The 53,747-nt window shown below is 71.4% G+C and carries 62 protein-coding genes, 1 tRNA gene and 1 pseudogene (1 of these 64 running past the window's edge); 17 read left to right on the top strand and 47 right to left on the bottom strand.

Annotated elements, in window-relative coordinates:
• A protein-coding gene (locus ACTMMA_RS12860; RefSeq protein WP_441190534.1) for a tyrosine-type recombinase/integrase crosses the window boundary here: on the top strand, positions 1-846 show its 3' portion. 306 nt of this gene lie to the left of the window's left edge; the window shows 846 of its 1,152 coding nt (coding positions 307-1,152); its start codon lies beyond the left edge, outside the window; it ends in the stop codon at positions 844-846.
• A 235-nt stretch (positions 847-1,081) separates the two neighbouring features.
• Here ACTMMA_RS12860 and ACTMMA_RS12855 read toward each other — a convergent pair.
• The 14 genes and pseudogenes from ACTMMA_RS12855 to ACTMMA_RS12790 all read right to left on the bottom strand — a co-directional run bounded on the left by ACTMMA_RS12855 (position 1,082) and on the right by ACTMMA_RS12790 (position 11,678).
• Positions 1,082-1,155: transfer RNA gene (locus tag ACTMMA_RS12855), tRNA-Pro, on the bottom strand.
• A gap of 154 nt (positions 1,156-1,309) precedes the next feature.
• Positions 1,310-2,887, bottom strand: coding sequence for a ribosome biogenesis GTPase Der (der, locus tag ACTMMA_RS12850; protein WP_441190533.1), 1,578 nt, complete (start codon positions 2,885-2,887; stop codon positions 1,310-1,312).
• On the bottom strand, positions 2,884-3,363 hold the full coding sequence (locus ACTMMA_RS12845; RefSeq protein WP_441190532.1) for a SufE family protein: 480 nt from the start codon (positions 3,361-3,363) through the stop codon (positions 2,884-2,886). The genes der and ACTMMA_RS12845 overlap by 4 nt, the downstream gene beginning before the upstream one ends.
• Positions 3,360-4,235: a sulfurtransferase gene (locus tag ACTMMA_RS12840; protein WP_441190531.1), complete on the bottom strand. Its 876-nt coding sequence runs from the start codon at positions 4,233-4,235 to the stop codon at positions 3,360-3,362. Before ACTMMA_RS12840 ends, ACTMMA_RS12845 begins: the two co-directional genes overlap by 4 nt.
• A 6-nt stretch (positions 4,236-4,241) precedes the next feature.
• Entirely contained in the window at positions 4,242-5,003 is a 762-nt protein-coding gene (cmk, locus tag ACTMMA_RS12835; RefSeq protein ID WP_441190530.1) for a (d)CMP kinase, read from the bottom strand.
• An 81-nt stretch (positions 5,004-5,084) separates the two neighbouring features.
• On the bottom strand, positions 5,085-6,002 hold the full coding sequence (locus ACTMMA_RS12830; RefSeq protein WP_441190529.1) for a pseudouridine synthase: 918 nt from the start codon (positions 6,000-6,002) through the stop codon (positions 5,085-5,087).
• A complete protein-coding gene (gene scpB, locus ACTMMA_RS12825) occupies positions 5,999-6,667 on the bottom strand; it encodes an SMC-Scp complex subunit ScpB (protein WP_441190528.1) in 669 nt (222 codons plus the stop codon). Before scpB ends, ACTMMA_RS12830 begins: the two co-directional genes overlap by 4 nt.
• Positions 6,660-7,574, bottom strand: coding sequence for a segregation and condensation protein A (locus tag ACTMMA_RS12820; RefSeq protein WP_441190558.1), 915 nt, complete (start codon positions 7,572-7,574; stop codon positions 6,660-6,662). Before ACTMMA_RS12820 ends, scpB begins: the two co-directional genes overlap by 8 nt.
• Positions 7,575-7,591: 17 nt before the next feature.
• Positions 7,592-8,494 carry a ParA family protein gene (locus ACTMMA_RS12815; protein ID WP_441190527.1) on the bottom strand — a complete coding sequence of 301 codons (903 nt, stop codon included), beginning with the start codon at positions 8,492-8,494 and terminating at the stop codon, positions 7,592-7,594.
• Positions 8,495-8,637: 143 nt separating this feature from the next.
• Positions 8,638-8,994: a nuclear transport factor 2 family protein gene (locus ACTMMA_RS12810; RefSeq protein ID WP_441190526.1), complete on the bottom strand. Its 357-nt coding sequence runs from the start codon at positions 8,992-8,994 to the stop codon at positions 8,638-8,640.
• A gap of 2 nt (positions 8,995-8,996) precedes the next feature.
• On the bottom strand, positions 8,997-9,491 hold the full coding sequence (locus tag ACTMMA_RS12805; protein WP_441190525.1) for a Rossmann-fold NAD(P)-binding domain-containing protein: 495 nt from the start codon (positions 9,489-9,491) through the stop codon (positions 8,997-8,999).
• Between the two features lie 206 nt (positions 9,492-9,697).
• A pseudogene (locus ACTMMA_RS12800) lies at positions 9,698-10,045 on the bottom strand (Glu/Leu/Phe/Val dehydrogenase dimerization domain-containing protein); the annotation flags it as partial.
• 23 nt (positions 10,046-10,068) lie between these two features.
• Entirely contained in the window at positions 10,069-11,052 is a 984-nt protein-coding gene (gene xerD / locus ACTMMA_RS12795) for a site-specific tyrosine recombinase XerD (RefSeq protein ID WP_441190524.1), read from the bottom strand.
• Positions 11,049-11,678 (bottom strand): hypothetical protein, encoded by a 630-nt coding sequence (locus tag ACTMMA_RS12790; RefSeq protein ID WP_441190523.1) that lies wholly within the window; start codon positions 11,676-11,678, stop codon positions 11,049-11,051. The genes xerD and ACTMMA_RS12790 overlap by 4 nt, the downstream gene beginning before the upstream one ends.
• A gap of 199 nt (positions 11,679-11,877) precedes the next feature.
• Between ACTMMA_RS12790 and ACTMMA_RS12785 the strand changes: the two genes are divergently transcribed.
• Positions 11,878-12,510 carry a hypothetical protein gene (locus tag ACTMMA_RS12785; RefSeq protein WP_441190522.1) on the top strand — a complete coding sequence of 211 codons (633 nt, stop codon included), beginning with the start codon at positions 11,878-11,880 and terminating at the stop codon, positions 12,508-12,510.
• A gap of 38 nt (positions 12,511-12,548) precedes the next feature.
• Here ACTMMA_RS12785 and hisIE read toward each other — a convergent pair whose 3' ends face one another.
• The 9 genes from hisIE to ACTMMA_RS12740 form a co-directional block, all read right to left on the bottom strand.
• The gene (hisIE, locus tag ACTMMA_RS12780) at positions 12,549-13,211 is read right to left on the bottom strand and encodes a bifunctional phosphoribosyl-AMP cyclohydrolase/phosphoribosyl-ATP diphosphatase HisIE (RefSeq protein WP_441190521.1); all 663 of its coding nucleotides are present in this window, start codon (positions 13,209-13,211) and stop codon (positions 12,549-12,551) included.
• Positions 13,212-13,224: 13 nt separating this feature from the next.
• Positions 13,225-14,007, bottom strand: a complete 783-nt coding sequence (gene hisF, locus ACTMMA_RS12775) for an imidazole glycerol phosphate synthase subunit HisF (RefSeq protein WP_441190520.1) — start codon at positions 14,005-14,007, stop codon at positions 13,225-13,227.
• Complete coding sequence (gene hisA, locus ACTMMA_RS12770; RefSeq protein ID WP_441190519.1) at positions 14,004-14,759, bottom strand: 1-(5-phosphoribosyl)-5-[(5-phosphoribosylamino)methylideneamino]imidazole-4-carboxamide isomerase; 756 nt, start codon at positions 14,757-14,759, stop codon at positions 14,004-14,006. The genes hisF and hisA overlap by 4 nt, the downstream gene beginning before the upstream one ends.
• Before the next feature lie 38 nt (positions 14,760-14,797).
• On the bottom strand, positions 14,798-15,433 hold the full coding sequence (gene hisH / locus ACTMMA_RS12765; RefSeq protein ID WP_441190518.1) for an imidazole glycerol phosphate synthase subunit HisH: 636 nt from the start codon (positions 15,431-15,433) through the stop codon (positions 14,798-14,800).
• Positions 15,430-16,527 (bottom strand): bifunctional histidinol-phosphatase/imidazoleglycerol-phosphate dehydratase HisB, encoded by a 1,098-nt coding sequence (hisB, locus tag ACTMMA_RS12760; RefSeq protein WP_441190517.1) that lies wholly within the window; start codon positions 16,525-16,527, stop codon positions 15,430-15,432. Before hisB ends, hisH begins: the two co-directional genes overlap by 4 nt.
• The gene (hisC, locus tag ACTMMA_RS12755; protein WP_441190516.1) at positions 16,524-17,627 is read right to left on the bottom strand and encodes a histidinol-phosphate transaminase; all 1,104 of its coding nucleotides are present in this window, start codon (positions 17,625-17,627) and stop codon (positions 16,524-16,526) included. The genes hisB and hisC overlap by 4 nt, the downstream gene beginning before the upstream one ends.
• Positions 17,624-18,970, bottom strand: a complete 1,347-nt coding sequence (gene hisD / locus ACTMMA_RS12750; RefSeq protein WP_441190515.1) for a histidinol dehydrogenase — start codon at positions 18,968-18,970, stop codon at positions 17,624-17,626. Before hisD ends, hisC begins: the two co-directional genes overlap by 4 nt.
• A complete protein-coding gene (gene hisG, locus ACTMMA_RS12745) occupies positions 18,967-19,878 on the bottom strand; it encodes an ATP phosphoribosyltransferase (RefSeq protein WP_441190514.1) in 912 nt (303 codons plus the stop codon). The genes hisD and hisG overlap by 4 nt, the downstream gene beginning before the upstream one ends.
• 94 nt (positions 19,879-19,972) lie before the next feature.
• Positions 19,973-20,284 carry a YerC/YecD family TrpR-related protein gene (locus tag ACTMMA_RS12740; protein WP_441190513.1) on the bottom strand — a complete coding sequence of 104 codons (312 nt, stop codon included), beginning with the start codon at positions 20,282-20,284 and terminating at the stop codon, positions 19,973-19,975.
• 164 nt (positions 20,285-20,448) lie between these two features.
• Between ACTMMA_RS12740 and ACTMMA_RS12735 the strand changes: the two genes are divergently transcribed.
• From ACTMMA_RS12735 to ACTMMA_RS12725, 3 genes are read left to right on the top strand one after another with little or no spacing between them, the layout of a single operon-like run.
• A complete protein-coding gene (locus ACTMMA_RS12735) occupies positions 20,449-20,685 on the top strand; it encodes a hypothetical protein (RefSeq protein ID WP_441190512.1) in 237 nt (78 codons plus the stop codon).
• Between the two features lie 4 nt (positions 20,686-20,689).
• Entirely contained in the window at positions 20,690-21,259 is a 570-nt protein-coding gene (locus ACTMMA_RS12730) for a hypothetical protein (RefSeq protein ID WP_441190511.1), read from the top strand.
• Positions 21,260-21,289: 30 nt separating this feature from the next.
• Positions 21,290-22,000, top strand: coding sequence for a peptidylprolyl isomerase (locus tag ACTMMA_RS12725; protein ID WP_441190510.1), 711 nt, complete (start codon positions 21,290-21,292; stop codon positions 21,998-22,000).
• 1 nt (position 22,001) lies between these two features.
• On the opposite strand, the gene ACTMMA_RS12720 is transcribed toward ACTMMA_RS12725, so the two are convergent.
• Genes ACTMMA_RS12720 through ACTMMA_RS12710 form a run of 3 tightly spaced genes read right to left on the bottom strand, consistent with a single transcriptional unit; the run spans position 22,002 to position 24,003 of the window.
• Entirely contained in the window at positions 22,002-22,745 is a 744-nt protein-coding gene (locus ACTMMA_RS12720) for a hypothetical protein (protein ID WP_441190509.1), read from the bottom strand.
• Entirely contained in the window at positions 22,742-23,485 is a 744-nt protein-coding gene (locus ACTMMA_RS12715; RefSeq protein ID WP_441190508.1) for a hypothetical protein, read from the bottom strand. The genes ACTMMA_RS12720 and ACTMMA_RS12715 overlap by 4 nt, the downstream gene beginning before the upstream one ends.
• The gene (locus ACTMMA_RS12710; protein WP_441190507.1) at positions 23,482-24,003 is read right to left on the bottom strand and encodes a SigE family RNA polymerase sigma factor; all 522 of its coding nucleotides are present in this window, start codon (positions 24,001-24,003) and stop codon (positions 23,482-23,484) included. Before ACTMMA_RS12710 ends, ACTMMA_RS12715 begins: the two co-directional genes overlap by 4 nt.
• A 103-nt stretch (positions 24,004-24,106) precedes the next feature.
• Between ACTMMA_RS12710 and ACTMMA_RS12705 the strand changes: the two genes are divergently transcribed.
• Together ACTMMA_RS12705 and ACTMMA_RS12700 are read left to right on the top strand one after the other, a co-directional pair.
• Complete coding sequence (locus tag ACTMMA_RS12705; RefSeq protein ID WP_441190506.1) at positions 24,107-24,442, top strand: hypothetical protein; 336 nt, start codon at positions 24,107-24,109, stop codon at positions 24,440-24,442.
• Positions 24,439-24,855, top strand: a complete 417-nt coding sequence (locus ACTMMA_RS12700) for a hypothetical protein (protein WP_441190505.1) — start codon at positions 24,439-24,441, stop codon at positions 24,853-24,855. The genes ACTMMA_RS12705 and ACTMMA_RS12700 overlap by 4 nt, the downstream gene beginning before the upstream one ends.
• 84 nt (positions 24,856-24,939) lie before the next feature.
• Here ACTMMA_RS12700 and hisS read toward each other — a convergent pair whose 3' ends face one another.
• The 4 genes from hisS to ACTMMA_RS12680 all read right to left on the bottom strand — a co-directional run bounded on the left by hisS (position 24,940) and on the right by ACTMMA_RS12680 (position 27,769).
• Positions 24,940-26,391 (bottom strand): histidine--tRNA ligase, encoded by a 1,452-nt coding sequence (gene hisS, locus ACTMMA_RS12695; RefSeq protein ID WP_441190504.1) that lies wholly within the window; start codon positions 26,389-26,391, stop codon positions 24,940-24,942.
• Between the two features lie 10 nt (positions 26,392-26,401).
• Complete coding sequence (locus tag ACTMMA_RS12690) at positions 26,402-26,788, bottom strand: type II toxin-antitoxin system VapC family toxin (protein ID WP_441190503.1); 387 nt, start codon at positions 26,786-26,788, stop codon at positions 26,402-26,404.
• A complete protein-coding gene (locus tag ACTMMA_RS12685; protein ID WP_441190502.1) occupies positions 26,785-27,009 on the bottom strand; it encodes a FitA-like ribbon-helix-helix domain-containing protein in 225 nt (74 codons plus the stop codon). The genes ACTMMA_RS12690 and ACTMMA_RS12685 overlap by 4 nt, the downstream gene beginning before the upstream one ends.
• A gap of 64 nt (positions 27,010-27,073) precedes the next feature.
• Positions 27,074-27,769, bottom strand: coding sequence for an MBL fold metallo-hydrolase (locus ACTMMA_RS12680; protein ID WP_441190501.1), 696 nt, complete (start codon positions 27,767-27,769; stop codon positions 27,074-27,076).
• Between the two features lie 321 nt (positions 27,770-28,090).
• Between ACTMMA_RS12680 and ACTMMA_RS12675 the strand changes: the two genes are divergently transcribed.
• Positions 28,091-29,884, top strand: a complete 1,794-nt coding sequence (locus ACTMMA_RS12675; protein ID WP_441190500.1) for a DUF349 domain-containing protein — start codon at positions 28,091-28,093, stop codon at positions 29,882-29,884.
• Positions 29,884-31,230, top strand: a complete 1,347-nt coding sequence (locus tag ACTMMA_RS12670; RefSeq protein WP_441190499.1) for a M18 family aminopeptidase — start codon at positions 29,884-29,886, stop codon at positions 31,228-31,230. Before ACTMMA_RS12675 ends, ACTMMA_RS12670 begins: the two co-directional genes overlap by 1 nt.
• Before the next feature lie 24 nt (positions 31,231-31,254).
• Here the strand turns inward: ACTMMA_RS12670 and ACTMMA_RS12665 are convergent, their stop codons facing one another.
• The 12 genes from ACTMMA_RS12665 to ACTMMA_RS12610 all read right to left on the bottom strand — a co-directional run bounded on the left by ACTMMA_RS12665 (position 31,255) and on the right by ACTMMA_RS12610 (position 43,474).
• Positions 31,255-33,579 (bottom strand): RelA/SpoT family protein, encoded by a 2,325-nt coding sequence (locus ACTMMA_RS12665; RefSeq protein WP_441190498.1) that lies wholly within the window; start codon positions 33,577-33,579, stop codon positions 31,255-31,257.
• Between the two features lie 100 nt (positions 33,580-33,679).
• Entirely contained in the window at positions 33,680-34,216 is a 537-nt protein-coding gene (locus tag ACTMMA_RS12660) for an adenine phosphoribosyltransferase (protein ID WP_441190497.1), read from the bottom strand.
• 22 nt (positions 34,217-34,238) lie between these two features.
• Complete coding sequence (gene secF, locus ACTMMA_RS12655) at positions 34,239-35,435, bottom strand: protein translocase subunit SecF (protein WP_441190496.1); 1,197 nt, start codon at positions 35,433-35,435, stop codon at positions 34,239-34,241.
• On the bottom strand, positions 35,435-37,393 hold the full coding sequence (secD, locus tag ACTMMA_RS12650) for a protein translocase subunit SecD (RefSeq protein WP_441190495.1): 1,959 nt from the start codon (positions 37,391-37,393) through the stop codon (positions 35,435-35,437). The genes secF and secD overlap by 1 nt, the downstream gene beginning before the upstream one ends.
• Positions 37,393-37,689, bottom strand: coding sequence for a preprotein translocase subunit YajC (gene yajC, locus ACTMMA_RS12645; RefSeq protein WP_441190494.1), 297 nt, complete (start codon positions 37,687-37,689; stop codon positions 37,393-37,395). Before yajC ends, secD begins: the two co-directional genes overlap by 1 nt.
• A gap of 142 nt (positions 37,690-37,831) precedes the next feature.
• Positions 37,832-39,007 carry a Holliday junction branch migration DNA helicase RuvB gene (gene ruvB / locus ACTMMA_RS12640; protein ID WP_441190493.1) on the bottom strand — a complete coding sequence of 392 codons (1,176 nt, stop codon included), beginning with the start codon at positions 39,005-39,007 and terminating at the stop codon, positions 37,832-37,834.
• Positions 39,004-39,609 (bottom strand): Holliday junction branch migration protein RuvA, encoded by a 606-nt coding sequence (gene ruvA / locus ACTMMA_RS12635; protein WP_441190492.1) that lies wholly within the window; start codon positions 39,607-39,609, stop codon positions 39,004-39,006. The genes ruvB and ruvA overlap by 4 nt, the downstream gene beginning before the upstream one ends.
• On the bottom strand, positions 39,606-40,271 hold the full coding sequence (gene ruvC / locus ACTMMA_RS12630) for a crossover junction endodeoxyribonuclease RuvC (protein ID WP_441190491.1): 666 nt from the start codon (positions 40,269-40,271) through the stop codon (positions 39,606-39,608). The genes ruvA and ruvC overlap by 4 nt, the downstream gene beginning before the upstream one ends.
• Before the next feature lie 144 nt (positions 40,272-40,415).
• A complete protein-coding gene (locus tag ACTMMA_RS12625; RefSeq protein ID WP_441190490.1) occupies positions 40,416-41,186 on the bottom strand; it encodes a YebC/PmpR family DNA-binding transcriptional regulator in 771 nt (256 codons plus the stop codon).
• 70 nt (positions 41,187-41,256) lie between these two features.
• Positions 41,257-41,883 (bottom strand): pyridoxal 5'-phosphate synthase glutaminase subunit PdxT, encoded by a 627-nt coding sequence (pdxT, locus tag ACTMMA_RS12620; protein WP_441190489.1) that lies wholly within the window; start codon positions 41,881-41,883, stop codon positions 41,257-41,259.
• A complete protein-coding gene (gene pdxS / locus ACTMMA_RS12615; RefSeq protein WP_441190488.1) occupies positions 41,880-42,779 on the bottom strand; it encodes a pyridoxal 5'-phosphate synthase lyase subunit PdxS in 900 nt (299 codons plus the stop codon). The genes pdxT and pdxS overlap by 4 nt, the downstream gene beginning before the upstream one ends.
• A gap of 143 nt (positions 42,780-42,922) precedes the next feature.
• Complete coding sequence (locus ACTMMA_RS12610) at positions 42,923-43,474, bottom strand: HIT family protein (RefSeq protein WP_441190487.1); 552 nt, start codon at positions 43,472-43,474, stop codon at positions 42,923-42,925.
• A gap of 39 nt (positions 43,475-43,513) precedes the next feature.
• Here ACTMMA_RS12610 and ACTMMA_RS12605 point away from each other — a divergent pair, with 39 nt between their 5' ends.
• Genes ACTMMA_RS12605 through ACTMMA_RS12575 form a run of 7 tightly spaced genes read left to right on the top strand, consistent with a single transcriptional unit; the run spans position 43,514 to position 48,071 of the window.
• Positions 43,514-43,981: a nitroreductase family deazaflavin-dependent oxidoreductase gene (locus ACTMMA_RS12605; RefSeq protein WP_441190486.1), complete on the top strand. Its 468-nt coding sequence runs from the start codon at positions 43,514-43,516 to the stop codon at positions 43,979-43,981.
• Between the two features lie 29 nt (positions 43,982-44,010).
• The gene (locus ACTMMA_RS12600; protein WP_441190485.1) at positions 44,011-44,820 is read left to right on the top strand and encodes a prolipoprotein diacylglyceryl transferase; all 810 of its coding nucleotides are present in this window, start codon (positions 44,011-44,013) and stop codon (positions 44,818-44,820) included.
• A complete protein-coding gene (locus ACTMMA_RS12595; RefSeq protein ID WP_441190484.1) occupies positions 44,817-46,490 on the top strand; it encodes a radical SAM protein in 1,674 nt (557 codons plus the stop codon). The genes ACTMMA_RS12600 and ACTMMA_RS12595 overlap by 4 nt, the downstream gene beginning before the upstream one ends.
• The gene (locus ACTMMA_RS12590; RefSeq protein ID WP_441190483.1) at positions 46,487-46,795 is read left to right on the top strand and encodes a hypothetical protein; all 309 of its coding nucleotides are present in this window, start codon (positions 46,487-46,489) and stop codon (positions 46,793-46,795) included. Before ACTMMA_RS12595 ends, ACTMMA_RS12590 begins: the two co-directional genes overlap by 4 nt.
• Positions 46,792-47,136 (top strand): hypothetical protein, encoded by a 345-nt coding sequence (locus ACTMMA_RS12585; protein ID WP_441190482.1) that lies wholly within the window; start codon positions 46,792-46,794, stop codon positions 47,134-47,136. Before ACTMMA_RS12590 ends, ACTMMA_RS12585 begins: the two co-directional genes overlap by 4 nt.
• 7 nt (positions 47,137-47,143) lie before the next feature.
• On the top strand, positions 47,144-47,599 hold the full coding sequence (locus ACTMMA_RS12580) for a hypothetical protein (protein WP_441190481.1): 456 nt from the start codon (positions 47,144-47,146) through the stop codon (positions 47,597-47,599).
• A gap of 4 nt (positions 47,600-47,603) precedes the next feature.
• On the top strand, positions 47,604-48,071 hold the full coding sequence (locus tag ACTMMA_RS12575) for a hypothetical protein (protein ID WP_441190480.1): 468 nt from the start codon (positions 47,604-47,606) through the stop codon (positions 48,069-48,071).
• A 154-nt stretch (positions 48,072-48,225) separates the two neighbouring features.
• On the opposite strand, the gene ACTMMA_RS12570 is transcribed toward ACTMMA_RS12575, so the two are convergent.
• Both ACTMMA_RS12570 and thrS read right to left on the bottom strand, forming a co-directional pair.
• A complete protein-coding gene (locus ACTMMA_RS12570) occupies positions 48,226-48,702 on the bottom strand; it encodes a hypothetical protein (RefSeq protein ID WP_441190479.1) in 477 nt (158 codons plus the stop codon).
• A gap of 17 nt (positions 48,703-48,719) precedes the next feature.
• Positions 48,720-50,705: a threonine--tRNA ligase gene (thrS, locus tag ACTMMA_RS12565; RefSeq protein WP_441190478.1), complete on the bottom strand. Its 1,986-nt coding sequence runs from the start codon at positions 50,703-50,705 to the stop codon at positions 48,720-48,722.
• 100 nt (positions 50,706-50,805) lie between these two features.
• Between thrS and ACTMMA_RS12560 the strand changes: the two genes are divergently transcribed.
• Positions 50,806-51,306 (top strand): NUDIX hydrolase, encoded by a 501-nt coding sequence (locus tag ACTMMA_RS12560; RefSeq protein WP_441190477.1) that lies wholly within the window; start codon positions 50,806-50,808, stop codon positions 51,304-51,306.
• Here ACTMMA_RS12560 and ACTMMA_RS12555 read toward each other — a convergent pair.
• The 3 genes from ACTMMA_RS12555 to ACTMMA_RS12545 form a co-directional block, all read right to left on the bottom strand.
• Positions 51,295-51,927: a class F sortase gene (locus tag ACTMMA_RS12555; RefSeq protein ID WP_441190476.1), complete on the bottom strand. Its 633-nt coding sequence runs from the start codon at positions 51,925-51,927 to the stop codon at positions 51,295-51,297. The two genes, ACTMMA_RS12560 and ACTMMA_RS12555, sit on opposite strands and share 12 nt — an antisense overlap.
• The gene (locus ACTMMA_RS12550) at positions 51,927-52,283 is read right to left on the bottom strand and encodes a hypothetical protein (RefSeq protein WP_441190475.1); all 357 of its coding nucleotides are present in this window, start codon (positions 52,281-52,283) and stop codon (positions 51,927-51,929) included. Before ACTMMA_RS12550 ends, ACTMMA_RS12555 begins: the two co-directional genes overlap by 1 nt.
• An 82-nt stretch (positions 52,284-52,365) precedes the next feature.
• Positions 52,366-53,622 (bottom strand): IS256 family transposase, encoded by a 1,257-nt coding sequence (locus ACTMMA_RS12545; protein ID WP_441190474.1) that lies wholly within the window; start codon positions 53,620-53,622, stop codon positions 52,366-52,368.
• Between the last annotated feature and the right edge of the window lie 125 nt (positions 53,623-53,747).

Below are 53,747 nucleotides of genomic sequence, written 5' to 3'. Positions count from 1 at the left end.
GTCGCGAAGATCACCGCCGGGATGATCGACCGCACCATCGACGCCTGGGAGGCCGAGCACTCCGCCTCGACGATCAAGAACTCCATCGCGCCTCTCGTGCGGGTGCTCGATGAGGCGGTGCGTGACGACATCATCTCCATCAACCCTGCCAAGCACCGGGCTCGCCGCAATCTCGGCAAACACGTCACCCACACCACCGGAGCACTGCGGCAGTACGCCCTCCCGGACCTGGCGACGCTCCGGAAGCTCGCGACAGCGTGCGGGGAGGTGCATCAGTCATATTCCGATCACGTCATGCTCGCCGCCCTCCTGGCCGCGAGAGGTTCGGAAGTCGCAGGGCTGAAGGTCGGGGATGTCGACTGGGAAAACCACATCGTCTGGATCAGACGCCAGCACTATCCCGGCAAAGGCGGCCTCGTCATCAAACAGACCAAAGGCCGGCGCGACCGTCCAGTGCCGATGCTCGATGCCCTCGAACCCGTCCTCGAACGCCTCACCAAAGACAAGAAACCCGACGACCCGCTGCTACGCGGGCCACGCGGGGGCGTCCTCACCACCGCAACAGTGCGGGATGCCACCCGCTGGGATGACCTCGTCGCAGGCCTCAACCTCACCGGCCTCACCCGGCACGGTCTGCGGCACACCGGAGCGACCTGGATGGCCGACGCAGGCATCGCGTTGCACGTCCTCCAAGAGATCCTCGGACATCAGTCGATCGAGACCACCAAGGGGTATCTGCACCCCGATCACCGCCACCTCGCCGAAGCAGCGAGACAGGCCAACCAGTTCCTCTCCAAGGCCCCTCAGAGGAAGGACAGCAGCCGTCGCGACGGACCCCGTCTGTGACCACGAATGGAACCACGCTCCGACCCTCCCAGCAGGGGGCCGGAGCACCGCCGCGCCCGCGATTTGGTGCACCTCTCGGGCACCTTTTGGTGCACTCCACAGCCGAAGTCGCCGAACGGAAGTGGACCAATGCGCGAACGAGCAGCACAGGTAGATGAGGGAAGTGGACCAGCTAGTGACCACGTCCAGATACGACGAAGCCCTGGTGAAAATTGCTTCTCACCAGGGCTTTTTGTCGGGCTGACAGGATTTGAACCTGCGACCCCTTGACCCCCAGTCAAGTGCGCTACCAAGCTGCGCCACAGCCCGTTGTTTAGTTTTCTGGTTGTATCGCCGCTCTAACTCACCTGACCCCCAGTCAAGTGCGCTACCAAGCTGCGCCACAGCCCGAGGCCCTGTTGGGCAGGGACAAAGATAACCCATCGGGGACCGTGCCAACGAATCCGGTCCCCGCCGGCGACGCTCAGCGGCGTGAGCGCTTCTCCCTGACCCGCACGGAGATCTCGATCGGCGTGCCCGCGAAGCCGAACTCCTCGCGCAGGCGCCGCTCCAGGAAGCGCCGGTAGCCGGCCTCGATGAAGCCGGAGGCGAAGATGACGAACTTCGGCGGCCGGGTGTCGGCCTGGGTGGCGAAGAGGATGCGCGGCTGCTTGCCGCCCCGGACCGGGTGGGGGTGGGCGGCCACGACCTCGCCGAAGAAGGCGTTGAGCTTGGAGGTGGGGATCCGGCGGTCCCACGAGGCCAGCGCGATCTCCAGGGCCGGCTCGAGCTTGGCCACGTGCCGGCCGGTCGTCGCCGAGATGTTGACCCGGGGCGCCCACTGGATCTGGACCAGCTCGCGCTCGATCTCCCGCTCCAGGTAGTACTGGCGCTCCTCGTCCAGGGTGTCCCACTTGTTGTAGGCGATGACCAGTGCCCGCCCGGCGTCGATGACCTGCTGCACCACGCGGATGTCCTGCTCGGCGATCGGCTCGGAGACGTCGATGAGCACCACCGCCACCTCCGCCTTCTCCAGGGCGGTCTGGGTGCGCAGCGAGGCGTAGAAGTCGGCACCGCGCGTCTGGTGCACGCGGCGCCGGATGCCCGCCGTGTCGACGAAGCGCCACTCCTTGCCGCTGTCCCCCAGCGTGATGAGCTCGTCGACGGGGTCTCGAGTGGTGCCCGCGACGTTGTCGACGACGACCCGCTCCTCCCCCGCCAGCTTGTTGAGCAGGGAGGACTTGCCCACGTTGGGGCGCCCCAGCAGGGCCACGCGCCGGGGACCGCCCCGGGGGTAGGCCCCGGCCACGGCCGAGACCTCCGGGAGCACGTCTAGCACGGCGTCCAGGGCGTCGCCCGAGCCACGGCCGTGGAGGGCCGAGACGGGATAGGGCTGGCCCAGCCCCAGCGACCACAGGACAGCCGCGTCGGCCTCCTGGGCCTGGTTGTCGACCTTGTTGGCGACCAGCACCACCGGCTTCCTGGCCCGGCGCAGGAGGCGCACCACCTGCTCGTCGGTGTCGGTCGCCCCGACCGTGGCGTCCACCACGAACATGACGACGTCGGCCAGCTCGACGGCCACCTCGGCCTGCTCGGCGACCCGCAGGTGGATGCCGGTGGCGTCCACCTCCCAGCCCCCGGTGTCGACGAGCGTGAACTTGCGACCCGACCACTCGGCGTCGTAGGCGACGCGGTCGCGCGTCACCCCCGGCACGTCCTCGACGACGGCTTCCCGTCGACCCAGGATGCGGTTGACCAGGCTCGACTTGCCCACGTTGGGGCGACCGACCACGGCCACGACCGGCCTGGTGTGGGCCTCGTCGTCCTCCTCGAGGGTCAGCTCGCCGGCGTCGACGAGGTGCAGGTCCTCGTCGGTGAGCTCGAACTCCTCCAGGCCGGCCCGCAGCGCGGTCTCCACGCGCAGGTCGTCGTCGCTGGGCTCGAGGCCGCTCTCGTCGTAGGGCAGGTCCGGATCGACCCCGCCGGTCCACTCCACCTCGACCTCGTCGGAGCCCGGCAGAGGCTCCCCGGTGCCGTCGAAGGGGCCCTGGTGCTGCGTCATACCGTGCCTCCTGCGCTCATGGCTTCCTCGCGCAGGCGCACCTGCCGCTTGATCCTGCTCAGCATGCCGACCATCCCGCGCAGCCGCAGCGGCGAGACCGCGTCGGCCAGGGCGAAACGGTAGGGCGCGTCGTCCGGCACCGCCAGAACCTCGCTCGCCGGGAGCCCGTCCAGCCCCTCGTGCAGGATGCCCGCGAAGCCCCTGGTCGTCGGCGCCTCCGGGGGCGCGTCGAAGAACAGATGCACGGTATGCGGTGCATCCTCACCGACCTCCACGGCCAGGAACAGGGGCGACTGGCACTCGTCGACGCGCTCCATCTGGTCCAGCTTCCCCTCGTAGCGCTCCGGCAGGCCGGGCAGCTCCTTGCTCAGCTCCAGGAGCAGCTGGAGCCGCTCCTGCTGGGAGACGGAGTGGAAGTCCTCGGCGAGCTCGGCCAGGCCCTCGGGCAGGGGTGTCAGGTCGTCGGTGCCGCTCATGCGCCCTTCTCCACGGGGACACCGACGGCGTTGCCCCACTCGGTCCAGGACCCGTCGTAGTTGCGCACCTGCTCGAAGCCGAGCAGGTGGGTCAGCACGAACCAGGTGTGGCTGGAGCGCTCGCCGATGCGGCAGTAGGCCACGACGCCCTCGGCCGGGTCCAGCCCCTGCTCCTGCAGGTAGATGGCCTCGAGCTCCTCACGGGTCTTGAAAGTGCCGTCGTCGTTGGCGGCGCGGGCCCAGGGCACGGACTTGGCCCCCGGGATGTGCCCGCCGCGCATCGCGCCCTCCTGCGGGTAGTCGGGCATGTGGAGCAGCTCGCCGGAGTACTCCCCCGGGCTGCGCACGTCGACCATCGGGCTGCCCAGGTGGGCCAGGACGTCGTCCTTGAACGCGCGCTGGGTCGAGTCGTCCCGCTCGACGACCGGGTAGTCCACGGTCGGGGCGTCCGGGGCCCAGTTGCTCATCTTGCGGCCTTCGGCGACCCAGGCAGCGCGGCCGCCGTCGAGGAGGCGCACGTCTGGGTGCCCGAAGAGGGTCATCACCCACAGGGCGTAGGCGGCCCACCAGTTGGACTTGTCGCCGTAGACGACCACGGTGGTCTCGCGGGTGATGCCGCGGCTGCCCATCACCTGGGCGAAGCGCTCGCCGTCGACGTAGTCGCGCGTCAGGGGGTCGTTGAGGTCCAGGTGCCAGTCGAGCTTGAGGGCGCCGGGGATGTGGCCGGTCTCGTAGAGCAGGACGTCCTCGTCGCACTCGAGGACGACCAGGCCGTCGGTGCCCAGGTGCTCCTCGAGCCAGTCAGTGGTCACGAGACGCTCGGGGTGGGCGTAGGCGGCGAGCTTGGGGCTGGGGTCGGACGGCAGGCTCATGGGTCTTCAGCTCCTGGTCTGCGGGATGGTGGAGGTGTGCGGGGTGGCGGTCTGGGAGGTGGTGGCGGGAACGGCGGGCTGGGGATCCACGGTGCCGCGCACGACGGCGAGGACGGCCGCGACGGACTCCTCGAAGGTCAGGTCCGAGGTGTCGACGCCCACGACGCCCTCCGCGGGCTCGAAGAAGGCGCTGACCGTGGCGTCGTCGCGGTCGCGGCGCACGATCTGGTCGCGGGTGGCCGCCACCTGATCTGCGCCGGCGGCCCCGTGCAGCTCGGTGGAGCGACGCGCCAGGCGGGCCTCCTCGGACGCGGTGACCAGGATCCGGTGCTCGGCGTCGGGAGCCACGACGGTGGTGATGTCGCGGCCCTCGGCGACCACGCCGCCCTGGCTGGCCCGGGCGGCCTCGATCAGCTCGCGCTGACGACGGCGCAGCTCGGCGCGCACGTCGAGGTTGGTGGCCACGGCCGAGACCGCCGTGCTGATCCGGGTCGAGCGGATGGCCTCGGTGATGTCGGTCCCGGCGACCGTGACGGCCTCGTGGTCGGGGTCGGTGGAGATCTCCAGGGGCAGCTCGCGGCCGGCCCGGGCGACGGCCTCCTGGTCTGCGGGGTCGATCCCCCGCTCCAGGACCCACCAGGTGAGGGCGCGGTACATCGCCCCGGTGTCGAGATAGGCCAGGCCGAGCTCGCGGGCCAGGGCCTTGGACACGGAGGACTTCCCGGACCCGCTGGGTCCGTCGATGGCGATCGTCAGGGGGGTGGGCACCCGAGCACTCTATCTGGCCGGGACATCGCCGGACGGTGCCGACCGTGGGCCGGGTGCGCGGCGCGGGACCCCGCGCGAGCCCTACAGGCCGGCCGCGCGGTAGAGCTGGGCGACCTCCTCCGCCGACAGCGCCCGGTAGCGGCCCGAGCGCAGCTCACCGAGGAAGACCGGCCCGACGCGGGTCCGGCTGAGCATCTCCACCGGGTAGCCCACCTCCTCCAGCATCCGCCGGACGATGTGCTTGCGCCCCTCGTGCAGGACCACCTCGACGATCGAGTGCCCGGGGATGTTGTCGACCAGCTTGAACGAGTCGGCCTTGGCCAGCCCGTCCTCGAGCTCGACCCCCTCCCGCAGCTGCTTGCCGATGTCGCGGCCGACGACGCCGTGGACCTGGGCCACGTAGGTCTTGGGCACGCCGTAGGCCGGGTGCTGCAGCCGGTGGGCCAGGTCGCCGTCGTTGGTCAGCAGGAGCAGGCCCTCGGTGTCCGCGTCGAGGCGGCCCACGTGGAAGAGGCGCTGCGACAGGTGCCCGACGTAGTCGGCCAGGCAGGGGCGCCCCTCCTCGTCGTCCATGGTCGAGACGACGCCGGCCGGCTTGTTGAAGGCCAGGTAGACCTTGTCGGAGTCGACCACGACGCGATCGCCGTCGACGTGCACGACCTGGGTCGCGGGGTCCACGCGGACCCCGAGCTCGGTGACGACCTGCCCGTCGACCTCGACCCGGCCCGCCTCGATGAGCTGCTCGCAGGCGCGGCGGCTGCCGAACCCGGCGCTGGCCAGCAGCTTCTGCAGGCGCACGCCGTCGGGGCTGTGGACGTCGAGCTGGACGCTGGGCCCGGGCTTGCGGGGTCGGCGGGGCGGCCTGGCGCCACCGGCCTTCCGCGGCCCGGCGGAGCCGCCCTGGGGGCGCGGTCGTCCACCGCCACGGCCCGGACGGCCCTGCCCGGAGCCGCCCCGGGAGCCGCCCCGGCCCTGTCCTGATCCACTGCGTTCGCTCATGCCAGTCCTTCCGCGGCCAGCTCCTCGAGCACCTCTGCCGAGGGCAGATAGGGCGCGAGGGCCGGCAGATCGTCGAGTGAGTTCAGCCCCATGCGTTGGAGGAAGAGGTCGGTCGTGCCGTAGAGCACCGCACCGGCGCCGGGATCCTGCCCGACCTCGGTGACCATGCCGCGCGCGAGCAGGGTCCGGACGACCCCGTCGACGTTGACGCCCCGGATGGCACCGATCCGGGCCCGGCTCACCGGCTGCCGGTAGGCGATGACGGCGAGGGTCTCCAGCGCCGCCTGGGTCAGCCTCGCCTGCTGACCACCGAGCAGGAAGCGCTCCACGACCGAGGCGTACTCCGGACGGGTGTAGATCCGCCAGCCGCCCCCCAACCGGCGCAGCATGAACCCGCGGTGCGTGTCCGCATACTCCTGCGCGAGGTCGTCCAGGACCGCGCCGACGTCCTCGACCGGGAGCTCGAGGGCCGCCGCGAGAGCTTCCTCGGTGACCGGCTCGTCGATGACCATGAGCACGGCCTCGATCGCCGAGCGGGCGCCGCCGGGGAAGTCGTTGATGTCGAAGGCGACCTGGTGCTCCTCGGGGACGGGCTCCGGATCAGCCACCTCGGCCTCGGTGCCGGGCAGCTCCTGCTCCGGTATGGGGTGCTGCGGCTCAGTCATCGGCACTCACCTCTGTCACGTACTGGTCCTCGCCGTCATCCTCGTCGAACTCGTCACTGACCTCGACCCGGCCGCTGTCCGGGCCGGTCCAGCGGACGGTGATCTCGCCGAGCGCCTCGGGCTGCTCGAGGCTGATCACGGTGTCGCGGAAGAGCTCCAGCAGCGCCAGGAAGCGGGCCACGATGACCAGGGTGGTGTCGGCGTCGGCGACGAGCTCACGGAAACTGGCCTGTCCGCGCTCGCGCAGCCGGGAGACCACGATCGAGGCCTGCTCGCGGACCGAGACCTGGGGTGCGTGCAGGTGCGAGACCCCCACGGTCGGCGGCGGCTTGGGAATCATCGCCCGCCCGGCGATCATCGCCAGCTGCTCGGGGGTGACGGTGAGGATGAGCTCGGGCAGCAGCGAGGCGAAGCGGTCCTCCACCCCCACGTCGCGGGCGAAGATCCGCCCGGCACCCTCCATGCGCAGGCGCAGCTCGTCGGCGACCTGCCTGAAGGCGCGGTACTGCAGGAGCCGGGCGAAGAGCAGGTCGCGGGCCTCGATCAGGGCCAGGTCCTCCTCGTCGTCCTCCCGCGCGTTGGGCAGCAACCGGGCGGCCTTGAGATCGAGCAGCGTGGCGGCGATGAGGACGAACTCGCTGGCCTGGGACAGGTCCCACTCGGTCTGCGACTCCTGGGCGGCGCGCAGGTGGGCGACGAACTCGTCGGTGACCGTGGCCAGGCTGATCTCGGTGACGTCGAGCTTGTGCTTGGCGATCAGGCCGAGCAGCAGCTCGAAGGGGCCGGAGAAGACGTCGAGGTGCACCTCGAAGCTGCCCCGGGTCGAGCTCAGCACTCCCCCGGGCGTGGCCTCCGGCCCCGCGTCGACGGCCGGGAGCGTCTCGGCGCCGGGGCGGTCCTCGACCACCCCCGAGGTGGTCACGCTCAGGGAGCGCCGCCGCGGGAGATCAGCTCCCGCGCCAGCTGCCGGTAGGCCTCGGCCCCGGCGTGCGTGGTGGCGTAGGAGGTGATCGGCTCCGCGGCCAGCGTCGCGTCGGGGAACTTGATGGTGCGGCTGATGACGGTGTGGAAGACCGTGTCCTGGAAGTGGTCCACGACGCTGCGCACGACCTCGCGGGAGTGCAGGGTGCGGCCGTCGTACATGGTCGCCAGGATGCCGTCGATCTCCAGGCGCGGGTTGAGTCGGTCGGTGATCTTCTCGATCGTCTCGATGAGCAGCGCCACGCCGCGCATCGCAAAGAACTCGCACTCCAGCGGGATGATCACGCCGTGCGCCGCGGTCAGGGCGTTGACGGTGAGCAGGCCCAGGGAGGGCTGGCAGTCGATGAAGATGACGTCGTAGTCGTCGAGCACGGGCCGGAGCACGCGGGCCAGGATCTGCTCGCGGGCCACCTCGCCGACGAGCTGGACCTCGGCGGCCGACAGGTCGATGTTGGCCGGGAGGATGTCGACGCCGGGGACCCGGGTCGGCTGGATGACGTCGCGCACGTCGTGGCCGCGCTCGACCAACAGGTTGTAGACGGTGACGTCGAGGTCGTTGGTGCGGATGCCGAAGCCGACCGACAGCGCGCCCTGGGGGTCGAAGTCGACCATGAGGACCTTGCGGCCGTACTCGGCCAGAGCCGCCCCGAGGTTGATCGTCGAGGTGGTCTTGCCGACCCCGCCCTTCTGGTTGCACATGGCGATGATCCGCGCCGGACCGTGGCTGGCCAGCGGCGCCGGCACGGGGAAGTCGGGTAGGGGGCGCCCGGTGGGGCCTTCCTGGCCGACCCCGCTCGACTCGGTGCCTGGCAGGCGGTCGTGCGTGGCCTGTGCGTTGGCGTTCACGTAGTTCTCCAGCCTCGGGTGCATCGTTGGTCGGCCTCCCGCCGATCACGGGAAACACTAACGGGTGGATCCCTGCGGCGACCACCAGGTGAACCTCGACCTGAGGTTGAGGTGTGATCAGGCGCGCAGGCGGTTGCTCGTGCTCAGACCGCCGGCACCTCGAAGAAGCTCCGGCGCTCCACGGCCCGGTCCGCCTCGTCGTAGCGGATGAAGTCGGCGAACCCGAGCGAGACCGTCGACCCGTCCTTGAGGGTCCCGTCGAAGCGGCCGCGGACCGCGACCTGACGGTCCTGGACCAGCACCTCCTCCAGCGTGTGGGTGCCCTCGTCGATGACCCGCACCCCGCCGTAGAAGTCGGCCAGCGCCTCCCTGCCCCGCAACGGCTCGTAGCCCGGACGCCGGTAGACCGCGTCGTCGGCGAACCAGTCCAGGACGCCCTGGAGGTCTCCCGCGTCCACCCGCTCGTAGTAGTGCCGCGTGCGTGCGACCAGATCGCTCATGCTCATCCCTTCTGGCTCAGTCGTGCCTCGGCCCGGGCCAGCGCGGCCTCGACCGAGGTCATGCCGCGCGCGTCGGCGTCCCGGAGCACCGAGGCTACGCGGTCCCCGATGGCCTCCAGCTGATCCTGCAGCTCCTGCTCGCTCCAGCCCACCTCTCCGCCGTGGACCTGCAGCACGCCGCCGGCGTTGGCGATGAAGTCCGGGACGTAGGTGATGCCGCGGCGGCGCAGCAGCTCGGCCACGAACGGTGAGTCGAGGGTGTCGTTGGCGGCCCCGGCGATGACCCGGGCCCGGATCCGGTTCACGTTCTGGGCGGTCACCACCCGGGCGACGGCGCAGGGGGCGAAGACGTCGCAGTCCTCCTCGGCCGCCGACCCCGGGGCGACCACCTCGCCACCGACCTCCTGCGCGAGGGACCGCGCCCGGTCCTCGTCGACGTCGGCGACGAGGACCGCCGCCCCGTCGCGAGCCGCATACCGTGCGAGATTGGCGCCCACGTGCCCCGCGCCCTGGACGAGCACGCGCACCCCCTCCAGACCGCTGCCCAGGCCATGGCGGACGCCGGCCGCAGGGCCGCGTAGGCGCCGGTGGCGGTGTAGGGGCCCGGGTCGACGTCGGCGCAGAAGGCGCGCGCACCCGCCCGGCGGATGAGGTCCATGTCCGAGACCAGCGTGCCCATGTCCACGCCGGGGATGTAGCTGCCGGCGGTGCGGGCGAGGAACTCGGCGTAGCGGGTCATCAGCCGATCGCGCTCGGGCGAGCCCTCCGTGGGGACCGGGCCGGAGGCGATGATCACCGACTTGGCCCCGCCGTAGGGCAGCTCGGCCAGCGCGTGCTTGAGGGTCATGGCGCGCGCGAGCCGCTGGGCCTCGGAGACGGCCTCTGCGGTCGAGGCGTAGGGGCGCCAGCGGACACCGCCGAAGCCGGGACCGAGCGTGGTGTCGTCGATGGCGATCACGGCGCGCAGGCCGACCGAGTCGTCGCGGCAGGTGATCACCTGCTCGCTGCCGAAGAGATCGGGGCCGGGGCCGTGCGTCGCGTCGCTGCTCATCCCGCCAGTGTGCCCGTGACCGCTCAGCCGCGCGCCCGGGGGTGGGCCTGGGCGTAGACCTCGCGCAGGTGCTGGGTCGAGACGTGGGTGTAGATCTGGGTCGTGGTCACCGACGCGTGGCCGAGCAGCTCCTGGACCACGCGCACGTCGGCGCCGCCGTCCAGCAGGTGGGTGGCGAAGGAGTGCCGGAGGGTATGGGGTGAGATCTCACCTCTGAGCCCGGCCCGGTCGGCGGCGGCCTTGATGGCGTTCCACGCGGACTGCCTCGACAGGCGCCCGCCGCGGGCGTTGACGAAAACCGCCGGGGTGCCCGACCCGGCCCTGGCCAGGGCGGGGCGGCCGCGGACGATCCAGGCGTCGAGGGCGTCGCGGGCGTAGCGGCCCATCGGGACGATCCGCTCCTTGCTGCCCTTGCCTAAGAGGCGCACCACTCCCCCGCCGGCCTCGCCCTCCTCTGGCCGCCCCAGCTCCAGGTCGTCCAGGTCCAGGCCGATGGCCTCGCTGACACGGGCGCCGCATCCGTAGAGCACCTCGAGCAGGGCGCGATCCCGCAGGGCCGCCGGGGTGTCGCCGACGGCCGCGGCCTGGAGGAGCCGCTCGACGTCGTGCACCGAGAGCGCCTTGGGCAGGCGGCGAGGAGGCGTGGGCGGCTGGACCTCCTGGGCCGGGTCGGCGCTGACCTCACCCTCGACAGCCAGGAACTTGTGCAGGCCGCGGACGGCGACGACCGCCCGGGCGGCCGAGGTGGCGGACAGCGGCGGATGGTCCTCGTCGCCCCTGCGCAGGTGGGCCAGGAAGTCGGTGACGTGGTGCTCGCGCACGTCCTCGGGCGTGCGGATCCCCCGAGCGGCGAGGTGGTCCAGGTAGCGGTCGGTGTCGCGACGGTAGGCCTTCAGGGTGTGCTCGGAGAGGCCACGCTCGACGCGCAGGTGGTTGAGCCACCCGTCCGTGGCCCGACGCAGGGGGCTGCGTCGGGCCTGCTCGGGTGGGTCGGCCGGGGTGCTCACCCCGGGATCATGTCAGCGAAGTCCCGGACCTGGAAGGTGGGCTCGCGGGAGGCGCGCACGAGGGTCATGAAGAACCAGATCGCCAGCGCCAGGCCGATGATCACCAGCGGGATCGCCAGGAGTGCGGCCAGCGCCCCGATGGTGGGCGGGTTGGTGCTGCCCTCGACGACGAGGGTCACGACGAGCAGGCTTGCCACCAGTGCCGCCAGGTCGGTGGCCGGGAGCGCCCACCGCAGCGTGCGCGAGGCGCGCCGGATCCGCTCGTCCTGGGTCAGGGCGATCAGGGCCGTGCACAGACCGATCACGAAGCCGGCCTGCGCCAGCATCTCGATGCTGGTGGACCAGAACGGCTCCACCACCGAGGAGGTCGTGCTGGTGATGCCTCCGCCGTCCCCGCTCGTCACCGACTCGGTGCGCCGGAGCACGGCGGTGAAGACCGAGGCGACCAGCCCCACGACGGCCGCGATGCGCGCCCAGCGGAAGCCCTCGTGCCGGTCGGCGAGCCGATGCACGCCCAGGACGACGAGCGCCCACCCGACCGGGTCGAAGAGCAGGTCGAAGGCCCCGATGTTGAGGTCGAACGCCACGATGAGGATCCCGAGTGCGGCGGTCTTGAGCGGTCTCATGCCTCCATCATGTCTGGCTCTGGCCAAGGTATTTCGCGACACGCGATGAGATGAGCTGGTGCCCGGGCGAGCACTCCCCCAGCCCCTACGGGTTTGCTTCCTGTGGGCGAGCAAACCCGTAGGGGGGCGGGAGGCTCACCCGTGGCGGCAGAGGCGCCCCGACGGGCACTGGCCGTGAGCGTCATACCGGAGCATCGCCGTGCCCTGGGAGAGACTGGGCGACATGCGCTGGTATGCCGATGCCCCGGGTCGCCGCACCCGACAGATCCTGGCCGACCTGTCGATCCTCGTCTGGGTCGTGGGGTGGATCGTGGTGGGGCGGTGGGTGTTCTCCCTCGTGATGACGCTGGCGGCGCCGGCCGGGCCGCTGCGCAGCGCCGGGTCCGGGCTGCGGGACCGGATGAACGAGGCCGCCGGCAAGGTGGTGGAGATCCCGTTGGTCGGCGACCAGCTGGACGCGCCGTTCACGGGTGCCGCAGGCGTCGGGACCGACCTGGTGCAGGCCGGCGACACCCTGGAGTCGTCGGTGCGCACCGTGGCGTGGGTCGTCTCGCTGCTGTCTGCGGGCACCCCGATCCTGATGGCCGTGCTGCTGTGGGGGCTGGCGCGGTGGGTCTGGATCCGCAAGGCACGGCGGCTGGGCGCCGAGGTGGCCGACCCGGAGTCGCAGGAGCTGCTGGCGCTGCGTGCCCTCGTGCGTCAGCACCCGCGCCGCCTGCAGGAACTCTTTCCCGACCCCGTCGCCGCGTTCCGCTCCGGCGACCCCGAGGCGCTGCGCCGGCTGGCCGACCTCGAGCTGGCCGAGGTCGGTCTCCGCTCCCGCCGCACCTGACCGGCGCCAGGGTGCCCGTGGCCGGGACCTGGGCGGGGTCAGGTGTGGCGGGCGCGGAGGACCTGCTCGACGTCGGCCAGGGTGAGGCCGCGGGCGTGCAGGAGCACGAGCAGGTGGTAGATCAGGTCTGCCGACTCCCCCAGCAGGGCGTCATCGTCCTGGGCGACCGAGGCCAGCGCGGTCTCGACGCCCTCCTCCCCGACCTTCTGGGCGATCCGGCGCAGCTCGCCGGTGAACAGGCTGGTCGTGTAGGACCCCTCGGGCAGCTCGGCCTTGCGCGAGGCCACGACCCCGTCGAGCTCGTGCACGAACGACCCGGGCATCGCCTCCCCGCCGAAGCACGTCTGGTCGCCGGTGTGACAGGTCGGCCCTGCGGGCAGGGCGTGGATCAGCAGGGTGTCGCGGTCGCAGTCGACCTCGACCGCCGTGACGGCGAGGGTGTTGCCGCTGGTCTCGCCCTTGGTCCACTGCCCACCACGGCTGCGGGAGTAGAAGGTCGCCAACCCGTCCTCCAGCGTCGTGATGAGCGCCTGCTCGTCGAGGAAGCCCACCATAAGCACCTGCCCGGTGCGGGCGTGCTGGACGACCCCGGGCACCAGGCCGTCGGTCTTGGAGAAGTCGACGTCGGCCACGGTCAGCCCTGCGGGCAGCAGGGTCAGCGGCAGCGACCGCTTCGAGGGCACGCTCCGGCCGGCGCTCACGCCGCCACCCCGCTCACGCCGCCACCTCGCGCACGACGATGCCGGCCTGCGCCAGTGCCGCCTTCAGGTCCGGGATCGCCACCGAGCCGTTGTGGAAGATCGTGGCGGCCAGGGCGCCGTCGACGTCCGCCTCGCGGAAGACCTCGACGAAGTGCTCGGCCGCCCCGGCCCCGCCGCTGGCGACGAGCGGCACCTCGCAGACCGCGCGCACCGCGGCCAGCTGCTCCACGTCATAGCCGGACCGGACCCCGTCCGAGCCCATGCAGTTGAGCACGACCTCGCCGGCCCCCAGGTCCTGCACCCGACGCACCCAGTCCAGCGTCGTCACGGTGAGGGCACGGGTCGCGTCGGGGTCGCCGGTGAACTGGCGGATCCGCCACTGCCCGTCCTCGTCGCGCAGGCTGTCGACGCCCACGACCACGCACTGCGTGCCGAAGGCCTCGGCCAGCTCCCCGACAAGCTCTGGCCGCTGCGTGGCCGGGGTGTTGACCGAGATCTTGTCGGCCCCGGCGTGCAGCACCCGCCGCGCCGCCTCCACGTCACGGATGCCGCCGGCGACGCAGAACGGGATGTCGATCACGCGCGCCACCCGCCGCACCCAGTCGACGTCCACGGCCCGCCCCTGCGGGCTGGCGGTGATGTCGTAGAAAACCAGCTCGTCGGCGCCCTCGGCGGCATAGCGCGTGGCCAGCTCGACGATGTCGCCCATGTCCACGTGGTCCCGGAAGCGCGTGCCCTTGACCACGCGCCCGTCGCGCACGTCCAGGCAGGGGATGATGCGCCGGGCCAGGGTCACAGACCCTCCTCGGCGACGGCGTCCTCGATGGACAGCCGGCCCTCGAGCACGGCCTTGCCCAGGATGATCCCGGAGCACCCGGTCTTGCGCGCCGCACGCACGTCGTCGACGTCCCGCGCCCCGCCGGAGGCCTGCACCTGCAGCTGCGGCGCGGAGCGGGTCAGCATCGTGTAGAGGTGGAAGTTGGGGCCGGCCAGCGTGCCGTCCCGCCCGATGTCGGTGCACAGCACGTGCCGCAGCCCCGAGTCGTCATAGCGGTGCAGCGCGGTGATCAGGTCCTCCTGCGCCACCGAGGTCCACCCGGCGGTCGGCAGCACCCACGTCCCGTCCTCGCCGGTGCGGGTGTCCAGCGCGACGGTGATCTGCTCGGGCCCGAACTTCTCGATCCAGCCCATGACGGTCTCCGGCTCGCGCACGGCCAGGGAGCCCACGACGACCCGGGTGGCCCCGGCGTCGAGGATCGCCTTGACGTCGTCCTCGGAGCGCACTCCCCCACCGGTCTGCACCATCAGCCCGGTGCGGTCCACGATCTGTCCGAGGGTCTCGGCGAGGGTGTAGCCGCCGGCGCGGGCGGCGTCGAGGTCGACCAGGTGCAGCCAGCGGGCGCCGCTGCGGGCGTACTGGACGGCGACCTCGACGGGGTCGCCGGGATAGCGCGTCTCCTGGTCGTAGTCGCCCTTGAGGAGCCGGACGACGGCGCCCCCGCGCACGTCGATGGCCGGGTAGACGGTGAACTGTCGGGTCGGGCTCACGTGAGCATCACTCCAGGATCGGTCCAGGACGTCGGTCATCATCGGTCGACCTCCATACAGAAGTTTCGCAGAAGCCGTGCGCCGAGCGACGCCGACCTCTCCGGGTGGAACTGCGCCCCCCACCGCAGACCGGAACGCACGACCGCGCTCCAGGCTTCCCCGTGCACGGTCGAGGCGATGGTGGCGGGGCCGACCGGGACGGCGAAGGAGTGGACGAAGTAGGCCCGCTCCCCCTCCTCGATCCCGGCCAGCAGGGGGTCCTCGGCGAGGCCGGTGAGGGCGTTCCAGCCCATGTGGGGCACCCGTGCCTGCGGCGCGGAGGGTATGCGGATCACCTCACCCTGGATCATCCCGAGGGTGGGGACACCGCCGTCCTCGGCCGAGCGCTCGAAGAGCAGCTGCATACCGAGGCAGACCCCGAGCAACGGTGCCTGGACCTCGTGGAGCACCTCGACGAGGTCCGCCGCGCGCAGGCGCTCCATGCCGGCCCGGGCAGCGCCCACGCCGGGCAGCACGACCCGGTCGGCGGCCAGGATCTCGGCCCGGTCGCTGGTGAGGCGGGCGGTGGCACCCACTCGCTCGAGGGCGTCGGAGACCGAGGCGATGTTGGTGCCCCCGGAGTCGACGATGGCCACCCGCATGCCTGCCGCGGGGGCGCCCGTCGGTCCGGTCACAGCACGCCCTTGGTGGAGGGCAGCTCGGTGGCGTCGCCCTGGCGGGAGATGCCCATGCGCAGGGCCCGCGCGACGGCCTTGAAGCCGACCTCGATCTTGTGGTGGGTGTTGGTGCCGCTCACCGACAGGTGGAGCGTGCAGCGCAGCGCGTCGGCGAAGGAGCGCCAGAAGTGCTCGACCATCTCGGTGGAGAAGTCGCCCACGCTGGGGCGCTCGAAGGTGCCCTCGTAGACGAAGTAGGGACGTCCCGACAGGTCGATGGCGGCGCTGGCCTGCGCCTCGTCCATCGGCAGGGTGAAGCCGTAGCGGCCGATGCCGCGCTTGTCACCCAGCGCCTCGCGGATGGCCTGGCCGATCGCCAGGGCGACGTCCTCGACCGTGTGGTGGTCGTCGATGTGCAGGTCGCCGTCGCAGCGGACGCGCATCGCGAACCCGCCGTGCTTGGCGAGCTGGTCGAGCATGTGGTCGTAGAAGCCGATCCCGGTCTCGGCCACGGCCCCCGGGGAGCCGTCGAGGTCGACGTCGACGGTGATCCGGGTCTCGGCGGTGTTGCGCTCGACGTGGGCGACGCGGGGGCGGTCGACGACGGTGTGGGCGATCTGGGCCCAGGTCGTGGTCTCCATCCCCTCGCTCCAGGCCCGGGACGGCAGCAGGTAGGTGGGGATCCCCAGGTTGTCGCCGAACTCCTTGTCGGTCTCCCGGTCGCCGACCATGAAGGAGCGCGACCAGTCGACGCCGGGGTCCTTGAGCAGGTGGACGACGCGGCCGATGCCGGGCTTGCGGGTCCAGGGCGCCTCGGGGCCGCCGTGGTGGGGGTCGATGACGATCTCGCGGAAGCGGATCCCCTGGCTGGTGAGGATCTGCATCATCAGGTCGTGCGGCCCGTCGAAGTCCTCCTGCGGGAAGGACTCGGTGCCCAGCCCGTCCTGGTTGGTGACCATGACCAGGTCGAAGCCGGCGTCCTGGATCTTCAGCAGCGCCGGGATGACGCCGTCCACGAGGGCCAGCTTGGCCAGCGAGTCGACCTGGAAGTCCTCCGGCTCGGTGATCAGGGTGCCGTCGCGGTCGACGAAGCAGATCGGTCGGGTGCTCATGCGTGGATCTCTCTGTGGGTCAGGGCGTCGTCCAGGGCGGACATCTCTTCCGGCGTGCCGATGGTGATGCGCACCGCGTCGTCGAGGCCGGGCAGGTGTCGCATGTCGCGCACGACGATGCCCGCCGCGGCGACGGTCCGGAGCATCTGGTCGGGGTCGTCGCAGCGCACCAGGAGGAAGTTGGCCTCGCTGGCGTAGACGGCGCGCACCCCGGGCAGGTCGCGCAACTGGCGTCCGACCTGGTCACGCAGCCCGAGCGTCTCGAGCACGCGCCGCTGGGTCGCGGCCAGGGCCTGCGGGGTGAGTGCCTCCAGGGCGAGCCTGGTCGCCGGGACGCTCAGGGGGTATGGGGCCTGCACGCGCCTCAGGACGGTGGCGAGGTCGGGGTGGGCCAGGGCGATGCCGATGCGGGCGCCCGCCAGGGCGTGCGCCTTGGAGAGGGTCCGCAGCACCACGAGCGTGGGGTGCTCCTCCAGGAGGGTGGCGGCGGAGCGCTGCTCGGCATACTCGCCGTAGGCCTCATCGACGACGACCACGGCCTGGTCGGCCAGGGCGTCGGCCAGGTCGGCGATCTCCCGGAGGGGGACGACGGCGCCGGTGGGGTTGCCGGGCGAGGCGAGGAAGACGATCCTGGCCCCGTGCTCGACCGCGGCCGCCCGGACCGCCTCGGTGTCGACCCGCCAGGTCAGGCCATCCTCGGTCTGCGGCACGTCGATGACCGGGGTGCCGTGGAGGCGGGCGGACACCGCATACATCCCGAAGGTCGGTGAAGAGGTGACGACCGCGTCCCCGCCCGGGCGGCACAGGGCGCGCACGAGGAGCTCGATGACCTCGTCGCTGCCGCGTCCGACGACGATCCGGTCGGGCGTGGTGGCCCAGACGTCGGCGAAGGCGTCGACGAGGGCTGCGGGCTGGGGGTCGGGATAGCGGCGGTTGGCACCGTCGGGGTCGGCCTCGTTGGGACGGCCGGACTCGTTGGCGTTGAGCCAGATCCGGGCCGGGACGCCGACCGCGCTGGTGCGGGCCGAGGAGTAGCCGGTGAAGTCGCGCAGGTCCTCACGCACCAGGGCGGTGGGGAACGGCGCGCTGGGGCCGGTCATCGGGCGGGCTCCGGCTCGTAGCAGGAGGTGGCCGGACCCGGCTGGTCGCCGGAGCGTGCCAGGCGACGGGTGACCGCCCGCTGGTGGGCGTGCAGCTGCTCGGCCTCGGAGAGTGTCACCGCGCAGGGGCCGACGGCCGCGAGACCGGCCGGTGTCGCCTGCTGCACCGTCATCGCGATCTGGAAGGCAGAGACGTTGACCCCGCCGGTGAAGCGCGCCGCGCCGGCCGTCGGCAGGACGTGGTTGGTGCCGGAGCAGTAGTCGCCGAGCGTCTCCGGGGTGTGGTCGCCGAGGAAGACCGACCCGGCGCGGTCGATCCGACCCACCCAGCCGCGGGGCTCGCGGAGCGCGAGGATGAGGTGCTCGGGGGCATAGTCGTTGGAGACGTCGACCGCAGTGTCCAGGTCCGGGGTGACGACCAGCCGGGATGAGGCCAGCGCCTTGCGGGCGATGTCGGCCCGGGGCAGGGACGCGACCTGCTCCTCGACCTGGTCCGCGACGGCCTGCGCGAGGTCGGCGCTGTCGGTGAGCAGGATGACCTGGCTGTCGGGACCGTGCTCGGCCTGGCTGAGCAGGTCGGCGGCGACGAACTCCGCGTCGGCACCGGCGTCGGCGATGACCAGCACCTCGGACGGCCCGGCCGGCATGTCGATGCCCGGCCCGCCCTCGGCGGTCGACACCTGACGCTTGGCCTCGGTCACCCAGGCGTTGCCGGGGCCGAACAACTTGTCGCAGGCGGGGACCGACTCCGTGCCGTAGGCCATCGCGGCGATCGCCTGCGCCCCGCCGAGGAGGAAGACCCGCTCGATGCCGCACTCGGCCGCGGCCGCCAGGACCGTCGGGTCGGCGGTGCCGTCGCGGCGGGGCGGCGTGCACAGGACGACCTCGGGGCAGCCGGCCAGCTGCGCCGGGACGCCGAGCATCAGCGCGGTCGAGGGCAGCGGAGCCGAGCCCGCGGGCACGTAGAGCCCGACGCGGCGGATCGGTCGCACGACCCGCTCGCAGACCACGCCCGGTGCCGTCTCCACGGAGTAGGGCTGCTGCATACCGGCCTCGTGGAAGGCGCGGATGCGCCCGGCCGCCTCGGTGATGGCGGCCCGCAGCTCCGGGTCCAGCCCCGCGGCCGCAGCGTCCCGGTCGGCGACCGGCACCTCGAGCGCGTCGACCGTGGCCCCGTCCAGCCGGGCGGTGAGCTCGCGCAGGGTGGCGTCTCCCCCGGTGCGCACCTGCTCCAGGATCGCGGCGACCCCGGCGGTGACCTCGGGTCCGGCCGCGGCGGTCCCGCGACGCAGGGCGTCGGTGCGCTGCTCCTCGGACAGGTCGGTCCAGGTCAGGACGTTCATGCCAGCATCCCTTCGACCGGCAGCACCATGAGGTTGTGCGCGCCGGCGCGCTTGAGATCCTCGAGCTTGGCCCAGGAGACCGAGCCGTGCACGAGCATCTGGATCGCGACCTCGTCGCGGCCCTCGACGCCCATGAGCGTGGGCTCGTGGCCGCCGGGCAGCAGCGGCAGCACCTGGTCGAGCAGACGACGCTCGGCCCGCATCATCAGCAGGCGCGCCTCCTTGAGCTGCACGGCCCCGTCGAGCCGGCGCAGGAGCAGGTCGGCGATCTCCTGCCGGCCGTCGTCCAGGTGGGCGTCGGGGCCGGCGATGACCGCCTCGCTGTGCAGGATCGTGGTGACCGGCTTGAGCTGGTTGGCGCGCAGGGTGCCACCGGTGGAGACGAGGTCGCAGACGACGTCGGCCTGCCCGAGCCGCGGGGCGATCTCGACCGAGCCGTTGAGCACGACGGGCTCGGCGTCGACGCCGTTCTCGGCCAGCCAGCGGCCCAGCGTGAGCGGGTAGGACGTGGCGATCCGCTTGCCCCGCAGCTGGTCCGGACCGGTCCAGTCGTCGTCCTCGTCGATGGCGACGTCGAGCCGGCAGGTCCCCCACCCGAGCTGGCGCCACTCAACGATCGGCTTGTCCTTGCCCTTGGCGGCCAGCGCCAGCCCGTGCTCGACGAGGACGTTGCGGCCCACGATCCCCAGGTCGCAGACGCCGTCGGCGATCAGGGCGGGGATGTCGTCGTCACGCACGAGGAGCAGGTCCACGGGCAGGCTCTCGCCGTAGCAGAACAGCTTGTCGCGGCTCTCGCGCCAGGTTAGGCCGCAGGAGGCGAGCAGCTCGCGCGCGGGCTCGCCGAGACGACCGGACTTCTGGATCGCGACGCGGAGGCGCTCGCGGGGCTGGGTGGCAGGCGGGGTCATGACGACCTTCCGTGGGTCAGGGGTGCGGGGGTATGTCGTGGCTCTCGGGCGATCCTCGGGATCTGGGCGTCGGCGCACGCCCTCGGGCGCCGGCTCAGGCCGGGGTGCTGCTCGGCTGATGCTCGAGCGCCCGGCGGTAGCCACCCGCCCCCGTCTCCAGGCAACGCGCGATCCGCCCGACGGTGGTGACGCTCACGCCCGTGACCTCGTGGATCTGGCGGTAGGACATCCCCCCGGCCAGCAACGGCACGACCGACCACCGGTCGGCCAGGGCCTCGATCTCGGCCGGGGTGCACAGGTCTTCCAGGAAGGCGTCGACGGCGGTGGGGTCGTCCAGCCCGGCGAGCACGGCGACGAGGGCGGCCCGCGTCGTGGCGCGGTCCTGCTCGGTCGTGCGTGCCTTCACGGGTGTCCTCTGCTCGGTGCGATCGGCGGGTGTGGATCCGGCTGCTGAGCGTGCTCGCTGTAACAGCGCGATAGTACGTTAACACAGCGCCGAGGGTGCGACGACATCCCCACGTCGGTAGTGTCGCAGGCACGGCACGACACGGTGGCGGGCAAGGAGGGCTCATGATCGGCGCAGCGGTCTGGCTGCTGTGGGTCGCCGCGAAGCACTGGCGCGGCCCCGGCGAGGTGTGCGGGCGCACCGACTCAGGAGGCTGGTGCAGCGAGCTCCTCGACCCGACCCCCTGGTTGACCGCCGGGCTCACGCTGGCGGCCATGTTCGCCGTGGTCGCGGGCGTGCAGCTGGTCGTCCGACGACTCAGGACCAGGGCGCCTCGTGGATGGGCCGAGCACAGTGGCTAGGCCCGTGGCGCGACGTGGCCGGGTGGCTCTCATGGTGGGCCTCCTCGTCGCGCTCTCTGCCTGCGCCCCGGCCGCGGACCCAGGACCTGCAAGCGACGCCGCGGCCACCGCACCTGGCGTGGACGTGGTCCGCACGGTCGGGTGGGCCGAGTCGCCGACGGTCCACGCGACCTGCATGACGGAGGCAGGCTTCCCGTCCTCTGGGGTGGGACCGGACGGCTCCGTGGAGTACGGACCCTATGATGCGGCGATGTCGGAGGCCTACGAACGCGCCGACGAGACCTGTCGCGCTCAGTATCCGGTGGCCGAGGTGATCCAGCAGGACTCTCCGGAGGCGCGGGAGCAGCACTATGCCTACCTGAGGGATGAGTGGGTCCCCTGCATGCGGGACACCTTCGACATCGACGTGGGCCAGCTTCCGTCGCTGGAGACCTACCTGGCCGATCCCAACTGGCTGGACCTGCCCATGTTCGGTGCCGAGCTCGACGCCGCGGTGAAAGACGGGCGCCTGGAGCACTGGAGCGCGTGGTGGCCCGAATGCCCCGACTGGGACGTCCCCGACCAGAGCAGCTAGAGGTCCGACGGCCTCCGTAGAATCCCGCCCATGTGCCGTGTCTCCTCCCGCTCTGTCCTGCCCCCCTCCGCCCTGGCGGCCCTGGCCCTGATCCTGTCGGGCTGCGCCACCGGTGATGCCACCTTCGGCGGGCCCGAGGATGAGACCGGCTCCGGCACGCCGGCGCTGGAGTGCGAGGCTCCGCCCGCTCCCCCGGCGGAGGTGCCCACCTTCACCCAGGACGACCTGCCGGAGCCGATGTCGGGCGACCCGGCCACCGTGACCGCGACGCTGCAGACGACCTGCGGCGACATCGTGCTGGAGCTGGAGGCGGCCAAGGCGCCGCAGACCGTCGCCTCCTTCGCCTTCCTGGCCGAGCAGGGCTACTGGGAGGACAGCGCCTGTCACCGCCTCACCACCTCCGGGATCTTCGTGCTCCAGTGCGGCGACCCGACGGGCAGCGGCCGGGGCAACCCCGGCTACGGCTACGGCATCGAGAACGCGCCGGCCGACGGCGCCTACCCGCCCGGCACGCTCGCGATGGCCCGCACCCAGGACCCCAACAGCAACGGCGGCCAGTTCTTCATCGTCTACGACGACACCACCCTGCCGGTGGACGGCGGTGGCTACTCGATCTTCGGCCGCGTGACCGAGGGCCTCGAGATCGTCCAGGCCGTGGCGGACCAGGGGGTGGACGGCGGCCGTGGCGACGGCGCCCCTTCCCAGCCGATCAGCATCCTGTCCGTCGACGTCGAGGACTGACTCAGCGGTCGCCGTAGAGGATCTCGTCCGGAGGCGCGTCCGGGCACCAGCCCTCCGGCGCGTCAGGAGGCATGTCGATCTCGCCGATCGGGCTCCAGTGCTCGTAGCCGGTCGCGGCATACCGGGCAACGAAGGACTCGAAGGACGGCGGCTCGGGCGGCGTGATCCCCGCAGCGGCGATGCACGGGATGGTCTCCTCCACGCGCCAGTCGTAGAGCAGCCGCAGCTGGGCCAGGTCGAAGGGTTGCATCCGGGCCTCGTCCAAGGGGTAGCGCGCCGTGCACGTGTAGGACGCCCGCCCCATGTCGTCCTTGTGGGCCCGGTCGAAGCTGATCCCCTGCTGGCCGTGCTGGTCGACGGTGGAAGGGAAGCCCAGCTCGGCCATGCAGTCGTGATAGACGACCTGCCACTCCTCGACCGTGATGGTGCGCACCGGCTCCACCACCGGCGGTTCCCCCTCCAGCCGCAGCTGCTCCCAGAGCTGCTCCAGCATCTCGGCGTTGCTGCGGGGCGGGCCCGGTGGCGCAGCCTCGAGCGCGGCGGCCAGCTCCGCGTCGGTCATGCCTGCGTCAGTGCTGACGACCGGTGCCGCCGACACCCCAGTCCCGTCCCCTGCCGGCTCGACCGACTGGGCGACCGAGGGGGCGACCGACGGCTCCACCGGCGGCGAGACCGACGGGGCCGCGCACCCGGACAGCCCGAGCGCGAGCATGGCGATCGGGACTGCGGCCGCCCCACGCCTCACGGCTTCGCCCCGCTCCACGTGTCCACGATCGGACAGCTCTGCGCGATCTCGACCGGCCCCACATAGGACGAGGCTGTCGAGTAGGGATGCCACGGCGGCGTGCTGCCGACCGGGTAGGCGTTGACGAACGACTCCTCGTCCGGCACCCAGACGACGAGGGAGAGCTCGTCCTGGAGGCACTTGGCGACGGCGGCGTACTCCCGGTAGACCGCCCGGATCGTGGCCTCGTCCTCCCCGCTCAGGCCGTCGGTCTCCACCGAGGTGCCGATGGTCACCCCCATCCCGGTGACCTCCTCGCACGCAGCCAGGTCGGCCCTCAGCTCCCTCGGCTCGCCGGCTCCCGCGTGCGTGGGCCAGGTGGCGCTCTTCCAGACACCGTTACGCTCCCGGCTCACCGACCAGCCGGCCTCGTCGAGGCACGCGCCCTCGATCTTGCTGCGCACCCCGGCCGCGATCTCCCGGTAGCGCGACGGCTCCTCGGCGACGGACGCCGTCCGGTCCGCCGACTCCCCGGCCGGCGCCAGCGAGCCCCCGTCCCGCGGGATCATCGACCAGGTCAGCGCCGCGGCCGCGACCGCACCTGCCGTGAGCGCGCCCGCCACCACCTGGCCACGGCGGCGCGCCGCACGCCCCTGCCGCCAGGCGGCCTCGGCGACGTCGCGTTCCTCCGCCTCGTCCGCCACCAGGGCGAGCGCCCGCTCCAGGCCGAGCGGCTCCATACCCTCGTCCCTCTGTCTCATGATCCCTCCTCCGGAAGGTGGTCCACCGCCGGGATGAGCCGGCGCAGGGTCCTGATCGCGTCGCTGGCCTGGGACTTGACCGTCCCCTGCGCGATGCCCAGGGCCGAGGCGATCTCGGCCTCCGACAGCCCCTCGAAGTAGCGCAGCACCATGACCGCGCGTTGACGGGGAGGCAGCAGCCGCAGCGCCTCCCGCACCTGGTCCGCGGTGAGCCAGGCGGTCGCACCGTCCGGGAGCGCGCGCGCCGCCATCAGCCCGCCGGGGTCCTGGTGGTCGACCAGGACCTCGCGGCGGGACCGGCGCCACCGGGAGATCGTGTCCCGGTAGAGGATCTTGCGCACGTAGGCCTCCGGCTGCTCGTCCCGAACCCGCTCCCACCGCTTGGCCAGCTTGGCGAGGGCGTCCTGCAGGAGGTCCTCGGCCAGGTGGTGGTCACCACAGATCAGGTAAGCCGACCGCAGCAGCGCGCCCTGGCGAGCACGGACGAAGGCGACGAAGTCCTCGCCCAGCTCCTGCACGCCTGCTCCTCTCGTCCGACCTGATGCACCTCAACGCACGGGACAACGGTCCGGTTGGGTGCCGACCTCACCCAACCATGGCTCGCCCCGGGCGTTCGGAGGTATGAAGCAGCTCACCTCCGCCATCGCCGTCGCCCTCGTGCTCGCGGGCTGCTCCTCGCACGAGGCAGGCACCTCCCCCTCGGGCGGGGCGACATCGGCCCCAGGAGCGACCCCGAGCGCGCCCGCGACCCCGGGCGCAGCACCCACGACGGGTCCGGCGCCCACACCGACGGTCGACAGCGTCGTGACCACCGAGGACGGCAAGGTCGTCACGGTCGACGAGGACGGCGTGACGCATGTCGTCGACGCCGGCCCGATGCCGAAGTCGTTGACGCGGGAGCAGTGGCTCGCCGGCCACTGGCGGTTCGACGACCCGCCGCCCCGCTGCCTCCGGTGATCCGCACCACCACGATGGAGGAGTCGACCCAGGTCTGGGGCGCCTGCATGAACGACTCCGGCTTCCCGGTGGCGCTCGATGCGGCGGGCGGCATGAGCTGGAGTGCCGCCACCGAGGCCCAGCAGAAGGACTACGAGACCGCGATGTATCTGTGCGTGGCGCAGTATCCGTGGGACCCCAAGGCCTACCAGCCGTGGAACGACGCCCAGCTGCGGGCGCTCCACGCCCACCAGACCGGCGAGGTCACCGACTGCCTCACGCGGCTGGGCCACCCGCCCCCGGAGCCGCCGACCCTGGAGAAGTTCAGCGCCGACTACCGCAACAACGTCTCACCCCGCTGGCACCCCTACCACGGGATCCCCTCCCCGACGACGCGACCCGCCAGCGCGCTGGCGAGCTCTGCCCGATCGTGACGTCAGAGATCTACAACCTGGCCACCCCGCCCCAGGACTAGGGGGACGGTCACCGGGACGCGAGCCACCGCATACCGGTGGAGATCAGACCTGGGGCTGGGCCAGCTCCACCTTCAGCGCGGAGACGACCTCGTCGCGGGGCACGGTGAACTGGTCCTGCCTGCGCAGGTCCTTGAGCGTCACGGTGCCGTCGGCGACCTCCTGGCCGCCCAGGATCGCGACGAAGCGGATGCCCGCGCGGTCGGCATAGCGCAGCTGCTTGCCGAGCTTGCCGCCGTCGAGCACGGCCTCGGTGTTGATCCCCCCGGCGCGCAGCTGGGAGGCGAGGGCGAGCTGCTCGTCGAGGAGCTCGGCGTCGACCTGGGGCACGAGCACCTGCACGGTCGACTCCCCCGTCGAGTCCTCCAGCAGCCCCGCGTCGCGCAGCTGCCAGAACAGGCGGGACAGGCCGATCGAGATGCCGACGCCGGGGAGCTTTGACTTGGTGTACTGCCCCGCAAGGTTGTCGTAGCGGCCGCCGGAACAGATCGAGCCGATCTGCGGGTGCTCGTCGAGGGTCGTCTCGTAGACGGTGCCGGTGTAGTAGTCGAGCCCGCGCGCGATCGAGAAGTTGAGGCGGTAGTCGGACTCGGGCACGCCCATGGCACGCACGAGCGTGAGCACCTCGCGCAGCTCGGCGACGCCCTCGGCCAGGGCGGGGCTGCCGGAGGAGGCGGCCTCCACCTCGGCCAGCCGGGTCAGCGCGTCCTCGTGGCCCTCGGAGCGCACGGCGACGAAGGCGAGGATCTGGCCGACGACCTCCTCGCTGAGCCCGAAGCCCTCGGTGAGCGACTGGTAGAGATAGTCCGCGCCCCGCTTGTCTACCTTGTCGACCTCGCGCAGCACCGCGGCCTGGGTGTCGGGGTCGGTGATGCCCATGTCCTCGTAGAACCCGCGCAGCAGCTTGCGGTTGTTGATCTGGATCGTGAACGGGCCGATCGCCAGGTCGGTGAAGATGCCGTGGATGATCGCCGGGCACTCGGCGTCGTGCCGCACGCTCAGCTCGTCCTTGCCGATGACGTCGACGTCGCACTGGTAGAACTCGCGGAAGCGCCCACGCTGCGGCCGCTCGCCGCGGTAGACCCGCTGCATCTGGTAGCGGCGGAAAGGGAAGGTCAGCTGGTGCTCGTGCTCGGCGACATAGCGGGCCAGGGGCACGGTGAGGTCGAAACGCAGGGCGAGCTCGGGGTATGCGGTGTCGCCGGTGGCGTCCTGCTCCCCACCGGCGGCGGTGCTCGCCTCGGCGGACGCGGCGCTGGCCGCCTCGGCGCGGGCCTTCTCCAAGGCACCGGTGGACTGGACGAAGTAGACCTGACGCTCGGTCTCTCCCCCGGTCTTGGTGAGCAGCACGTCGGAGCGCTCGAAGACGGGGGTCTCGATCGGCAGGAAGCCGAAGCGCTCGTAGCCGGCGCGGATCGCGTCCAGCATCCGCTGGAAGGCCACCTGGTCGGGCGGCAGCAGCTCGAGGACTCCGGACGGGGTGCGAGGCGTGATCACGCCCGGCAGTCTAGTTGGCGAGCCGGGCACAATCCGGCGCTGCCCTGACGAGCCGCTCATCCAGCGTCAGGAGCGGAGCGTCGATCGCGCGGGCCAGGACGACATACATCGCGTCGTAGGCGCTGAGATTGTGCCGGAGGTCCCACACCTGGGGCAGCAACCCCTCCACGGGGAGGAGCTCGATGCCCATCACATCCAGTTCACGCAGAGCCAGCCGCCCCTCACGGTCAGTCAGATGCCCACCCAGCGACCAGCCACGCAGCACCGAGACCACCTCGGCCACGAGATGCTGGGGCGCCACCACGTGGTGGTCATCCAGATGCCTACCTGCCACCCCGCCCCTCCTGGTGTTGAGCAGGACCTCCGCGACGACGGAGGCATCGACCACGAGGGTCATCTGCCGGCGCGCTCCTCGTCGAGGATCAGCTCCGCGGGCGGCAGGTCCCGGACCTCACGCTCCGCGATCCTGGCCAGGAGCTGAGCCCTCCCGGGCCGGGTGGCGAGGCGCTCCAGCTCCCCCAGGAGGTAGTCGCTCAGCGACCTGCCCTCGAGCGCGGCCTTCGCCTTCAGGGCGCGGCTGACCTCATCGGGGACGTTGCGCACCTGGATCGTGGTCATGCGACAAGCATAGGCCACATGCAGAGTGCATGCAGTGTGTGCAGCAGGCCCTGTCGGCAGAGCTTCAGACCAGGCCCTGCAGGTAGGGATTGGTCGTGCGCTCGCGGGCCATTGTGGTTGCGGGACCGTGCCCGGGCAGGACCAGCGACGAGTCGGGCAGCGGGAGCACCACGTCGCGCAGGGAGCGGGTCATCGCGGCGTGGTCGCCGCCGGGCAGGTCGGTGCGGCCGATGGAACCGGCGAAGAGCACATCCCCCGACAGGATCGTCCGGTCCAGCTCGTCGCTCGGGATCCCCTCCGGGACTCCGGAGGTGGTGAAGAGCACCGAGCCCTCGGTGTGGCCCGGCGCGTGAGCGATCTCGACGCTCATCCCGGCCAGCTCCAGCACCTGCCGGTCCGTGAACTCGACGACATCCTCCGGCTCGGTCCATGTGGCCTTGCGGCCGAACTGCTGCTCCAGCGCCATGACCAGCGGCTGGCTCATCGTCGCCAGCGGGTCCCTGAGCCGGTAGCGGTCGTCACTGTGGATGTAGGCCGCCGTCGTGCCGGCGCACACGGGGGTGACGGCGTAGACGTGGTCGAGGTGCCCGTGTGTCAGCAGGACCGCGGCCGGGCGGAGACGGTGCTCGGCGAGGACGTCCTGGACGCGGTTCTCGACGCCGATGCCCGGGTCGATGATCAGGCACTCCTCGCCGCGCGCGGGCGCGACGATGTAGCAGTTGGTCCCGAAGGCGTCGGCCACGATGCTGCGCACGAACATGGGCCCGACCTTATCCGCCACCCCATCCGCCCCACCCCATCCGCCCCATCCCATCCGTCGGCTCCAGAACCATCAGCCGGAAAGTGATCCGTCGTCCGGAACTTTCCGGACGACGGATCACTTTCCGGCGGACGGTCGGCCCGGCGTGCGGTCGGGCGTGCGGTCGGGCTGCCGGGCGGTCGGGTGGCCGTGCGGTCGGGCGTGCGGTCGGTCAGGGATATGCGCAGGCTGATCACGATGGCGTTAGATAGGGTTGCTGCGTTCATGCCATGTCGAGGCGGCCCAGATGGTCGCGCTCGCGGTCGAGAGAGGCCAACCATCGTGTCCGACCAGCCCGCCACCACGCCCAGCACGCCGGAGCCCGACGAGGTGCAGCCCGACGCTCCGCAGCCCGAAGAGGCGACCACTGCAGAGGCGACGACCGCAGAGGCCCAGCCCGAAGAGGCGACCACTGCAGAGGCGAAGACGGACGACGCTCCTCAGGACGTCGTCGATGACACGACCCCCGATGTGACACCCGCTCCCGATGCGGCCGACGTGGCGCTCGCTCCCGAGGACGCCGTCGAGACCACCACTGCCGACGAGGCTGACGAGAGCCCGGCCAGCACCGAGGACGAGGCCCCCGCGCAGACCGACGCCCAGGCCGAGGTCGAGCCGGTCGAGGAGCCCGCCCCCGCCGAAGATGCCGCCGAGGCTCCGGATGCCGACGAGGAGCCGGCCGCGGAGGCCAGGCCCACCCCCGCGGCGCCGAAGCCGAGCGCCATGCCCTCCCCCGCTATGTTCGCCGCGCGCAAGCCCGCGGTCCCCGCACCCCCGGCAGGCGTGGCCGCACCCGCCCCGGCGACGGACGCGGCCCCGGCCGCCCCCAGCGACTCGGTCAAGCACGGCCGCGTCGGTGAGGACGGGACCGTCTACGTGATCGCCGCGGACGGCACCGAGCGGGCCGTCGGCTCCTACCCGGGCGCAAGCGACGAGGAGGCCCTGGCCTACTTCGCGCGCAAGTACGACGAGCTGGCCGCCTCCGCCGACCTGCTCGCCCAGCGGGTGGCCCACACCGACGTCTCGGCCCACGACGCCCGTCAGGCGCTCTCCCACCTCAAGGAGCAGATCGGCGAGGCCCACGTGGTCGGCGACCTGGCCGCGCTCGAGTCGACCTTGTCCTCCCTCGAGGAGGCCATCTCCGCCAAGTCCGCCGTCGAGGCCGAGCACCGCGCCGCGGCCAAGGCCGAGGCGGCCACCGCCCGCGAGAAGCTCGTCGCCGAGGCCGAGGCCCTGGCCGCCACCGAGCCGGCCAAGGTCCAGTGGAAGCAGGCCAGCGCCCGCGTCCGCGAACTGCTCGACGAGTGGAAGGCGCACCAGCGCTCCGGCCCGCGCCTGGACAAGGACGTCGAGAGCGAGCTGTGGAAGCGCTTCAGCCACGCCCGCACCTCCTTCGACAAGACCCGCAAGGCCTGGTTCGCCCGCCTGGACGAGGAGCACGGCCACGCCAAGGCCACCAAGGAGGCCCTGGTCAAGGAGGCCGAGGCCCTCTCCGGCAGCAAGGACTGGGGTCCCACCGCCGGTGTCTTCAAGCGCCTCATGCAGGACTGGAAGCGTGCCGGCCGGGCCTCCCGCGCCGACGACGACGCCCTGTGGAAGCGCTTCAAGGCCGCCCAGGACGCCTTCTTCAACGCCAAGGACGAGGTCGTGGCGGCCGAGGAGGCGGAGTTCTCCGAGAACCTCAAGGTCAAGGAGGCGCTGCTGGTCGAGGCCGAGGCGCTGACCATCGAGGCCGGCACCCTGGACTCCGCCAAGGCCGAGCTGCGCCGCATCCAGGACAAGTGGGACGCGGCCGGCAAGGTCCCCCGCAACGACATCCGCCGGGTGGAGAACCGCCTGCGGGCCGTCGAGCAGAAGGTCCGCGACATCGAGGACCGCCAGTGGAAGCAGTCCGACCCCGAGCTCACCGCCCGCGCCCAGTCGCTGGCCGGTCAGCTTGAGCGTGCCGTGCAGGGTCTGGAGGCCGACCTGGCCGCGGCACAGGCTGCCGGGGACGACAAGAAGGTCGCGGCCATCGAGTCCGAGCTGGCCACCAAGAAGATGTGGCTCGAGTCGGCGCAAGGAAACCTGTCCTGATGGCACTGACGGAGTCCTTCGCCCAGCTGTCCACCCAGGTCACCGACGTCGCCGACGGGCTCTGCGCCTATCTCGACGCCTCCCCCTCGGCCTTCCACGCCGTCGACGAGGCCGCCGCGCTCCTGACCGCGGCCGGTTTCACCGAGGTCGCCGAGACGGACCCGACCCCCACCGACCCCGGTCGGTATGTGGTTCGTCGCGGTGGCTCGCTGCTGGCCTGGTCGACCGCGGAGGTGGGCGACGCACGAAGCCCGCACACCCCATACCGCGTGGTCGGTGCCCACACCGACTCCCCCAACCTGCGGATCAAGCCGCAGCCGGACTGGACCCGCGCCGGGTGGCAGATGCTCGGCGTCGAGGTCTACGGCGGCGCGCTGACCAACAGCTGGCTGGACCGTGACCTCGGGCTCTCCGGGCGGGTGACGGTGCGCGACGGCGACGCTCCCGGCGGCTACAGCCACCGCCTGTGGCGTTGCGACCACCCGATCCTGCGGGTCTCCCAGCTGGCGATCCACCTGGACCGCGGGGTCCGCTCCGAGGGCCTCAAGCTCAACGACCAGACGCACCTCGCGCCCCACTGGGGCCTGGGGGTGGACAGGCGGGACTTCCGCGCCTGGCTGGCCGAGCAGGCGGGCGTCGACCCGGCCGACCTGCTGGGCTACGACGCGATGACCCACGACCTGACCCCCGCCCGGCGGATCGGCAGCGAGGGCGAGCTCATCGCCTCGGCCCGTCTGGACAACCTGGCGACGAGCTATGCCGCGGTGCGGGCCCTGCTGCACGCCGTCGAGCACCCCTCGCCGCAGTCGTGGATCCCGGTCATCGTCCTCTTCGACCACGAGGAGGTGGGCAGCATGTCCGAGCGCGGCGCGCAGTCGACCTTCCTGCCGGCGTGGTTGGAGCGGATCGTGCTGGCCGCGGGCGGGACCCGTGAGGACTACTGGCGGGCGCTGGCCGGCACCGTGATCGCCTCCGGCGACATGGCCCACGCCACGCACCCCAACTACGCCGAGCGGCACGAGCCCGAGCACCCGATCCTGATGAACGGTGGTCCCGTCCTCAAGGTCAACAACAACTTGAGATATGCCACCGACGCTCTCGGCGCGGCCGCCTTCGCGCTGGCGTGCGAGCAGGCCGGCGTGCCGATGCAGACCTTCGTGACGCGCTCGGACCTGCCCTGCGGCTCGACCGTCGGCCCGATGACGTCTGCGCTGACCGGATCGACCACGGTCGACTTCGGCGCCCCGGTCCTCTCGATGCACTCGACCCGCGAGATCTGCGGCACCATCGACCAGGCGGGGTATGCGGCTTCCCTCGCCGCCTTCCTCGCCCCGGTCACCAGCTGAGGCGCGCAGCGCGCGAACGCCCTCTCAGGCCGAGGTGCGGGTGCGGCGGTGCGGGTCGGTGCTGGTGGTGCCGGTGACGCGGTAGGCGTCGAGGACCGCAGGGATCTTCATCACTGCGCTGATCACCGACTGCAGGTGCGAGGGGTCGGCCATCTCGAAGCTGAACTTGGACAGGGCCACCCGGTCACGGCTGGTCTGCACCGACGCCGACAGGATGTTGACGTGCTGGTCGGAGAGGACGCGCGTGATGTCCGAGAGCAGCCGCGGCCGGTCCAGCGCCTCGACCTGCAGGTTGACCATGAAGAGGCTGTTGGCGCTGGGGGCCCAGGCCACGGGGATGATCCGCTCGGGGTGGGCCTGGAGCTGCTTGGCGTTGGTGCAGTCGGTCCGGTGGACCGAGACCCCACGCCCGTGGGTGACGAAGCCCAGGATCTCGTCCCCGGGCACCGGCGTGCAGCACTTGGCCAGCTTGACCCACACGTCGTCGGCACCGACGACCGTGACCCCGGGGTCGGTGGCCTGCACCCGTCCGCGGGTCGGCCTGGTCCCCTCGGCGAGGTCCTCGGTGACCGCCTCGTCACCACCGGCGTTGGAGATCAGCTGCTGGACCGCGTGCTGCGGTGAGACGTGGCCCTCGCCGACCGCGGCGAAGAGCCCGTCGATGTCCTTGTAGCCCAGCGCCTGGGCGACCTGGCTGAGGCTCTCGTGGGACATCAGCCGCTGGAGCGGGGCGTTCTGCTTGCGCAGGACCTTGGCGATCTGGTCCTTGCCGGACTCGACCATCTCCTCGCGCCGCTCGCGGGTGAACCACTGGCGGATCTTGTTGCGCGCCCGCCCGCTCTTGACGAAGTTGAGCCAGTCCCGGCTGGGCCCGGCCTCCTCGGCCTTGCTGGTGATGATCTCGACGACGTCGCCGTTGTGCAGCTCGGAGTCCAGCGGGATCAGCCGCCCGTTGACCCGCCCTCCCACGCACTTGTGCCCGACCTCGGTGTGCACGGCGTAGGCGAAGTCGACCGGCGTCGACCCGCTGGGCAGCGCCATGACGTCACCACCCGGGGTGAAGACGTAGACCTCTCCCCCACCCATCTCGAAGCGCAGCGAGTCCAGGAAGTCGCTGGGGTCGGAGGTCTCCTGCTGCCAGTCCACCAGCTGGCGCAGCCACTGCATACCCTCCAGGGCCCCGGGTGCGCCGTCGGCACCGGGCACGGCGCGGGTGCCGTCGAGCGAGCGCTCCTTGTACTTCCAGTGCGCGGCGACGCCGTACTCTGCCCGGCGGTGCATCTGGTGGGTGCGGATCTGGATCTCGACCGGCTTGCCCTCGGGGCCGATGACCGTCGTGTGCAGCGACTGGTACATGTTGAACTTGGGCATCGCGATGTAGTCCTTGAACCGCCCCGCCACCGGGTTCCACCGGTTGTGCAGGGCGCCCAGCACCGCGTAGCAGTCCTGGATGGAGTCGACGAGCACGCGCACGCCCACCAGGTCGTAGATCTTGTCGAAGTCGTGCCCCCGCACGATCATCTTCTGGTAGACCGAGTAGTAGTGCTTGGGCCGGCCGGTGATCGTGGCGCGGATCTTGCTGGCCCGCAGCTCCTCGTTGATCTCGGTGCGGATCTGGGCCAGCAGCTCCTCCCGCGCCGGCGCGCGCTGGGCGACCATCCGCACGATCTCGTCGTAGACCTTGGGGTAGAGCTGGGCGAAGGACAGGTCCTCCAGCTCCCACTTGATCGTGTTCATCCCCAGCCGGTGCGCCAGCGGGGCGTAGATCTCCAGCGTCTCGGAGGCCTTGCGCGCGGCGGACTCGGCCGAGACGTAGCGCCAGGTCCGGGCGTTGTGCAGGCGGTCGGCGAGCTTGATCACCAGCACCCGGATGTCCTTGGCCATCGCCACGACCATCTTGCGGACCGTCTCGGCCTGGGCGGCCTCGCCGTAGGTCATCTTGTCCAGCTTGGTCACGCCGTCGACCATCATGGCGATCTCGTCACCGAACTCGGTGCGCAGCTGGTCGAGGGAGTATGTGGTGTCCTCCACCGTGTCGTGGAGCAGCGCCGCCGCGATGGTGGAAGGCGTCATGCCCAGCTCGGCCAGGATCGTGGCCACCGCCAGGGGGTGGGTGATGTAGGCGTCGCCGCTCTTGCGCTGCTGCCCCTCGTGGGCCTTCTCCGCGACCGCGTAGGCGCGCTCGATGAGGGTCAGGTCGGCTTTGGGGTGGGTGGCCCGGACGGCACGGAGCAGGGGCTCCAGCGCGGGGGTCGAGGTGGTCGAACGACCACCCAGGCGGGTCCACCTCGGACGCAGGCCGCCGCCTACCCGAGGGGTGGGCGGCGGAGTGCTAGCCGGGTCGACCATGGATAGATGATAGGGCTCTCGACGCCGGAGACCGACCGGTGGGCGGCCCGGGTGGGTCTGCGGGCTGGATGCGCAGGGTGGATCCGCGGGCGGACCCGACCTAGATGATGACCAGCGAGTGGACGTCGTAGCCCTGCAGCTTGTCCCGCCCGCCGAGCTCGCCGATCTCCAGGACGAGCTCGATGGCCGCGACGCTGGCGCCGCACTGCTCGACGAGCTGGCAGGTGGCGGCGAGGGTGCCGCCGGTGGCCAGGACGTCGTCGACGACCAGGACCCGCTCGCCGTTGGACACGGCGTCCTGGTGGATCTCCAGGGTGGCGGTGCCGTACTCGAGCGCGTAGGACAGGCTGTGCACGGCCGAGGGCAGCTTGCCCTCCTTGCGGACCGGGACGAAGCCGACGCCCAGCTCGTGGGCGATCATCGCGCCGAGGATGAAGCCGCGGGCCTCGATCCCGGCCACGACGTCGACCCGGCCGCGCTGGCGCTGCACGGTGTCGGCCACGATGCGGTCCCGGAGCGCGGCGTCCAGGAGCAGCGGGGTGAAGTCCTTGAAGACCACCCCGTTGATCGGGAAGTCCGGGATGTCCCGCATCCCGGCCACGACGTCGTCGCGGAGCGTGGGGTCGGTGGTCGTCATCGGTGCACCTCGTCGGGGTGGGTCAGCCGCGGCGCTTGCGCTTGGGCTGGTTGCGGGGACCGCGCTGGGCGTAGGGGTGGAGCGGACGTCCGGCCGGCACCGCACCCGTGGACGGTGCGGAGGGGGCGGCCGCGCTCGTGGGAGGGGCGGCAGCGCCGACGACGGCGGACTTCTCGGCCTCGGCTTGGAGCGCCTCGAGGTCGGCCTGGGCGGCCGCCTGACGCTCGGCCTTGAGCTCCCCGCGGGCGCGACGCTTGGTCACGATGGCGTCGTGCTTCTTGATCTCCTCCTCGCCCTGGCGCAGGTGCACCAGGAGCGGGGTGGCGATGAAGATCGAGGAGAAGGTGCCGACGGCGATGCCGATCAGCAGCGCCCAGGCCAGGTCGACCAGGGTGCCGGGGCCGATCAGGGTCAGGCCGACGATGAGGATGACCGCGACCGGCAGCAGCGCCACGACCGAGGTGTTGATGGATCGGACGAAGGTCTGGTTGACCGCCAGGTTGGCCGCCTCGGCGTAGGTCATCCGGTGGGTGTCCATCGCCTCCTCGGTGTTCTCACGCACCTTGTCGAAGACGACGATGGTGTCGTAGATCGAGTAGCCCAGGATCGTCAGGAAGCCGATGACCGAGGCCGGCGAGACCTCGATGCCCAGCAGGGCGTAGACACCCAGCGTGAAGACGACGTCGTGGACGAGAGCGACGAGGGCGGCCAGCGCCATCTTCCAGGTGCGGAAGTAGAGCGTCAGCACGACCGTGACCAGGGCGAGGAAGACGCCCAGGGCGATGGCCGCCCGCTTGGTCACGCTCTCGCCCCAGGATGGACCGACCAGCGAGCTGGTCACCGACTCGACGGGGACCCCGAACTCCTCGGCGAGGTCGGCGCGCACGTCCTCGGCCTGCGTCGCGGCCATCTCGCCGGTCTGGATCCGGACCGTGTCGTCACCGATGCGGGTGACGGTCGTGGTGTGGCCGTCGACGTTGGCGTCGATGACCTCCCCGGCCCGCGGCTCGTAGTCCTCCATCTGGGAGACGCCCGAGACGCGCAGCTCGGTGCCGCCCCGGAACTCGATGCCGAAGTTGAGACCGAAGCCGATCAGACCGATCAGGGAGACGGTCAGCAGGACCGCGCTGACCGCATACCAGAAGTTGCGTCGGGGAACGATCCGGAAAGACTTCTTGCCGGAGTAGAGATCGTTGCCGAACTGGCTGAAGCGCGACATCAGACCACACCGCCTTCCAGCTCTTCGCGGGTATGCCGTCTCCGCACCGGAGCGGGCGGGCGGAACTCTCCCCGGCCCAGGTAGGTCGAGCGCTTCGCGCCGAGGCGCTCCGGCTCCATGCCAGACCACTTCTTGCCCTCGCCGAAGTAGCGGGTGTTGGCCAGGATGCTCACGATCGGGTGGGTGAACATCATGACGATGACCAGGTCCAGGATCGTGGTCAGCCCGAGGGTGAAGGCGAAGGCCTTCACGCCCGCCTCGGACAGGTAGTAGAGGACGCCGGCCGCGATCAGGTTGACCACGTCGGAGATGATGATCGTCCGCTTGGCGCGGTCCCACCCGGTGTCGACCGCGTAGCGCAGCGGACGCCCGGCGCGGACCTCGTCACGGACGCGCTCGAAGTAGACTATGAAGCTGTCCGCCGTGATGCCGATGGCCACGATCAGACCGGTGACGCCGGCCATGGTGAGGCGGAAGTTGGTCGCCCAGCCCAGCAGGGTCACCGCGCCGTAGGTCAGGATCCCGGCGACGATGAGCGAACCGATCGCCACGAAGCCGAGCAGGTGATACTGCAGCAGCATGTAGATGAAGACCAGCAACAGACCGATGGCACCGGCGATCAGACCCCACCGGAGCTGCTCCCCGCCCAGCGTCGGGCTGATCTGCTCGGAGGTCTGGACCTCGAAACTCATGGGCAGCGCACCGAACTTGAGCTGGTTGGCCAGCGTCTCGGCGGTCTCGGCGGTGAAGTTGCCCGAGATGGTCGCCACCCCGTTGGTGATCGGGTTGTTGACCGTCGGGGCGGAGATGACCTCACCGTCCAGGACCATCGCGAAACGGTTCTGCGGAGCACCCTGGGGGTAGGTCATGAGGCGGCGGGTGACGTCGGAGAAGGTCTGGCCACCCTCGTCGTCGAAGGTGAGGACGACCTCCCAGGCGCCGGTGACGACGCCCTGCTGGAGCTGCTGCATGCCGGAGGTCGCGTCGGTGATGGCGCCACCACCCAGCTCGACGGGGCCGAGGATGTACTTCTCGTCACCCTCGCTGGAGCAGGCGATCAGCGGCTGGTCGGCCGGGGCGCTGGATCCCGCGTCGGCGATGGCGTCCGCGCCCTCGCCGGGGTTGCAGTCGGCGGCCATGAACTCGGTCTGCAGCTCGGGGGTGATCTGCGCCAGGTCGGAGGGGTCGGCCGCGCGAACCGGGGGCTCGACGGGCTCGGTGGTCTGGGACGCGTCGTCCGCGCCGGCCGGGGCGGTGCTGCCGGTCTCGTCGGAGGCTGCCGGAAGACGGGTGCCGCCGCGGTTCTCCTCGGTCTGCTCGGCGCCGTCGGCCGGCGCCTCCTCGTCCACGCTGGGCATGGGCGGGAGCTGGCTCTCCTCGACGAGCTGGTCGAGCTGCTCCGAGGGCAGCGGGAGCTCACGCGGCGGGGTCGGCTGCTCGCCGGGCGGATAGACCGGCATCGCCTGCAGGACCGGACGGAAGACCATCTGGGAGGAGCGGCTCAGCGCCTCCAGCTGGTCGGGGGTCGGGTTGCCGGGGATCGCGACCGAAACGTTGCTGCCCAGTCGGCTGACCTCGGCTTCCGCGGTGCCGGTGCCGTCGACGCGGCGGCGGATGATGTCGATGGCCTGGTCGAGCTGGGAGGGATTGATCGCCTGCCCGCCGTCGGTGAGCGGGGCGAGGACGACCTGCCGACCGCCGGCCAGGTCCAGACCCAGCTGCGGGGTGAGCTCGGCCCGCGGGTCGCCCCACTGGTGGGCGGCGCCGATGCCGCCGAAGAGCAGCAGGGTCAGGACCAGGAGGCTCAGGAGGGTGCGAATCGGGCCACGCATGCTCGCGCGCTTGACGCTCCGGGCACGGGGCTTGGCGCGTCGACCCTTGGACGTGGGCCGGCGCGTGGGGGCGGAGATCCCGGTGAGATCCTCGTCCTTGCGCTCGGGTGCGGGGCGGGACAGCATCAGACGGCAGCCTCCGGCGGCACCACCGAGCGGCGGTTGACCCGCAGCACGACACCGTCGGAGACCTGGAGGTGGACCGTCTCACCGTCGAGGTGGGCGATGGTGCCGTAGATCCCCGCAGCGAGCATCACGTCCTGCCCGACGGCCAGCTCGGCCTGCGCCTGCTGGACAGCCTTGGCGCGGCGGCGCTGCGTCATCATCAGCCACAGGAGGACGACGATCGGCAGCGCGAGGATGAGCATGCTGAAGAGGCTCCCTCCCCCGGCGGCGGGAGCGGCGGCAGCCATTGGCGTCATGGTGAGACCCTTTTCATTCGCACAGAAGGTGGTGCCGCGTCGGCGGGCACCGGACCGCCCGGGCAGAGCCGGGCACCCGGGGCAGTCTAGGTGAGTCCCCTGTGCCCACCAAAGCAACAGGCCGCAAGACGTGGGGCCGGGATCAGCCGAATCGACCCGAGGTGCCCTCCAGGGGAAGCTCTCCCTGGTCGTCGGTCGCGGGAACGCCCCGCCCGGCAGCAGACCCGCCCCACGTCCCGACGCCGTCCACGGGCGGGGTCAGACCGAGGTGCGACCACGCCGCAGGGCTGGCGGCGCGCCCGCGTGGTGTGCGGATCATGAAGCCCTCACGGACGAGATAGGGCTCGGCGACCGTCTCGACGGTGTCGGGCTCCTCCCCCACGGCCACGGCGAGAGTGGACAGCCCCACGGGTCCGCCGCCGAACCGGGTGCACAGCGCCTCCAGGACGGCCCGGTCCAGACGGTCGAGCCCGAGGACGTCGACGTCGAAGAGCTCCAGCGCTGCGCGCGCGGCCGCCTCGTCCACCTTGTCCTCGCCGTGGACCTGGGCCCAGTCACGGACCCGCCGCAGCAGGCGGTTGGCGATGCGGGGCGTGCCGCGGGAGCGGGAGGCGATCTGCACGATCCCGTCCTGGTCTGCCTCGATGCCGAGCAGGCTCGCGTTGCGCTCCAGGATGGTGACGAGGTCGGCCGTGTCGTAGAAGTCGAGGTGCCCGGTGAAGCCGAACCGGTCGCGCAGGGGCGCCGGCAGCAGCCCGGCCCTGGTGGTGGCCCCGACGACGGTGAACGGCGGGAGCTCCAGGGGGATCGCCGTCGCGCCCGGCCCCTTGCCCACGATCACGTCGACGCGGAAGTCCTCCATCGCCAGGTAGAGCATCTCCTCCGCGGGCCGGGACATGCGGTGGATCTCGTCGAGGAAGAGGACCTCGCCCTCGACCAGCGAGGACAGCACGGCGGCCAGGTCGCCAGCGTGCTGGATGGCCGGGCCACTCGTGATGCGGATCGGCTGCTCGAGCTCGCCGGCGATGATCATGGCCAGCGTGGTCTTGCCCAGACCGGGCGGCCCGGACAGCAGGACGTGGTCGGGCGGGGTGCCGCGGCGGCGTGCCGCCTCCAGGACCAGGCCCAGCTGGTCCCGCACCCGCCCCTGGCCCGGGAAGTCGGCCAGCCTGCGGGGCCGCAGCGCGGCCTCGATGCGACGCTCCTCGTCGTTGCCCCGGGGGTCGACCATGCGGCCGACGTCCGGGTCTTCGCCGGGGCCGAAGTCGACCTCGTGGCTGCCGTCGTCGTAGGGGGTGGCCCCCGTGCCGCCGCTCATCGGCCCAGCTCCCGGAGGGCCGCGCGCAGGATGGCCGAGACCTCGGTCGGGGCCTCCGGCGAGCCGGTCACCTTCTTCACTGCGTCGGCGGCCTGCTTGGCCGACCAGCCCAGCCCCTCCAGCGCGGCCCGGACCTGGGCACCCACGGCATCATCGGAAGCGCCGGCCGGCTGCACCGACAGCGAGGCCGGGTCTACGCCGACCGCCAGGATCTTGTCCTTGAGCTCGAGGACGAGCCGCTCGGCCGACTTCTTGCCGATGCCGGGGATCTTGGTGAGGGCGGCCAGGTCCGACTGGGCGATGGCCGCCCGGACGGCGTCGGGCGGGTAGACCGAGAGCATCGCCAGAGCCAGCCGCGGGCCGACGCCGGAGACGGTCTGGACCTGCTCGAAGAGAGCCTTGGCGTCAGCTGTCGTGAAGCCGTAGAGCGTCAGCGACTCCTCGCGGACCACCAGGGTGGTCTCCAGGGTGGCCTCGCCGCCGGTGCGGCACTCGCTGGCCGTCGCCGGGGTGGTGTGAACCAGCAGGCCCACTCCCCCGACCTCGATGACGACGTTGTCGAGCCCGACGTGGCGGACGGGGCCGCGCACGGATGCGATCACGGGGCGATCCTCCTGGAGGTGACGGATGAACGGGTGCCGGCGGCCGCCCGGGCAGTGGCCGAGCGGGAGGCGGTGCGGTGCTGGGCGTGCAGCTGCGCGAGCCGGTTGGGACCGGCGGACTGGGCCTCGCGGGCGGCCTGCTCGAGACGGTTGGCCCCGCCGGTGCCCGGCTCCCCGAGCCGGTCCTCGACCCCGCCGCGCCACAGGTGGCAGATGGCCAGGGCCAGGGCGTCGGCCGCGTCCGCGGGGCGAGGGGCCTCGTCGAGGGTCAGGATGCGCGTGACCATGTGGGTCACCTGGGCCTTGTCGGCCCGACCGTTGCCGGTGACCGCGGCCTTGATCTCCGAGGGCGTGTGCATCCCGAGCCGCAGGCCCAGCCGGGCCGCAGCCAGCATGGGGATGGCGGAGGCCTGGGCGGTGCCCATGATCCCCTTGATGTTGGCCTTGGCGAAGACCCGCTCCACGGCGATCGCGTCCGGCTGCCAGTCGGCGATCCACTGGTCGATCTCGGTCTGCACCGAGAGCAGACGCTCCTGCGGCTCGTCCGTGATCGGCGTGCGCACCACCCCGACCGCGACCATCCGCAACCGGCGCCCCGGAGAGCCTTCCACCACGCCCAGGCCGCAACGGGTCAGACCCGGGTCGACGCCAAGGACGCGCATGGGCTCTCCTGCCGGTGGTGGCCCGGGCCCGCCGCGCGAGCCTCAGGGAGTGGACAGATGTTCGCACTCCACGCTACGCGGCCACCCCGCCCCCGTCCGGCTCCGACACGCCCGCGGGTCGCGCCCGACCCGACACGGGTCCGGTCAGTCGTCGCCGTCGAGCTCGGCGAGGACCTGATCGGAGATGTCGGCGTTGGAGTAGACGTTCTGGACGTCGTCGCAGTCCTCGAGGGCGTCGACGACGCGCATCACCTTGCGGGCGCCCTCGGCGTCCAGGGGCACCTCCATGCTCGGCACGAAGGTGACCTCGGCCGAGTCGTAGTCGACACCGGCCTCCTGCAGCGCGGTGCGGACCGCGACCACGTCGGTGGCCTCGGAGATGATCTCGAAAGCGTCACCCAGGTCGGTGACCTCCTCGGCGCCGGCCTCCAGGACGGTCTCGAGCAGGTCGTCCTCGTTGGTGTCGCCGCCCGCCTGTGCCTTGGGCACCACGACCTGGCCCTTGCGGTCGAAGAGATAGGCCACCGAGCCGCTGTCGGCCATCGACCCGCCGTTGCGGGACAGCGCGGTGCGCACCTCCATGACGGCGCGGTTCTTGTTGTCGGTCAGGCACTCGATGTAGAGCGCGACGCCGCCGGGGGCGTAGCCCTCGTAGACCAGCGACTCGTAGTTGGCCCCACCGGCCTCGGCGCCGGAGCCACGCTTGACCGCACGGTCGATGTTGTCGTTGGGGACCGAGGTCTTCTTGGCCTTCTGGATCGCGTCGTAGAGCGTCGGGTTGCCGGCCGGGTCGCCGCCGCCCATCCGGGCCGCGACCTCGATGTTCTTGATCAGCTTGGCGAACAGCTTGCCCCGCTTGGCGTCCAGCGCGGCCTTCTTGTGCTTCGTCGTCGCCCACTTGGAGTGCCCGGCCATCGCTGAACTTCCTTTGCTGCTCGAGAGATAGGTACATAACGCGCGAAAGGCGCGCGGTCGGCTCCCGATGTTACCCCGTCACCATCGCGACGAAGAGTCGATGCACCCGGTCGTCGCCGGTCACCTCCGGGTGGAAGGCGGTGGCCAGCAGGGCTCCCTGACGCACCGCCACCGGAGTCCCCACGCCGCCTGAGGTGCCCCCTGTCCGATCCCCGGGCACCGTGGCCAGCACCTCCACGTCGCGACCGACGGACTCGACCCTGGGCGCCCTGATGAAGACGCCGGGGTAGGCTCGCCCGCCGTCCTCGAGCCCACGCATCTCCAGGTCGGCCTCGAAGGAGTCCACCTGACGGCCGAAGGCGTTGCGCCGCACCGTCATGTCGATCCCGCCGAAGGTCTGCTGCTCGGGATGCCCGTCGAGGATCCGGTCGGCCAGCTGGATCATGCCGGCGCAGGATCCGTAGACCGGCAGCCCGCCCGCGATCGCCGCACGGATCGGTCCGTGCAGCCCGAAGAGCCGACTGAGCCTGTCGATCGTGGTCGACTCGCCACCCGGGACCACCAGGCCGTCCAGGCCGGGCAGCTCCGTGGGACGCCGGACCGGGACCGCCCGGGCACCGGCCCGCTCGAGGCAGGCCGCGTGCTCCCGGACGTCTCCCTGGAGGGCGAGGACCCCGATCGTGGGACGGCTCGTCACCAGCCGCGCTCGGCGAGCCGGTGCGGCACCGGGATGTCGTCGACGTTGATCCCGACCATCGCCTCGCCGAGGCCGCGGGAGACCTGGGCGATGGTGTCGGGGTCGTCGAAGAAGGTCGTCGCCTTGACGATCGCCGCGGCCCGCTCGGCCGGGTTGCCGGACTTGAAAATGCCCGAGCCGACGAAGACGCCCTCGGCCCCCAGCTGCATCATCATCGCCGCGTCGGCGGGCGTCGCGATGCCGCCGGCGGTGAAGAGCACGACGGGGAGCTTGCCGGTCTCGGCGACCTCCTTGACCAGCTCGTAGGGCGCCTGCAGCTCCTTGGCCGCCACGTAGAGCTCGTCGGTCTCCATCGAGCGCAGCCGGTTGATCTCGGCGCGCAGCGTGCGCATGTGCGTGGTCGCGTTGGAGACGTCACCGGTGCCCGCCTCACCCTTGGAGCGGATCATCGCCGCGCCCTCGGTGATGCGCCGCAGCGCCTCGCCCAGGTTGGTCGCCCCGCAGACGAAGGGCACCTCGAAGGCCCACTTGTCGATGTGGTTGGCGTAATCGGCCGGCGTCAGCACCTCGGACTCGTCGATGTAGTCCACGCCGAGGCTCTGCAGCACCTGCGCCTCGACGAAGTGACCGATCCGGGCCTTGGCCATGACCGGGATGGAGACGGCCTCGATGATCCCGTCGATCATGTCGGGGTCGCTCATCCGCGAGACGCCACCCTGGGCCCGGATGTCGGCGGGCACGCGCTCCAGCGCCATCACGGCGACGGCTCCCGCGTCCTCGGCGATCTTGGCCTGCTCGGGGGTGACGACGTCCATGATGACGCCGCCCTTGAGCATCTCGGCCATCCCCCGCTTCACGCGGGTTGTGCCGGTGGTGGGCTTGTTCTGCTCGGTCACGTCGGTCTCTCTTGGGCTGGAAGGGATCTGCTCGGTATGCGGCGAGCGCTCGGCTCGCGAGGGTCACGCTCTCACACGTGTGCCCGCCGTCGACATCGGGGCGGCACGCCTGGCAGGCACGGCGGGTTGGACGGGGGGTGGGTTCAGGCCGGCCAGGCGTCCACCAGGCGGCGACGCACGTCCTCCAGCAGCTGGGGGAGGGCCTTGGTCTGGGCGACGATCGGCAGGAAGTTCATGTCGCCTCCCCACCGGGGCACGACGTGCTGGTGCAGGTGGGCGGCGACCCCGGCACCGGCGACGGCGCCCTGGTTCATGCCCAGGTTGAAGCCGGCTGGCCCGCTGGCCGCCTCCAGCGCGCGCAGCGCGGCCCTGGTCAGCGCGGTGAACTCGGCCAGCTCGTCCTCCTCCAGGTCCAGGTAGAGCGGGACGTGCCGGTAGGGACAGATGAGCAGGTGGCCCGGGTTGTAGGGGAAGAGGTTGAGCACGACGAAGCAGTGCTTCCCCCGGTGGACGATGAGACCGTCCTCGTCGGTCTTTCCCGGCGCCGCGCAGAACGGGCAGCCCTCCCCCGCCTCCGCACTAGGGCGCTCGCCGCTGACGTAGGCCATCCGGTGCGGGGTCCAGAGCCGCTGGAAGCCGTCCGGCACCCCGGCCAGCTCGCCCGCGTCCTGCACCGGCCCCGATCCGTCGCTCATGGCCGGAATCCTACGCAGCCCTCCACGGTTGGCACCCACATGGAGCCGATCCACCAGCCGATCACGCACGCCGACCGAGCCGCATACCTGCCCGAGAAGTCCAGCTGGGTGGCCAACCAGCTGGCCGCCATCGACCAGGCCCAGGACACCTCCGTCGTCGACGTGCAGGGCTCGCCGGTCGTCGTGGTGACGATGCGCGGCGCCCGCTCCGGCATGCTGCGCCGGGTGCCGGTGATGCGCGTGGAGCACGAGGGCACCTACGCGGCCGTGGCCAGCAAGGGCGGCGCGCCCGAGCATCCCGCGTGGTTCCACAACCTGCGGGCCGGTGGCGAGGTGCTCGTCCAGGACGGCGGCGAGCACCACCAGCGCTCGGTCCGGCTCCTCGAGGCCGGCCCCGAGCGGGACGCGTGGTGGGAGCGCGCGGTCGCCGCCTTCCCCTCCTACGCCGACTACCAGCGCAGGACGGACCGGCTCATCCCGGTCTTCCTGCTCGAGCCGCCAGCCTGATGTCGGTGTGACCGCCTAGGGTGGCGGTCATGTATCCGACGCTGGGGGGACTTCCCTTCGGGCTCCACGAGATCTTCGTGGGCCTGGGGGTGGTCGTGGCGTGCCTCGTCCTCTGGGCGCAGCACCGCCACCACGGGATCCGCGACGAGCGTTTCCTCTACGTCGTGACCGGCGCCGTCGTCGGGGGCGCGATCTTCATGCGCCTGGGCACCTGGCTCCAGCATGTCGACCTGCGGGCGAACGCCTCGCTGGCCGAGCAGTGGCTCTACGGCAACCGCAGCATCCTGGGCGGGCTGGTGGGGGCCTGGCTGGGGGTCCACCTGGCCAAGCGGCTCAGCGGCTACCGTCCCCGCACGGGGCATCTCTTCGCCCCGGCCGTGGCCGCCGGGATGGCGGTGGGCCGGATCGGCTGCGCGCTCACCGAGCTGCCCGGCACCCCCAACAGCCTCGGCTTCGGGCCCGTGCTGGACGTCGAGACCGCGCAGCGTCTCGGCGGCGTGGCCGGCGTCCCGCTGCACCCCTCGCTGGTCTACGAGAGCCTCTTCCACGCGGTCGCGTTCGTGCTGCTGTGGCGCTACCGCGACCGGCTCGCCCGCCCCGCGGAGTCCTTCGTCCTCTACATCGCGGGGTATGCGGTGTTCCGTCTCCTGGTCGAGTTCGTCCGGGGCAACGAGGTCGTCTGGTCCCTGGGCGGGGTGGGCCTGACGCGGCCCCAGCTCTTCCTGCTCGTGGTCGTGCCGTTCGTGCTGGCCCGCGTGGCGTGGCTGTGGCGACGGGGGCACCTGGCCGCAGCACCGCATACCCCCTCTTCTCCCGCACCCCAGGAGGTGACGCCGTGAGCACCGCGTCGAGGCGGCCGGAGGTGGGGCCGGGCATGCCGCTGCGCGACTTCCGGGTCCACCGCTATGTCAACGCCTTCTGCCCGCAGTGCCACCACGAGAATCCGGACCGTGACCTGGCCGACGTGCGACGGCTGTCGGGCTGGCTGGCCGAGCGCGCCGGCAAGGTCTACCTGGAGCGGGGCTGCCCCGAGCACGGCTTCCAGCGCACCCTCTACGACGAGTCCGCCGAGATCCTGCGCTATCTGGAGCAGTGGACCGCGCCGACCAAGGAGCACGTGGCCGACCTGCAGGGCAACTACCGCCCGGTGCCGCAGGCCTATCTGGACGGGCTGCCGCAGATGCAGACCCAGCACACCTGCATCCTGCTGGAGGACATCACCGACCACTGCAACCTGAAATGCCCGACCTGCTTCGCCTCCTCCTCCCCCGCGCTGGCGCAGGTCGCCCCGGTCGAGGAGGTGCTGGCCTCGGTCGACGCCAAGCTGGCGCGGGAGCGGGGGCGGCTGGACGTGCTCATGCTCTCCGGCGGGGAGCCGACGCTGCACCCGCACTTCGAGGAGCTGCTCGAGGCGCTCGTCGAGCGGCCGATCGTGCGGATCCTGGTCAACTCCAACGGCCTGCGGATCGCCCAGGACGACGAGCTGGTCGCGCTGCTGAAGAAGCACCGGCAACGCGTGGAGGTCTACCTCCAGTTCGACGGGCTGACCAAGGCCGCCTCCGTCCACCACCGGGGCGGTGACCTGCGCAGGCAGAAGGAGCAGGCACTGGGGCGGCTGTCCGCCGCGGGCATCTTCACCACGCTCACCATGACCGCCGCGCTGGGCGTCAACGATCACGAGATCGGCGACGTGGTGCGGCTGGCTCTGCGCACCCCCTACGTCGGCGGCGTCACCGTGCAGCCCGTCTTCACCTCCGGCCGCTCCGCCGGGCTGGACCCGATGGAGCGGCTGACCCACACCGGCGTGCTGGCCCGGCTCGGCACGCAGACCGACGACGAGGTGACGTGGCGCGACCTGACCGCGCTGCCGTGCTCGCACCCGCACTGCTGCTCGGTCGGCTATCTGCTCCGCGACGACTCCGGCGCCTGGAAGTCGCTGGTCAGCCTGATCGGGGCCGACCGGCTCAAGGAGTTCCTCGACCTGGAGCCCGACGCGCTGGCCAACCGGATCGCCGACCAGGAGCTGCCCGCGACGCTGCGCAAGGCGGTCAAGGGATCCTTGCTGGATCTGCTCTCGGAGCAGTCCTCCCTGTCCCATCCCTCCATCGGTGGGCTGTGGAAGGACATCTGCACCGGCTGCGACATCGGCATCGGGACGCTGACCACGCTGGCGACCTCGACGCTGCCCGGCGGCCACGAGCGGATGCGCCGGATGCTGGCCGAGCGGGTGGTGCGGGTGACCGTCAAGCCCTTCATGGACATCCACACGATGATCGAGGAGCGGTTGACCCAGTGCTGCGTGCACGTGGCCGCCGTCAATCCCGGTGAGGAGGGCGGCGCCCTGGGCGAGGCGGGCGCCCACCAGTGCGTGCCCTTCTGCGCGATCCAGGCCTGGAATCCGCTGGCCCGCACCCGCATCTCCACCGTGACCGGCGCCCGCACGACGGGTGCACCGGTGTCGCTGCCCGGGCCGGTCCCCCTCACCCTCGAGCCCGTGGAGACGCGATGACCGCCGCGGCAGACCCTGGCATGAACGTCCCCGGCTCGCCACCGACCGAGGCACCGGCGACCTTCGACCCGCTGCGGCTGTGCATCTTCGCGACCGTGGCCCTGCTGGGCTGGGTGCTGGGGCCGTTCGCGCTGCTGTGGTTCGCGGGGCTGGGTTTCCTGGGCTACTGGCGGGCCCGTCGGGGCGGGTTGCTGCGCAGCAAGTGCCTTCTGCGGGACACTCGACTGGTCCTGCTCTACCTGGGCCTGCTGTTCGTCGCGGCCGGGGTCGGCATCGGCTACCTGGTGAAGGGATGGTTGGGATGAGCGATCAACCGCTGTTCGAGGAAGAGCCCCGGCGCCCGGACGAGCCGGCCTTCCAGCCCGACCCGCCCTCGATCTGGGCGGTCGTCCTGGGAGTCCTTGCCGGTTTCGTCGCCGCCTTCGCCTTCCCCCTGATGATGATGCCCCTGCTGGACAACCTGAGCCTGGCGGGTGGGCAGGTCGGGTTCCTGGCGGTGACGTTCGGGCTGCCCCTGCTGGGCCTGATCGTCCTGCTGGTCCCCAGCTGGCGCCGGGCCGGTGCCGGCTTCGTCATGGGCATGGCCATCGGCTCGATCGTCTTCGCCGGGGTCTGCGCCGCCTTCATCACCAGCTTCAACGCCTAGGAGCCCCATGGGAACGCATGAGGACCAGGGCGGCACCCCGCCGGAGCGCCCAGAGCCGCAGGGGGCACAGGAGTCGCCAGCGTCGCGGGCGCCGCAGGACCGACGCAGATCGCCCGACGGCCCGTGGTCGGAGCCGGGCAAGGAGCGGCTCTTCGAGCCGGCGCAGCCCGATCAACGCCCCCGTGACGTGGGCCCCGGGGACCGCTCGTTCCTGGCCGTGTCCGGCGGGGTGGTGCTCGGCTTCCTCATCGCCTTCGCCTTCCCGATGGTCCTGGCCGACACCGGGCTGCCTATCCCGCTGCTCATCCTGGCCCCGCCGGCCCTCGGCCTGATCGCCCTGCTGGTCCCGGCGTGGCGACGGGCCGGTGCCGGCTTCGTCATGGGCCTGGCGATCGGCAGCATGGTCTTCGCCGGGGTCTGTGCCGCCTTCGTGTCCTACCTGTCCATCTCCTTTGGCGCGTGAAGCCATGACGAATCCTCCGTCCCCGGATGAGGCCGACGACCCCTGGCGCCCACCTCCCGACGACCACCCAGGGCCCGACGACCAGCCGGACGGCATGCATCGGCTCGGTGGGCAGCCCTATCCCTATGGCGGTGCCGGGGGCACTCCGGAGGACACGGTCCCGGGCCCGGCTCCTCTTCCGCCGGGCTACTCCCCCATGCCGCCGCCCGAGCGCCCCTCCGGCCCACCCTTCTGGCTGGGCGTCATCGCCGGGGTCATCTCGCCCCTGGTCTTCGGGGTGCTGCTCAACCTCTTCGGCGACGTCTCCGCGCTGGTGCCTCTCCTGTTCCTGGGGGTGACCATCGCCGGGCTGGTCCACCCGAGGACGCGCAGGTTCACCCTCGGTGCCCTGACCGGCCTGGCGCTGCTCCTCATCATCGCCGCCGGCGCCTGCGCGGCCTTCATCGCGATGCTCGTCTCCGGCGCCAGCTGACTGCTCGTTGCCTGGCCCCGTCGACGGACTCCCGGAGACGCCCGTGGATGCACCCGCCATCCATGAACACCGAGGCGCAGAGGGCGGTGGTGCGCGTGGGGCCCGGTCTCAGGGGCGTGTGGGGCGTGTGCGCAGAGGTGCGCGTGGCCCAGCCTCAGGGGCGCGTGGGCAGACTCACCCGGCGGTGACCGATCACGTCCGCCCGGGCGGCGTCGAGCACCGGGCCGGGCAGGGCCACCTCAGGCGAGACGTCCACGCACGGGAAGCCCTCACGGCCGCCCCAGGTGACGACCGCCCGCACCAGGGCCAGGGTCACCACCTCGGACCCGATGAGCTCCTCCTCCAACGACTCGGCGCAGACCACCTCGGGCACAGCCCGCCCGACGTGGGGCAGCACGGGCAGGCACACGATGGCCAGCCCCACGTGTTGGTCCTCGAACTCAGCCACCCACGAAGGGAAGTCGTCCGCCCGCTGGTGCCACTGCATACCGAGAGATTGGACGTGGTCGGGGGCGGAGACCCCGCGGCGGCGCAGCACCTGGAGGTGCAGCGCCGCCAGCAGGAAAGTCTCGTCCTGGACGAGCCGGCGCACCCGCACGCGGGAGGCGGCAGCGCCCAGGGACTCAGTCATCGCGGCCGGCCCCGGTCTCAGACCTGGACGCGGTCGCGAATAGCGGTGACGATCTCCTCGATCGCCTCCGCGACCGGCACGCCGTTCTTCTGCGAGCCGTCGCGATAGCGGAAGGACACCGCCCCGGCGTCCCGGTCCTCGCCGCCGGCGATGAGGATGAACGGCGCCTTCGACTTGGACGCGTTGCGGATCTTCTTCGGGAAGCGGTCATCGGACAGGTCGAGCTCGACCCGCACGCCGGCCGCGGTCAGCTGGGCGGCCACGTCCTTGAGATAGTCGTCGAAGTCCTCGGCGACGGGGACGCCCAGCACCTGCACCGGCGCGAGCCACGGCGGGAACTGCCCGGCGTAGTGCTCGACCAGGACGCCGATGAAGCGCTCGATCGACCCGAACTTGGCCGAGTGGATCATCACCGGCTGCTGGCGGGTGCCGTCGGCGGCGGAGAACTCCAGCTCGAAGCGCTCGGGCTGGTTGAAGTCGTACTGGATCGTCGACATCTGCCAGGTGCGGCCGATCGCATCGCGCGCCTGGACCGAGATCTTCGGGCCGTAGTAGGCCGCGCCGCCCGGGTCGGGCACGAGCTCCAGGCCGGACTCGATCGCGACCTCCTCCAGCACCGCGGTCGCCTCGGACCACTGCTCGTCGCTGCCGATGAACTTGTCCTTCTTGTCACCGGTCTCGTCGCGCGTCGACAGCTCAAGGTAGTAGTCGTTGAGGCCGAAGTCGCGCAGCAGCGAGAGCACGAAGTCGAGCAGGTGCTTGATCTCGCCCGGCGCCTGCTCCTTGGTGACATAGGAGTGGCTGTCGTCCTGGGTGATCATCCGCACGCGGGTCAGGCCCTGCAGGACGCCGGACTTCTCGTTGCGGTAGACCGTGCCGAACTCGAAGTAGCGCAGCGGCAGCTCGCGGTAGGAACGCTGCTGGGAGCGGTAGATGAGGTTGTGCATCGGGCAGTTCATCGCCTTGATGCGGTAGGCCTGACCGTCGTCGTCCAGCTCGGGCATCATGCCGTCGGCGTAGTAGGGCAGGTGCCCGGAGGTGTGGAAGAGCCCCTCCTTGGACAGGTGCGGGGTCGTCACGTAGGAGAAGCCGGCCTCGATGTGCCGCTTCCACACGTAGTCCTCCATGGTCCGCCGCAGGATGGCGCCCTTGGGGTGGAAGACGGGCAGGCCGGGGCCGACCTCCTCCGGGAAGGAGTAGAGGTCCATCTCCGCGCCCACCTTGCGGTGGTCGCGGCGCTCGGCCTCCGCGAGGCGGTCGAGGTATGCGGTGAGCTCGGCCTTGGTCGGCCACGCGGTGCCGTAGATGCGCTGCAGCTGGGGGTTCTTCTCGCTGCCACGCCAGTAGGCGGCGGCGCTGCGCATCAGCTTGAAGCCGTTGGCGATGAGCTTGGTGGTGGGCACGTGGGGGCCGCGGCACAGGTCGCCCCAGACGACCTCGCCCTTGCGGTCGAGGTTGTCGTAGATGGTCAGCTGCGCGCCGCCGACCTCGACGGAGGCCCCTTCTGCGGCGTCCTCGGCGGAGCCGCCCTTGAGACCGATGAGCTCGAGCTTGTAGGGCTCGTTCGCGAGCTCCTCGCGGGCCTCGTCGTCGCTGACCTCGCGCCGGGCGAAGGTCTGCCCGGTGTTGATGATCTTCTGCATCGCCTTCTCGAGGGCCTTGAGGTCCTCGGGGGTGAAGGGCTGCTCGACGTCGAAGTCGTAGTAGAAGCCGTCCCGGATGGGCGGGCCGATGCCCAGCTTGGCGTCGGGGAAGGCGTCCTGGACGGCCTGGGCCAGCACGTGGGCGCAGGAATGACGCAGCACGTCGAGACCGTCCTGCTCGGTGACCAGCACCGGCTCGACCTCGTCGCCCTCGCTCAGGACGTGCGCCAGGTCGACCAGCTCCCCACCCACGCGGGCGACGACGACCTGCTTGTCGTCGGCGAAGAGGTCGGCCGCGGTAGTGCCCTGCTCCACCGTTCGCTCGCTCCCTGCGACGTTCACGGTGATCTGGCTGGACACGGATGGTCTCCTCGAGTGCGGTGGGTGGCCCGGCGGGTGCCGGTGCCTGACAACACTACCGCCACGGGCACGGCAGACCTGCATGGTTAGGGTGCCGTGCATGACCGAGCGCAGGTATGCGGCAGAGGCCTTCCACTTCACCGTCGCCGTCTTCGTCGTCCAGCAGGGCCACGTGCTGCTGCACCTGCACGCCAGGACCGGGCTGTGGCTGCCACCCGGTGGTCACATCGAGCCCGGCGAGCTGCCTGACGAGGCGGCGCTGCGCGAGGTGATGGAGGAGGCGGGCATCGCGGTCCGCCTGGTCGGCCGCACCGGGATCGACCACCACGCGGACGACGCGCCCCGCCAGCTCGCGCGGCCCGAGGGGATCCAGCTGGAGGACATCTCCCCCGAGCACCAGCACATCGATCTCATCTACTTCGCCGTGCCCGAGGACGCCGGGCCCGACGGGTCGCTGCCTGCGCTCGGTGGGGAGGGCGGTATGCGGTGGGTCGACGAGGGGGGTCTTGCGGAGCTGCCGCTCACCGACGAGGTGGCTGCGTGGGTGGGTCGTGCGCTGGCGGAGATCCCCGGGAGGGTGGCCGCCGGCTCAGAGCTGTGAGACCTCGGCGATCACCACGAGGTTGGCCGTGCGATGGCCGTCGGCCCGGTAGCCGAGGTCGTCGTCACAAGTGACGAGGGCAACCAGGCGTCGCTCGTCCTCCTGCCCCCACACCAGGTCGGAGCGGCGCAGCTCCTCCTTGTCGACCAGGTCCGTCGAGAGGACGGTCAGCTCGAGCTCGTCCCCGTCCTGCTGCGTGAGACTGAACTCGTCCCCCGGCTCCACGCCCTCGAGGTCGGCGAAGACGTCGGGCTCGCCGTAGTACTCGACGTGGCCGGCGATGATGGCGATGCCCACGTCCCCTGGCACGGCCCGGTCTCCCCCGTCGAACCACATGAGCTCACCGCGGTCCGGGTCGATCGCCCCGGACTCGGAGAGTCCACCGGGCACGAGCTGATGGTCCAGGCCGATGTCGTCGATCGTCAGTCTGGCCGGTGAGTTGGGGCCGGTCGCCTCGATGGCTGCACGTGTGGTGAGCGCGTCGGAGGCGGCGGCCCAGACGGCCTGACCGGCACGCACCAGCACCGTGCTCAGTCCGAGCACGACGAGGAGCAGGCCGGTCAGGACCACGATCCTGCGACGACGCAGCGCCTGACGGCGCGTCAGGCGCTGCGTGGTCATCAGGAGTTGGTGTAGAGACGGCGACCGTAGGCGACTGCGCCCACGCCGAGCAGCAGCGAGGCGCCACCCAGCAGGAGCATGCCGTCCATCGGGCGCTGGGCCGGACCGTCGGTGTCGATCGGCGGGTTGGGCTTGCCGGGGTCACCGGGGTCACCGGGGTCACCGGGGTCGCCCGGGTCACCGGGGTCGCCCGGGTCACCGGGGTCCTCGTCGTCGGGCATGGTGCCGGTGCAGACGATGACCCAGTTGATCTTGTCCCCGTCAACCTCTGAGGGTGCCTGGTAGGGCTTGTCGGTCACGGGGTCCAGCCACAGGTGCTTGGCGTCCACCTTGTTGCCGTGCAGGCGCAGGGCCACCGGGTTGGGGTACTGCTCCGGATCGATCGTGAGGTCAAGTCCAGTGGAGTGGTGTTCGACGGTGATCCCTCGATGGGGTTGATCAGGGCGTCAGTGCGGGAACGGTAGCAGTGATCTCCTCGGGGTCGGTGGTGGTGGGGATCAGGGCGTGTCGGCACCGAGTGAGGGCGTCCAGTCCGATGTAGCGTCGTTGCTCGGTCCAGGCGTCGTGCTGCTCGGCCAGGACGGCTCCGACGAGGCGGGTGAGGGCCTCGCGGTGGGGGAAGATGCCGACGACGTCGGTGCGCCTGCGGATCTCGCGGTTGAGCCGTTCCTGGGGGTTGTTGGACCAGATCTGGCGCCAGACCTCCTTGGGGAAGGTGGTGAAGGCCAGGATGTCGGCCCGGGCGCTCTCGAGGTGTTCGGCGACAGCGGGCAGCTTGTCGGTGAGCGTGTCGATGACGCGGTCGAACTGGGCGTGCACGGCCTCGGCGTCGGGTTGGTCGTACACCGAGTGCAGCAGCGTCTTGACCCACGGCCATGAGGACTTGGGGGTCGCGGACATGAGGTTGGCGGCGTAGTGGGTGCGGCACCGCTGCCACGCGGTCCCGGGCAGGGTGGCACCGATGGCCTCCACGAGGCCGGCGTGGGCGTCGGAGGTGACCAGCCCGACCGGCCCGGCACTGGTGAGGCCGCGGGCGACCAGGTCGCGGAAGAACGCCAGCCAGGAGGCGGTGGTCTCGCCGGTGGCGACCTGTAGGCCCAGGATTTCCCGGTAGCCCTCGGTGTTGACGCCGGTCGCGACCAGGGCGGACACCTTGACCACGCGCCCGCCCTCGCGGACCTTGAGCACCAGGGCGTCGACGGCCACGAAGGTGTAGGGCCCTTCGTCCAGGGGGCGGGTGCGGAAGGACTCCACCTGCTCGTCCAGCTCGGTCGCCATCACCGAGACCTGGGACTTGGACAGGCCGGTGATGCCCAGCGCCGTCACCAGCTTGTCCATGCGCCGGGTGGAGACCCCGAGCAGGTAGCAGGTCGCCACCACCGTGGTCAGCGCGGCCTCGGCCCGCTTACGCCGCTCCAGCAGCCACTCGGGGAAGAACGTCCCCTCGCGCAGCTTGGGGATCGCCACGTCCAGGGTGCCGACGCGAGTGTCCAGGTCCCGGTGCCGGTACCCGTTGCGCCGGTTCGTGCGCTCGGCCGTGCGGGTGCCGTAGTCCGCGCCGCACACGGCATCGGCCTGCGCGGACAGCAGGCTGTTGATAAAGGTTTGCAGCAGGTGACGCATCAGGTCCGGGCTCGCCTGCGCGAGCTCCTCGTGCAGGAACTGCTCAGGGTCGATAATGGGGGAAGCGGTCATCGGTGGTGCTCCTCTTCGAGAGTGCTGTGGAAGGTTCACTCGAAGGATCACACCGGTGGCCGCGCCTACCTGTGCAGGACACGCTCACCGGGTGCCGTCGTACACCACTCTGGTGGACTCCACTG

Source organism: Ornithinimicrobium panacihumi (genome assembly GCF_052073805.1).
Lineage (GTDB): Bacteria > Actinomycetota > Actinomycetes > Actinomycetales > Dermatophilaceae > Ornithinicoccus > Ornithinicoccus panacihumi.
Note: the sequence above shows the minus strand (reverse complement) of the source record. Positions and strands in the feature narration are given on the sequence as shown.

Coding starts and splice junctions, on each gene's coding strand:
- der (WP_441190533.1), bottom strand. CDS start 2,887: ATGACGCAGCACCAGGGCCCCTTCGACGGCACCGGGGAGCCTCTGCCG.
- ACTMMA_RS12600 (WP_441190485.1), top strand. CDS start 44,011: ATGTATCCGACGCTGGGGGGACTTCCCTTCGGGCTCCACGAGATCTTC.
- ACTMMA_RS12735 (WP_441190512.1), top strand. CDS start 20,449: ATGATCGGCGCAGCGGTCTGGCTGCTGTGGGTCGCCGCGAAGCACTGG.
- ACTMMA_RS12590 (WP_441190483.1), top strand. CDS start 46,487: ATGACCGCCGCGGCAGACCCTGGCATGAACGTCCCCGGCTCGCCACCG.
- ACTMMA_RS12690 (WP_441190503.1), bottom strand. CDS start 26,788: ATGACCCTCGTGGTCGATGCCTCCGTCGTCGCGGAGGTCCTGCTCAAC.
- ACTMMA_RS12580 (WP_441190481.1), top strand. CDS start 47,144: ATGGGAACGCATGAGGACCAGGGCGGCACCCCGCCGGAGCGCCCAGAG.
- hisC (WP_441190516.1), bottom strand. CDS start 17,627: ATGACCGGCCCCAGCGCGCCGTTCCCCACCGCCCTGGTGCGTGAGGAC.
- ruvC (WP_441190491.1), bottom strand. CDS start 40,271: ATGCGCGTCCTTGGCGTCGACCCGGGTCTGACCCGTTGCGGCCTGGGC.
- ACTMMA_RS12570 (WP_441190479.1), bottom strand. CDS start 48,702: ATGACTGAGTCCCTGGGCGCTGCCGCCTCCCGCGTGCGGGTGCGCCGG.
- ACTMMA_RS12685 (WP_441190502.1), bottom strand. CDS start 27,009: ATGACCACGATCCAGGTGCGCAACGTCCCCGATGAGGTCAGCCGCGCC.
- ACTMMA_RS12680 (WP_441190501.1), bottom strand. CDS start 27,769: ATGTTCGTGCGCAGCATCGTGGCCGACGCCTTCGGGACCAACTGCTAC.
- ACTMMA_RS12830 (WP_441190529.1), bottom strand. CDS start 6,002: ATGAGCGAACGCAGTGGATCAGGACAGGGCCGGGGCGGCTCCCGGGGC.
- ACTMMA_RS12665 (WP_441190498.1), bottom strand. CDS start 33,579: ATGGTCGACCCGGCTAGCACTCCGCCGCCCACCCCTCGGGTAGGCGGC.
- ACTMMA_RS12845 (WP_441190532.1), bottom strand. CDS start 3,363: ATGAGCGGCACCGACGACCTGACACCCCTGCCCGAGGGCCTGGCCGAG.
- ACTMMA_RS12605 (WP_441190486.1), top strand. CDS start 43,514: ATGGAGCCGATCCACCAGCCGATCACGCACGCCGACCGAGCCGCATAC.
- hisB (WP_441190517.1), bottom strand. CDS start 16,527: ATGAGCACCCGACCGATCTGCTTCGTCGACCGCGACGGCACCCTGATC.
- hisD (WP_441190515.1), bottom strand. CDS start 18,970: ATGAACGTCCTGACCTGGACCGACCTGTCCGAGGAGCAGCGCACCGAC.
- ACTMMA_RS12545 (WP_441190474.1), bottom strand. CDS start 53,622: ATGACCGCTTCCCCCATTATCGACCCTGAGCAGTTCCTGCACGAGGAG.
- ACTMMA_RS12585 (WP_441190482.1), top strand. CDS start 46,792: ATGAGCGATCAACCGCTGTTCGAGGAAGAGCCCCGGCGCCCGGACGAG.
- ACTMMA_RS12705 (WP_441190506.1), top strand. CDS start 24,107: ATGAAGCAGCTCACCTCCGCCATCGCCGTCGCCCTCGTGCTCGCGGGC.
- ACTMMA_RS12810 (WP_441190526.1), bottom strand. CDS start 8,994: ATGAGCGATCTGGTCGCACGCACGCGGCACTACTACGAGCGGGTGGAC.
- ACTMMA_RS12575 (WP_441190480.1), top strand. CDS start 47,604: ATGACGAATCCTCCGTCCCCGGATGAGGCCGACGACCCCTGGCGCCCA.
- ACTMMA_RS12660 (WP_441190497.1), bottom strand. CDS start 34,216: ATGACGACCACCGACCCCACGCTCCGCGACGACGTCGTGGCCGGGATG.
- ACTMMA_RS12625 (WP_441190490.1), bottom strand. CDS start 41,186: ATGGCCGGGCACTCCAAGTGGGCGACGACGAAGCACAAGAAGGCCGCG.
- ACTMMA_RS12560 (WP_441190477.1), top strand. CDS start 50,806: ATGACCGAGCGCAGGTATGCGGCAGAGGCCTTCCACTTCACCGTCGCC.
- ACTMMA_RS12610 (WP_441190487.1), bottom strand. CDS start 43,474: ATGAGCGACGGATCGGGGCCGGTGCAGGACGCGGGCGAGCTGGCCGGG.
- ACTMMA_RS12715 (WP_441190508.1), bottom strand. CDS start 23,485: ATGAGACAGAGGGACGAGGGTATGGAGCCGCTCGGCCTGGAGCGGGCG.
- secD (WP_441190495.1), bottom strand. CDS start 37,393: ATGCTGTCCCGCCCCGCACCCGAGCGCAAGGACGAGGATCTCACCGGG.
- ACTMMA_RS12790 (WP_441190523.1), bottom strand. CDS start 11,678: ATGAGACCGCTCAAGACCGCCGCACTCGGGATCCTCATCGTGGCGTTC.
- ACTMMA_RS12555 (WP_441190476.1), bottom strand. CDS start 51,927: ATGACCACGCAGCGCCTGACGCGCCGTCAGGCGCTGCGTCGTCGCAGG.
- ruvB (WP_441190493.1), bottom strand. CDS start 39,007: ATGAGCGGCGGCACGGGGGCCACCCCCTACGACGACGGCAGCCACGAG.
- ACTMMA_RS12840 (WP_441190531.1), bottom strand. CDS start 4,235: ATGAGCCTGCCGTCCGACCCCAGCCCCAAGCTCGCCGCCTACGCCCAC.
- yajC (WP_441190494.1), bottom strand. CDS start 37,689: ATGACGCCAATGGCTGCCGCCGCTCCCGCCGCCGGGGGAGGGAGCCTC.
- scpB (WP_441190528.1), bottom strand. CDS start 6,667: ATGACTGAGCCGCAGCACCCCATACCGGAGCAGGAGCTGCCCGGCACC.
- hisG (WP_441190514.1), bottom strand. CDS start 19,878: ATGACCCCGCCTGCCACCCAGCCCCGCGAGCGCCTCCGCGTCGCGATC.
- ACTMMA_RS12725 (WP_441190510.1), top strand. CDS start 21,290: ATGTGCCGTGTCTCCTCCCGCTCTGTCCTGCCCCCCTCCGCCCTGGCG.
- ACTMMA_RS12670 (WP_441190499.1), top strand. CDS start 29,884: ATGGCACTGACGGAGTCCTTCGCCCAGCTGTCCACCCAGGTCACCGAC.
- secF (WP_441190496.1), bottom strand. CDS start 35,435: ATGTCGCGCTTCAGCCAGTTCGGCAACGATCTCTACTCCGGCAAGAAG.